This window comes from Anaerococcus hydrogenalis (assembly GCF_002871895.1).
GTDB lineage: Bacteria > Bacillota > Clostridia > Tissierellales > Peptoniphilaceae > Anaerococcus > Anaerococcus hydrogenalis.
Map to the genome: position 1 here is coordinate 115,344 of NZ_PNHP01000001.1, position 57,671 is coordinate 173,014.

Annotated in this window: 51 protein-coding genes (2 of these 51 cut by a window edge); 40 read left to right on the forward strand and 11 right to left on the reverse strand. The window is 28.8% G+C overall.

The window, feature by feature from the left end; translation table 11 throughout:
* A protein-coding gene (gene pdxS / locus CJ192_RS00550; RefSeq protein WP_004817156.1) for a pyridoxal 5'-phosphate synthase lyase subunit PdxS crosses the window boundary here: on the reverse strand, window positions 1-618 show its 5' portion. Its footprint begins 234 nt before the window's first position; the window shows 618 of its 852 coding nt (coding positions 1-618); it begins with the start codon at window positions 616-618; its stop codon lies beyond the left edge, outside the window.
* Between the two features lie 89 nt (window positions 619-707).
* On the opposite strand from pdxS, the gene pdxR reads away from it, so the two are divergent.
* From pdxR to CJ192_RS00570, 4 genes are all read left to right on the forward strand, one after another.
* The gene (pdxR, locus tag CJ192_RS00555) at window positions 708-2,105 is read left to right on the forward strand and encodes a MocR-like pyridoxine biosynthesis transcription factor PdxR (RefSeq protein WP_102197361.1); all 1,398 of its coding nucleotides are present in this window, start codon (window positions 708-710) and stop codon (window positions 2,103-2,105) included.
* A gap of 139 nt (window positions 2,106-2,244) precedes the next feature.
* Window positions 2,245-2,835 (forward strand): TetR/AcrR family transcriptional regulator, encoded by a 591-nt coding sequence (locus tag CJ192_RS00560; protein ID WP_102197362.1) that lies wholly within the window; start codon window positions 2,245-2,247, stop codon window positions 2,833-2,835.
* The gene (locus tag CJ192_RS00565; RefSeq protein WP_102197363.1) at window positions 2,835-4,889 is read left to right on the forward strand and encodes an efflux RND transporter permease subunit; all 2,055 of its coding nucleotides are present in this window, start codon (window positions 2,835-2,837) and stop codon (window positions 4,887-4,889) included. Before CJ192_RS00560 ends, CJ192_RS00565 begins: the two co-directional genes overlap by 1 nt.
* A 9-nt stretch (window positions 4,890-4,898) precedes the next feature.
* Entirely contained in the window at window positions 4,899-7,205 is a 2,307-nt protein-coding gene (locus CJ192_RS00570) for a YhgE/Pip domain-containing protein (protein ID WP_102197364.1), read from the forward strand.
* Between the two features lie 209 nt (window positions 7,206-7,414).
* Here the strand turns inward: CJ192_RS00570 and CJ192_RS00575 are convergent, their stop codons facing one another.
* A complete protein-coding gene (locus CJ192_RS00575; RefSeq protein WP_102197365.1) occupies window positions 7,415-9,337 on the reverse strand; it encodes a BglG family transcription antiterminator in 1,923 nt (640 codons plus the stop codon).
* Window positions 9,338-9,576: 239 nt separating this feature from the next.
* Here CJ192_RS00575 and CJ192_RS00580 point away from each other — a divergent pair, with 239 nt between their 5' ends.
* From CJ192_RS00580 to fsa, 5 genes are all read left to right on the forward strand, one after another.
* Window positions 9,577-10,014, forward strand: coding sequence for a PTS sugar transporter subunit IIA (locus CJ192_RS00580; protein ID WP_102197366.1), 438 nt, complete (start codon window positions 9,577-9,579; stop codon window positions 10,012-10,014).
* 10 nt (window positions 10,015-10,024) lie between these two features.
* Window positions 10,025-10,306, forward strand: coding sequence for a PTS sugar transporter subunit IIB (locus CJ192_RS00585; RefSeq protein ID WP_102197367.1), 282 nt, complete (start codon window positions 10,025-10,027; stop codon window positions 10,304-10,306).
* A 29-nt stretch (window positions 10,307-10,335) separates the two neighbouring features.
* On the forward strand, window positions 10,336-11,697 hold the full coding sequence (locus tag CJ192_RS00590) for a PTS ascorbate transporter subunit IIC (RefSeq protein WP_102197368.1): 1,362 nt from the start codon (window positions 10,336-10,338) through the stop codon (window positions 11,695-11,697).
* Between the two features lie 84 nt (window positions 11,698-11,781).
* Window positions 11,782-13,743, forward strand: coding sequence for a transketolase (gene tkt, locus CJ192_RS00595; RefSeq protein ID WP_102197369.1), 1,962 nt, complete (start codon window positions 11,782-11,784; stop codon window positions 13,741-13,743).
* 207 nt (window positions 13,744-13,950) lie between these two features.
* Window positions 13,951-14,601: a fructose-6-phosphate aldolase gene (gene fsa, locus CJ192_RS00600; protein WP_102197370.1), complete on the forward strand. Its 651-nt coding sequence runs from the start codon at window positions 13,951-13,953 to the stop codon at window positions 14,599-14,601.
* 92 nt (window positions 14,602-14,693) lie between these two features.
* Here fsa and gltA read toward each other — a convergent pair whose 3' ends face one another.
* Both gltA and CJ192_RS00610 read right to left on the reverse strand, forming a co-directional pair.
* Window positions 14,694-16,085, reverse strand: coding sequence for an NADPH-dependent glutamate synthase (gene gltA / locus CJ192_RS00605; protein WP_102197371.1), 1,392 nt, complete (start codon window positions 16,083-16,085; stop codon window positions 14,694-14,696).
* Window positions 16,072-16,914, reverse strand: coding sequence for a sulfide/dihydroorotate dehydrogenase-like FAD/NAD-binding protein (locus CJ192_RS00610; RefSeq protein WP_039914272.1), 843 nt, complete (start codon window positions 16,912-16,914; stop codon window positions 16,072-16,074). The genes gltA and CJ192_RS00610 overlap by 14 nt, the downstream gene beginning before the upstream one ends.
* Window positions 16,915-17,026: 112 nt before the next feature.
* Between CJ192_RS00610 and CJ192_RS00615 the strand changes: the two genes are divergently transcribed.
* The 9 genes from CJ192_RS00615 to mnmA all read left to right on the forward strand — a co-directional run bounded on the left by CJ192_RS00615 (window position 17,027) and on the right by mnmA (window position 24,418).
* Window positions 17,027-18,796, forward strand: a complete 1,770-nt coding sequence (locus CJ192_RS00615) for an ABC transporter ATP-binding protein (RefSeq protein ID WP_102197372.1) — start codon at window positions 17,027-17,029, stop codon at window positions 18,794-18,796.
* Between the two features lie 50 nt (window positions 18,797-18,846).
* On the forward strand, window positions 18,847-19,611 hold the full coding sequence (locus tag CJ192_RS00620; protein ID WP_102197373.1) for a J domain-containing protein: 765 nt from the start codon (window positions 18,847-18,849) through the stop codon (window positions 19,609-19,611).
* Between the two features lie 68 nt (window positions 19,612-19,679).
* Window positions 19,680-20,450, forward strand: a complete 771-nt coding sequence (locus tag CJ192_RS00625; protein WP_004817114.1) for a threonine/serine exporter family protein — start codon at window positions 19,680-19,682, stop codon at window positions 20,448-20,450.
* Between the two features lie 9 nt (window positions 20,451-20,459).
* On the forward strand, window positions 20,460-20,936 hold the full coding sequence (locus tag CJ192_RS00630) for a threonine/serine exporter family protein (protein ID WP_004817061.1): 477 nt from the start codon (window positions 20,460-20,462) through the stop codon (window positions 20,934-20,936).
* Complete coding sequence (gene msrA / locus CJ192_RS00635) at window positions 20,933-21,418, forward strand: peptide-methionine (S)-S-oxide reductase MsrA (RefSeq protein ID WP_004817094.1); 486 nt, start codon at window positions 20,933-20,935, stop codon at window positions 21,416-21,418. Before CJ192_RS00630 ends, msrA begins: the two co-directional genes overlap by 4 nt.
* 117 nt (window positions 21,419-21,535) lie before the next feature.
* A complete protein-coding gene (locus CJ192_RS00640; RefSeq protein WP_102197374.1) occupies window positions 21,536-21,967 on the forward strand; it encodes a hypothetical protein in 432 nt (143 codons plus the stop codon).
* An 8-nt stretch (window positions 21,968-21,975) separates the two neighbouring features.
* Entirely contained in the window at window positions 21,976-22,197 is a 222-nt protein-coding gene (locus CJ192_RS00645; protein ID WP_102197375.1) for a YdbC family protein, read from the forward strand.
* 42 nt (window positions 22,198-22,239) lie between these two features.
* Window positions 22,240-23,319 carry a cysteine desulfurase family protein gene (locus tag CJ192_RS00650; protein ID WP_102197376.1) on the forward strand — a complete coding sequence of 360 codons (1,080 nt, stop codon included), beginning with the start codon at window positions 22,240-22,242 and terminating at the stop codon, window positions 23,317-23,319.
* Window positions 23,309-24,418 (forward strand): tRNA 2-thiouridine(34) synthase MnmA, encoded by a 1,110-nt coding sequence (mnmA, locus tag CJ192_RS00655; protein WP_102197377.1) that lies wholly within the window; start codon window positions 23,309-23,311, stop codon window positions 24,416-24,418. Before CJ192_RS00650 ends, mnmA begins: the two co-directional genes overlap by 11 nt.
* Before the next feature lie 27 nt (window positions 24,419-24,445).
* Here the strand turns inward: mnmA and CJ192_RS00660 are convergent, their stop codons facing one another.
* The 5 genes from CJ192_RS00660 to CJ192_RS00680 are packed head-to-tail and all read right to left on the reverse strand — an operon-like array spanning window position 24,446 to window position 30,920.
* Window positions 24,446-25,888, reverse strand: coding sequence for a sucrose-6-phosphate hydrolase (locus tag CJ192_RS00660; RefSeq protein WP_102197378.1), 1,443 nt, complete (start codon window positions 25,886-25,888; stop codon window positions 24,446-24,448).
* Complete coding sequence (locus CJ192_RS00665) at window positions 25,888-27,297, reverse strand: sucrose-specific PTS transporter subunit IIBC (protein ID WP_102197379.1); 1,410 nt, start codon at window positions 27,295-27,297, stop codon at window positions 25,888-25,890. The genes CJ192_RS00660 and CJ192_RS00665 overlap by 1 nt, the downstream gene beginning before the upstream one ends.
* 8 nt (window positions 27,298-27,305) lie before the next feature.
* The gene (locus tag CJ192_RS00670; RefSeq protein ID WP_102197380.1) at window positions 27,306-28,490 is read right to left on the reverse strand and encodes a GspE/PulE family protein; all 1,185 of its coding nucleotides are present in this window, start codon (window positions 28,488-28,490) and stop codon (window positions 27,306-27,308) included.
* The gene (locus tag CJ192_RS00675) at window positions 28,490-30,019 is read right to left on the reverse strand and encodes a YifB family Mg chelatase-like AAA ATPase (RefSeq protein ID WP_004817154.1); all 1,530 of its coding nucleotides are present in this window, start codon (window positions 30,017-30,019) and stop codon (window positions 28,490-28,492) included. Before CJ192_RS00675 ends, CJ192_RS00670 begins: the two co-directional genes overlap by 1 nt.
* Window position 30,020: 1 nt before the next feature.
* Window positions 30,021-30,920, reverse strand: coding sequence for an RluA family pseudouridine synthase (locus tag CJ192_RS00680; protein WP_102197381.1), 900 nt, complete (start codon window positions 30,918-30,920; stop codon window positions 30,021-30,023).
* A gap of 123 nt (window positions 30,921-31,043) precedes the next feature.
* Between CJ192_RS00680 and CJ192_RS00685 the strand changes: the two genes are divergently transcribed.
* The 14 genes from CJ192_RS00685 to CJ192_RS00750 all read left to right on the forward strand — a co-directional run bounded on the left by CJ192_RS00685 (window position 31,044) and on the right by CJ192_RS00750 (window position 47,299).
* Window positions 31,044-31,748: an undecaprenyl pyrophosphate synthase gene (locus CJ192_RS00685; protein WP_102197382.1), complete on the forward strand. Its 705-nt coding sequence runs from the start codon at window positions 31,044-31,046 to the stop codon at window positions 31,746-31,748.
* Complete coding sequence (locus tag CJ192_RS00690) at window positions 31,735-32,511, forward strand: phosphatidate cytidylyltransferase (RefSeq protein WP_102197383.1); 777 nt, start codon at window positions 31,735-31,737, stop codon at window positions 32,509-32,511. The genes CJ192_RS00685 and CJ192_RS00690 overlap by 14 nt, the downstream gene beginning before the upstream one ends.
* A 9-nt stretch (window positions 32,512-32,520) precedes the next feature.
* Window positions 32,521-33,534, forward strand: a complete 1,014-nt coding sequence (locus CJ192_RS00695; protein ID WP_102197384.1) for a M50 family metallopeptidase — start codon at window positions 32,521-32,523, stop codon at window positions 33,532-33,534.
* Between the two features lie 10 nt (window positions 33,535-33,544).
* Window positions 33,545-34,603, forward strand: a complete 1,059-nt coding sequence (gene ispG / locus CJ192_RS00700) for a flavodoxin-dependent (E)-4-hydroxy-3-methylbut-2-enyl-diphosphate synthase (protein WP_102197385.1) — start codon at window positions 33,545-33,547, stop codon at window positions 34,601-34,603.
* Window positions 34,584-38,768, forward strand: coding sequence for a PolC-type DNA polymerase III (locus CJ192_RS00705; protein WP_102197386.1), 4,185 nt, complete (start codon window positions 34,584-34,586; stop codon window positions 38,766-38,768). Before ispG ends, CJ192_RS00705 begins: the two co-directional genes overlap by 20 nt.
* 213 nt (window positions 38,769-38,981) lie before the next feature.
* Window positions 38,982-39,887 carry a DMT family transporter gene (locus tag CJ192_RS00710; protein ID WP_102197387.1) on the forward strand — a complete coding sequence of 302 codons (906 nt, stop codon included), beginning with the start codon at window positions 38,982-38,984 and terminating at the stop codon, window positions 39,885-39,887.
* 141 nt (window positions 39,888-40,028) lie between these two features.
* Window positions 40,029-40,469 (forward strand): ribosome maturation factor RimP, encoded by a 441-nt coding sequence (locus CJ192_RS00715; RefSeq protein WP_004817439.1) that lies wholly within the window; start codon window positions 40,029-40,031, stop codon window positions 40,467-40,469.
* 8 nt (window positions 40,470-40,477) lie between these two features.
* Window positions 40,478-41,710 (forward strand): transcription termination factor NusA, encoded by a 1,233-nt coding sequence (gene nusA / locus CJ192_RS00720; RefSeq protein WP_102197388.1) that lies wholly within the window; start codon window positions 40,478-40,480, stop codon window positions 41,708-41,710.
* 21 nt (window positions 41,711-41,731) lie between these two features.
* The gene (rnpM, locus tag CJ192_RS00725; protein ID WP_102197389.1) at window positions 41,732-41,989 is read left to right on the forward strand and encodes an RNase P modulator RnpM; all 258 of its coding nucleotides are present in this window, start codon (window positions 41,732-41,734) and stop codon (window positions 41,987-41,989) included.
* Window positions 41,990-42,002: 13 nt separating this feature from the next.
* Complete coding sequence (gene infB / locus CJ192_RS00730; RefSeq protein ID WP_102197390.1) at window positions 42,003-44,144, forward strand: translation initiation factor IF-2; 2,142 nt, start codon at window positions 42,003-42,005, stop codon at window positions 44,142-44,144.
* A gap of 2 nt (window positions 44,145-44,146) precedes the next feature.
* Window positions 44,147-44,530, forward strand: coding sequence for a 30S ribosome-binding factor RbfA (gene rbfA / locus CJ192_RS00735; RefSeq protein WP_004814152.1), 384 nt, complete (start codon window positions 44,147-44,149; stop codon window positions 44,528-44,530).
* Complete coding sequence (locus CJ192_RS00740) at window positions 44,508-45,488, forward strand: DHH family phosphoesterase (protein ID WP_102197391.1); 981 nt, start codon at window positions 44,508-44,510, stop codon at window positions 45,486-45,488. The genes rbfA and CJ192_RS00740 overlap by 23 nt, the downstream gene beginning before the upstream one ends.
* Complete coding sequence (gene truB / locus CJ192_RS00745) at window positions 45,481-46,365, forward strand: tRNA pseudouridine(55) synthase TruB (RefSeq protein WP_102197392.1); 885 nt, start codon at window positions 45,481-45,483, stop codon at window positions 46,363-46,365. The genes CJ192_RS00740 and truB overlap by 8 nt, the downstream gene beginning before the upstream one ends.
* Entirely contained in the window at window positions 46,355-47,299 is a 945-nt protein-coding gene (locus CJ192_RS00750; protein ID WP_102197393.1) for a bifunctional riboflavin kinase/FAD synthetase, read from the forward strand. Before truB ends, CJ192_RS00750 begins: the two co-directional genes overlap by 11 nt.
* Before the next feature lie 70 nt (window positions 47,300-47,369).
* On the opposite strand, the gene CJ192_RS00755 is transcribed toward CJ192_RS00750, so the two are convergent.
* Both CJ192_RS00755 and CJ192_RS00760 read right to left on the reverse strand, forming a co-directional pair.
* Window positions 47,370-48,665 (reverse strand): sensor histidine kinase, encoded by a 1,296-nt coding sequence (locus CJ192_RS00755; protein ID WP_102197394.1) that lies wholly within the window; start codon window positions 48,663-48,665, stop codon window positions 47,370-47,372.
* Between the two features lie 2 nt (window positions 48,666-48,667).
* Complete coding sequence (locus tag CJ192_RS00760) at window positions 48,668-49,363, reverse strand: response regulator transcription factor (RefSeq protein WP_102197395.1); 696 nt, start codon at window positions 49,361-49,363, stop codon at window positions 48,668-48,670.
* Between the two features lie 124 nt (window positions 49,364-49,487).
* On the opposite strand from CJ192_RS00760, the gene CJ192_RS00765 reads away from it, so the two are divergent.
* From CJ192_RS00765 to recA, 8 genes are all read left to right on the forward strand, one after another.
* Window positions 49,488-50,381 carry an ABC transporter ATP-binding protein gene (locus tag CJ192_RS00765; RefSeq protein ID WP_102197396.1) on the forward strand — a complete coding sequence of 298 codons (894 nt, stop codon included), beginning with the start codon at window positions 49,488-49,490 and terminating at the stop codon, window positions 50,379-50,381.
* Window positions 50,382-51,134 carry an ABC-2 transporter permease family protein gene (locus CJ192_RS00770; RefSeq protein WP_102197397.1) on the forward strand — a complete coding sequence of 251 codons (753 nt, stop codon included), beginning with the start codon at window positions 50,382-50,384 and terminating at the stop codon, window positions 51,132-51,134.
* Window positions 51,135-51,142: 8 nt separating this feature from the next.
* The gene (locus tag CJ192_RS00775) at window positions 51,143-51,844 is read left to right on the forward strand and encodes an ABC transporter permease (protein ID WP_102197398.1); all 702 of its coding nucleotides are present in this window, start codon (window positions 51,143-51,145) and stop codon (window positions 51,842-51,844) included.
* A gap of 136 nt (window positions 51,845-51,980) precedes the next feature.
* On the forward strand, window positions 51,981-52,247 hold the full coding sequence (gene rpsO, locus CJ192_RS00780) for a 30S ribosomal protein S15 (protein ID WP_102197399.1): 267 nt from the start codon (window positions 51,981-51,983) through the stop codon (window positions 52,245-52,247).
* Between the two features lie 48 nt (window positions 52,248-52,295).
* Window positions 52,296-54,404, forward strand: coding sequence for a polyribonucleotide nucleotidyltransferase (locus tag CJ192_RS00785; protein WP_102197400.1), 2,109 nt, complete (start codon window positions 52,296-52,298; stop codon window positions 54,402-54,404).
* A gap of 160 nt (window positions 54,405-54,564) precedes the next feature.
* A complete protein-coding gene (locus tag CJ192_RS00790; protein WP_102197401.1) occupies window positions 54,565-56,823 on the forward strand; it encodes a DNA translocase FtsK in 2,259 nt (752 codons plus the stop codon).
* A 1-nt stretch (window position 56,824) separates the two neighbouring features.
* A complete protein-coding gene (gene pgsA / locus CJ192_RS00795) occupies window positions 56,825-57,355 on the forward strand; it encodes a CDP-diacylglycerol--glycerol-3-phosphate 3-phosphatidyltransferase (protein ID WP_004814121.1) in 531 nt (176 codons plus the stop codon).
* A 24-nt stretch (window positions 57,356-57,379) separates the two neighbouring features.
* Window positions 57,380-57,671: the beginning of a recombinase RecA gene (gene recA, locus CJ192_RS00800; RefSeq protein WP_102197402.1), read on the forward strand. 758 nt of this gene lie beyond the right edge of the window; 292 of the gene's 1,050 nt are visible here — the first part of the coding sequence; its start codon is at window positions 57,380-57,382; its stop codon lies off the right edge, out of view.

The window sequence follows — 57,671 nt, forward strand, 5'->3', positions numbered from 1 at the left end:
ACCTGCAGAAAGATTTGCAACAGGAAGTTTTTTATTATCTCTAACATATTTTAAAAGTTCAACATCAACTGCCAAATCTTTTGCATATGAAAAAATTTCATCATCAGTTAAAACAGAAATTCTTTGAATTTCCCTGTTAATTTCTCTCATATGTCTTACAGCTTGAACAACATTTCCAGTTCCTGCTTCACCCTTTGTCCTAATCATAGAAGCACCCTCAGAAATTCTTCTCAAAGCTTCAGAAATATTTCTTGCACCACATACAAATGGAGTTTTAAATTTCTTTTTATCAATATGGTTAAAATCATCAGCAACTGTTAAAACCTCAGATTCGTCAATATAATCAATACCTAAGGATTCAAGAATTTGTGCTTCAACAAAATGACCAATTCTTACCTTTGCCATTACAGGAATTTTAACAGCTTTCATAATTTCTTCAATCATCTTAGGATCGCTCATTCTAGAAACACCACCAGCAGCCCTAATATCTGCAGGAACTCTTTCAAGAGCCATAACTGCACTTGCACCAGCTGCCTCAGCAATTTTAGCTTGCTCAACATTCATTACATCCATGATAACCTTTTTTTCAAATTTTAAATTTATATCTTTATCTGGCATTTTTTACTCCTTAATATTTCTTTTGATTTAATTATATGCTAAACTGTAACTAATAAAAGTAACAAAAAATAAAAAAATGAGGGGTACAGATGTATTTAAATTTGCCAAAAAACAAAAAATTTTTATATGATAAAATTTATGAAATTATAAAAAATAAAATAATAAAGGGTGAAATTATAGAAGAGGAAAAACTTCCATCAATAAGAAACTTATCAAAGGATATAAATGTATCCATTAATACTGTAAAAAAAGTTTACTATAAGCTTGAAGAAGAAGGCTATATTTATGTGAAGGATAAGAGTGGATTTTATTGCAGGAAAATAGATGATTTGATAATTTTAGATAAGAAAAATATAGAAGAAAAAATAGATACCAGTCAAGATATTAAATATGATTTTTCAATAAGCGGGGTAGATTATGAAAATTTCCCCTATAAAATCATGCAAAAATATATGAGAGAATCCATTGATAAAAATGACATAAAAATCTTGGATAAGGGATCTTATAAGGGATACGAACCTTTAAGAAATGCCATAAAAATTTATTTGAAAAATTCAAGAAATATAGAAACAAATTCAAGAAATATAATTATTTCTTCATCAACTGAACACTTATTTTCAATAATAAAAAAACTTTTAACTGATCAAACACTTTTTGCTTTTGAAAATCCTGGTTATGCTTTTGGAAATAAGTTTTATACTTATGATTTAAAAAATCCCATTCCTTTAGAACTTGACCAGGAGGGAGTAAAAATTGATAAGCTTGTTGATTTAAATGCACTTTGTCTTTTTGTAACCCCTTTTTATCAATTTCCGATGGGTACAGTTATGTCGATTCAAAGAAGAATAGAATTATTAAATTGGGCTTCTCTTTCAAAAGATAGATATGTAATTGAAGATGATTACGATAGTGAATTTAAATTTACAGGCTATCCTACAGAAAGTTTAAAGGCTATGGATAAAAATTCTGATGTTATTTATTTCGGAAATTTTTCAAAATTATTAGCTCCTTCACTTAGAATATCTTATATGATTTTACCAGATGATTTGTTAGAAAAATACGAGAGAAATTTTAAGGGCCTATCAAATACAGTATCAACTTTTGTACAAAAAGCCTTGGCGAATTTTATTAAAAGTGGAGAATTTGAAAAACATATAAATAGAATGAAAAATATTTATTTTAAAAAATTTAAATTTATAGTAAGAAAATTAGAAGAGATAGAGGAGATTTCTTTTCCCCAAAAAGTGGATTCTCTAAATTTACTTATAAAAATAGATGAATCTATAGATATAATAAAGTTTAAAAAAATTTTAAATAATAAATCTCTACACTTAATTGATTTAAATAAATTTACTTACAAAAAAAATGGAAAAGAAAATTATTTTATATTGGGATTTGCAAATTTAAGTATTGAAGAAATTGACCAAGGAATAGAAATTATAAAATTTGCCTTAAAAAATTCAAAAAATAATTTTTTAGAGTCTTGATTTTATCTAATTTGTTATACAAATAAAAAAATTAAATATTTTTTTAGAAAAAAAGTTGAACGCCGTTCAGAAAGTTGTATCATAATAAATGTAGCAATAAATGAACGGCGTTCATTTTATTAAAAGGATTAGATAATTTATGAGTGATGTAGAAAATAAAAAAGAAAAAATTATGGAGGCAGCTCTTAAAATTTTTAAAGAAAAGGGAGCTGATAAAACTTCTGTAAGAGATATTATGACAGAAGCAGGTTTTGGTTTAGGTACATTTTATTTGTATTACACAGATAAAAATGATTTGCAGGAAAAAATGGTTTTAAATATTGCAACAGAAATTATTTTAAATGCAGAAAAAATATGTGTACAAACTGATCCCATTGAAAGATATATTTCATTTGTTGATTACATAATTGATTATCTAATAGCCCATCCTTTTGAACTAGATCTTTTAAGTAAAAATATTACTTGGACACTTTATACAAAAATTGAAAATGATTATGGGCTTAGCGAAGCTGATTCGACTTTGAAATTTATTTTAAATAAATACGATAATTTATTTTTAGAAAGTCACACAGAATCTCAAAAACTTTATATACTTTCTCTCACCCTAGAAATCATGATGTCTACTTGTAAGAGTGCTGTATTGGAAGATTCAATTTTATCAATTGATGAAATGAAACCAGTTTTATTTGCTATTATTAGAAAAATTTTTAATAGAACAGGAGATAAGTAATGAAAAGAATAAGCAAGTTTATTTCTCACCATCCCAGACTTGTCTTATTAATAATGACTATATTATTAATACCTTCTTGGTTTGGATATAAGGCTACGGGTGTAAATTATGATATCTTATCATATTTACCAGCTGACTTAGAATCAACCCAGGGACAAGAAATTCTTGATAAAGATTTCAAAAATGCTGCCACGGGCATGCTACTTTTGAAAGGTGATGACCACGATGCTGATAAACTTAAAAATGAAATTTTAAAAGTTGATGGGGTAGAAGATGTTATTTCAAAAACATCAATTCTTGGCGATAGTATTCCAAATGAATTTTTGCCAGATGAAATAAGAGATGTTTTTTATTCTAAAGATTGTACCTTGTTAATGGTAAAATTTGCTGAAAGTTCTTCATCTTTTAGGACTATGAAAGCCATAGAAAATATTAAAAAAATAGAATCAAAAGAGAAATTTTTAAGTGGAATTAGTTCACTTGTAAAAGATACAAAAGATTTAATTGACCAAGAAACGCCAATTTATGTCTTATTGGCAGTTGTTTTAGCCCTTGTTATCTTATCTCTTACAAATGAATCTACTATAATACCATTTTTATTTATTTTAAATATCGGCTATGCAATTTTATATAATTTTGGTACAAATTTATTTTTAGGAGAAATTTCCTATATAACAAAGGCTATTGCAGCTGTTTTGCAATTGGCAGTAACTACAGACTATTCTATATTTTTATACCACAGATATGTAGAAGAGAAGAAAAACAATGAAGATAAAAATAATGCCATGGATATAGCTATACAAAAAACTGTATCCTCAATATTTGCATCATCATTTACAACTTTTGCAGGCTTTATAGTACTAATCCTAATGCGTTTAGGACTTGGAAAAGATATAGGTCTTGTAATGAGTAAGGGTGTTTTGTTGGGGTTAATTTCTACAGTTGTGGTTTTACCACCAATGATTTTAATAGCAGAAAAATTGGTTGCAAGATTTAACCATAAAATATTTTTGCCTTCATTTGATAAAACATCAAATTTTGTATTAAATCATAAAAATGGATTATTTATTGCCTTTTTAATTTTATTTATACCTGCAATTTACGGGGCAAGAAATACAAATCTTTATTACAATCTCGATAGGTCCTTGCCACAAGACTTAGATTCAATAGTTGCCTTAAATAAGATGAAAAAAGATTTTAATATGGCATCAACTCACTTTGTAGTAGTAGATGAAGATTTGAGCAAAAATAATATAAGTTCACTTATAGATGAAATAAAAGAAGTGGATGGAGTAAATAATGTTTTGTCTGCAAACTCAATAACAGGTTTGACCATACCAGATTCAGTTTTACCTGATAAATTAAAAGATAATTTTGCCAAAAACGGCTATCAAATGATTATGATAAATTCAAAATATCAAACAGCATCTGATAAGGTAAATAAACAAGTTGATAAGATAAATAAAATTGTAAAAAAACATGATAAAAATGGATACTTAACTGGGGAAGCAGTTTTGACAAAAGATTTAACTGTTTTATCAGATAGGGATTTTAAAATGGTAAATATAGTTTCAATTATTATAGTTTTTATAATTATTGCTGTAGTATTTAAGTCATTTGCAATTCCAGTAGTTTTAATTTCTGTAATCGAACTTGCTATTCAAATAAATATGGGAATTCCATTTTATCTAGGTCAAACTATTCCATTTGTAACATCAATAATTATAGGAGTAGTACAATTAGGTTCAACAATAGATTATTCAATCCTTATGATGGATAGATTTTTAGTAGAATATAAGGAAAATAAGGATGTGGATAAGGCCTTAAAATTAACTGTAAAGGAAACATCTAAATCAATTGTTACATCTGCCTTATCATTTATGGCAGCAACTGTAGGTGTAGGATTATATTCAAAAATGGAAATAGTTTCAACAATTTGTATGCTATTGGCAAGAGGGGCAATAATAAGTATGCTTTCAATAATATTATTCCTTCCAGCTGTTATAAAAATAGCATTTCCATTTATCAAGAAAACAACAAAGGGATTAAATTAGGAGGAAAAGATGAATAATAAATTAATGAAAGGATTTTCTTTAGTTCTTGCAAGCTCACTTTTAATGACTAATGTGGCTTATGCAAAAGATCTAGATACTAGAAAAAGTGAGACAATATATGTAACAAAAGAAGCTAATAAAATAAAAGATAAGACAGGTTCCATTTGGATAAATTCTGATAGTAACATTAAAATAAAAGATAAAACAAGTTTAAAGGATATTAAAAATTTAAAAACAGATAAAAAAGTAAATTTAGAAAACGGCTATATTAATTGGAATGAAGATAGCAAGGATATTTACTATCAAGGAAAAGCAAAAGAAGATTTGCCAGTTGATATTAGTGTAAAATATTTTTTAGATGGAAAAGAAATGACCTTTGATAAATTAAAGGGTAAGTCTGGCCATTTAAAAATTAAAATTGAAGCTGTTAATAAAACAAAAACAAAGGCAAATATTAATGGGGAAGAAAGAGAAATATATTCACCATACCTTGCCCTTACAGAAATTAATTTTAATTCAGAAAAGGTGAAAAATCTTACAACAGATAGTGGAAAACTTGTAAAAGATGGAAAAAATGAAATTATTGCAACTGTTTTAACACCAGGACTTAGAGAAAATTTTGATGGAATTATTGAAGGGGATAAATTAGATAATTTCAAAGATAAAGTTGAAATGGAGATGGATGTTAAGGATTACGAACCAACAGAAATATATGCGCTTATAAGTAATGAATTCTTCCAAGAAGAAGGAAAACTTGATTCTTTAGACGAATTAAAAAATGGTGTAAATGAATTAGAAGAAAATGCAGCAAAACTAGTTGATGGTTCAAATCAGTTAGATCAAGGAAGTAAGAAATTAAACGATGGAATTGGAAAATTAAATGATGGAGCAGGTAAGCTATCCCAAGGTTCAAGTAAAATTGTTAGCTCCTTTGACCAATTAGCAAATGGATTTTCAACTTTGCCAGGAAAGATACAAACTATCAACTCAGCTGTAAATCAACTAAATAATGGTGGATCAAAATTATACTCAGGAGTAAACCAATATACAGGAGCTGTTGGAGAAATAAATAAAAATATGGCCCTTTTAAACCAAGGAGCAGAAAGTTTAAACAATGGTGCAAGTGAAATTGATTCATCACTTGAAAAATTAAATAAGGGAACAAGCTCATTAAGAAATACTTTAAAGCAAGGTTCAAATAACAATGATTTAAGCGTTCTTACTGATTCAATGGGACAATTATCAAGTGGTCTTGATGAATTATCAAATGGAATTAGCCCACTTGCAGAAAGCATTAATAAAATAAATGGTGGATATATAAAAATTGAAGAATCTTCAAAAACTTTAAGTCAAGGAATAAATAATTTAAATCAAAGTGCTCAAAATCTACCAGGTCTTGATTCTAGTGTCCAAAATATAAATGCACAAGTAGGTGCAATTGACCAAGTTATAGCAAACTTACAAGCAAAAAATGAAGATGGATCTCTTTCATCAGAAATTGAAAATTTAAATGCTATAAAACAAGGACTAAGCATAGAATCTCAATCCTTAAGTGTAAATAGCCAAGCAAATCTTTCTATAAAAGAAGGACTTGGACAACTAGCAGGTGGATCAGAAGAATTAACTTCATCAATTAATAAAGCAAATAGTGGACTAGGACAAGTAAGTTCAAAATTAAATGATTCTAAAGAAAAAGTCCAAACATCATCAGCAAAGCTTTCACAAGCTAGCAAAAAAATCAGTTCTTCTTTATCAAATAGTAATATTAAAAAATTAGAAGAATCAGTAATAATGATAGATGATGCTACTGGTAAAATTAAGGCAGGATCTGAAAAATTAAAAGAAGGCGCCCAAAGAAACCAAGTAGGGGTAAATAAACTTTCTGGTGCAATTAATCAACTAGACTCTAATTCAGGAGAATTACTAAATGGTTCAGCTTCTCTTTCTAGCGGATTAAATCAATTCCAAGAAAGATCCAAATCCCTTTCACAACTTGCAAATATAAATGAAACAGCAATAAATCCAATGGCAAATGGATTAAAACAATTAGATAATGGAATAAACAAATTAAGTAATTCTACAGGCCAATTAAAAAATGGAAGCGATCAATATGTATCATCATTTGAAAAATTCAAAAAAGGTCTAAGTGATTATAAGACAAAGGGAATAGATAAGCTTGCAAATAAATCTGGAGATTTAACTGAGATTAGTGAAATTCTAGATCAAATGTCAAAAATAGCAAAAGAAAACAAAGCAATAACAGGAACAAGCGATGATTTTGAAACATCATCTAGAATAATTGAAAAAATCAAATAAAAAAACAGATAAAAAAATCCGATTTAATAGATTAGAAAAATCTTTAAATCGGATTTTTGGGACTGTAAATAATTTTGTGTATCTACCTTAATCCTGATAATGATATGTACCCTCCTTACTGATTTGTCCAGTAAAGAGGGTACACTTCAAATAAAAAGACAACTTATCACTTAAATAAAGTCATAAGACATCTTTCTATCATATTATAATTATTTATTGATGAAGATTTTTAAAAAATCATTTATATTATCAGTTTGTATTGCCTTTGATATTCTCGTATCATCTATTAAAAAATCACTTAAAGTTCTGTAGAAACTTTCTGCAATATCATTATCTATATTATCATTAAGATTTATTAATATTACTAGTTTGATTGAATTTACATTCCATTGTATGTCATTATTACTTATTAGCACAAAAATAAAATTTTGATCAGAAACTGGTACTAGTGGGTGAGGTATAGCAACCTTATTTTCTAAACTTGTGCAAGCTAGCTTCTCTCTTTCAATTAGTTGTTCATAATATTTATCAGGATTAATATCTTTACTATCGGACAATCTACTAGAAATTAATTTTAATACATCTACATATTTAAGACTTTGGCTATCCGAAATTTTAATATAACAGTTACTATTAAAAAGAGTCCTGATTTTGTTGATTGATTTGTCTCCTTTAAGTAGATTTGATATTTTTTTGATATCCTTTTTATATAAATATGCACTAACTTCTATAATGGGTTTATTTGTTTGTAAATGGTCTAAAGGAATTGTTGTGACTATTAGGTCATAGTTAGATAAATCAATGTTCATAGCCTTTAAATAATCACTAGTATCTAATTTATTAATATATTTAGAAAACTCATGCTTGAATCTATATTTTAAAACTTGAGCTGTAGCCCTCCCACTGGCACAAACTAAAAGTATATTTTTTTTATTTACCTTATCTTTTTTTCTAGCTAGAGAAGCACTGAAGTGCAAAGAAATATATCCTAATTCATCATCATCGATTTCAATGTTATATAGCTCGCTTATAAAATGAGAGCATATTTTTGCGCATTCAAATGCAATATGATCTTTTTTTATGTCATTTAATAGAGGATTTTTTAGTTTTATTCCAAAATTCACTCTTTTAATCATAGGAATTATATGCATAGTAAGAGAAGACGTTAATTCAGAATCGTCTCTTAAATCTATAGAGAATATTGCGTTAATTGTTGATAAAGATTTCTCTATTAGCTCATATACTTTTTCATTAAAATCATTAGATTTATATGTATCGGTTTTACTTATTAGATTATTATAGATATAATCTATCTCATTATTATTAAAATCAATATCTACTAAGACTGATACTTCTTTACATATAGATTCTGCCAGGCTTAAAATATTTTTATATAATGAAGTTTTATTAAGGTAATTATTTTTACTTGAAATAGTGTGTCCATTTTTAATTCTATAAGCTGTAATTATTAGGTAGTTTATAAAATTATTATATTTTATGAAATTTGTATTAAATTCAAATTTTGAAAAATTGTCTAGAACTATTGACTCTATTGAAGAAATAATTTCATTATTAAATTTTGTTATCTTCTTAGTTTTTGCTTCTGAAGTTTCTAAATATTCTTCTATAAAATCTACTATAAAATTTCTTTTGAATTCCTCATTACCAACAATTTTTATACCATAATAAGGTTTGGATATAATTTTAAGCTCATACTCTAGTAGTTGCTCTCTCATTTTCTTAATATCGTTATTTAATAAAGATCTACTTATAAATAATACATCTAGAAATTCCTCAGATTTAATGAAATCATCAGTCATTATTAATCTTAATGCCATGTAGTTGATTCTATATTCTTGACTATTAGGACTATTATCAAGAGCGTATTTAGGCCAATCTTCTTTGATGAACTTTGAAAATATATCATAATCATTAATCACAAATTTATATCCTACTCCTGATTTTGATTCAATATAGGCTCCGTTATTAAATAAAATATTGTTAAGTTCCTTAATATTATCTCTAATGGTTTTAGTACTGCAAGACAGTAAATATGATATTTCTTTAGCAGTGTATGTATCATATTTTTCTGTTAGTATTTCAAAAATTTTTTTTATTCTGTTTTCTCTCATAAATCCACCTTACAAATTCAAAATCGTCTTTTATACAATTATATAATAAAACCTAAAAAAAATGTTTTCATTTAATTTCCACTAGTTTTAAAACTTGTGGAAATTAAATGAAAGGATAAAAATTAAAGTTTATTATATTATAAATATAGATAAATTCTGTTGCTATAAGTGTATAGTATGATTTATAAAAATTTACATAGGAAGGAGGTAGCTCCATAGAGCTAAAATATTACAGTATTATGGAAAATGTTTTTACAAATGAAAATGTTAAAATAAGTGATGATATTCTTAGTTGGAAAGAAGCAATAAATCTATCTGCTAAACCTTTATTGGATCATGATTATATTGGTAAGGATTATCTAGATGCAATCTATCATAATATAGATGAATTTGGACCTTATATAGATTTTGGCTTTGAATTAGCAGTACCACACGCTAGGCCAGAATTTGGTGTAAAGAAAACAGGGGTGTCACTACTTAAGCTAAATAATAGTATAAATTTAATGAATGATTCAAATCATCCGATTAAAATTATTATTACGTTTTGTTCTGTAGATAATACTAGTCACATTGATATTCTAAAAAAGATAAGTGAAATTTTTGGAGATCAAAATAAATTAATTAGGATTAAAAATGCAAATAGTGTAGATGAAATTTTGAATATTATTAATAAATAAGGAGAGTTTTATGAAAATAATGGCGTTATGTGGATCAGGTTTAGGATCAAGTTTTATGGTAGAAATGAATATTAAAGATGCATTTAATGAATTGGGTGTATCAGGAGTCGAAGTAACTCATTCAGATATTTCTAGTGCAAGTAGTAACGATGCGGATTTATTTTTTGTTGCAAGGGATGTTGCAGAGAATATTTCTATAGATGAATCAAAAATTGTAATGCTTAACAGTATAATTGACAAAAATGAATTAATGGAAAAAGTAAAAAAGGTAATTGAAGATTATAATCTATAAATAGATTAATTATAATATGGAGGGTTATTATGAATGGAATAATCAAATTATTAGTGGATATTGCTTCCCAACCGGCTCTATTAGTTGCTTTAATAGCTCTTATAGGACTCGTTATACAAAAGAAGTCAACATCAGATATAATTAAAGGAACCTTAAAAACTTGGATAGGATTTGTAGTATTATCAGCAGGTGCAGATGTAGTTACCGGCTCTTTAGAGCCTTTTGGTAAAATGTTTCAACATGCATTTAATGTTCAAGGTGTAGTTCCAAATAATGAAGCTATTGTTTCAATGGCATTAGTAAAATATGGTACAACAACAGCATTAATAATGTTTTTCGGAATGTTAGTAAATATTTTGATAGCTAGATTTACTAAATTTAAACATATATTTTTAACTGGTCATCACACATTATACATGGCTTGTATGTTAGCAGTTATTTTTGCAGTTGCAGGTTTCAGTGGACTTCAACTTGTTGTTATTGGTTCATTAACACTAGGTGCAATTATGAGTTTATCACCATTTTTCTTACAACGTTACATGAGAGATATGACAGGAGCTAATAACATTGGACTTGGTCACTTTGGTGGTATTGGATACTGGTTATCAGGAAAAATTGGTGAAATTATTGGCAAGAATAGTAAAGAAGTTGTAAGTACTGAAGATACAAACTTTCCAAAAGGTCTTTCTTTCTTAAGAGATTCAACAGTATCAATAGGTCTTACTATGATGGTCATTTACCTAATTGTAGCTTTAGTGGCTGGACCAAATTTTGTAGCAAGTGAGTATCCGGATGGAGGAAATTATATTATATTTTCTTTAATGAAAGGTGCACAATTTGCTGCTGGTGTATATATTATACTTTCAGGTGTTAGACTTATACTAAATGAAATTTTACCTGCTTTCAAGGGTATTTCAGAAAAACTAGTTCCAAATTCTATACCAGCTCTTGACTGTCCAATAGTTTTTACAATGGCCCCAAATGCTGTATTGATAGGATTCTTCTCAAGCTTTATCGGTGGTGTAGTTTCATTAATAATAATGGGATTACTAGGTACTACAATAATTTTACCAGGTGTAGTTCCTCATTTCTTCTGTGGAGCAACAGCAGGTGTATTTGGTAATGCAAAAGGTGGAAGAAAAGGAGCTATCATAGGAGCTTTTATACACGGAATATTCATATCATTCTTACCACTATTCTTAATGCCTGTATTAGGAGATTTAGGATTTGCAAATTCAACATTCTCAGATGCCGACTTTACAATAGTAGGTATATTATTTGGTCTTTTAGGAAGCAATCTTGGTAGAATAGGAGTTGTTGCAGGTTTAATATTAGTTTATGCTGCTATTTTTGGATATAGTTTCGTTAAAAAAGATGAATCAGAGAATTAACAAATTATTATTTAAAAAGTAAGAAAATATAAGTAATTAATAAAAACTTTTAATTAAGTTTTTTGAATTCACAAGGAGAAATAAATGAAATTTGATGAATTGTTTATTAAAACTATTAGAACTTTGTCAGTTGATATGGTTGAAAGAGCAGGAAGCGGTCATTTGGGAATGCCTTTAGGTTCAGCACCTATGGCATATGAATTATTTAAAAATCATATAAAAATTAATCCTGAAGATACAGAATGGTTTGATAGAGATAGATTTATATTTTCATCTGGACATGGAACACCATTATTATACTCCTTATATCATTTATTTGGATATAATATAAAAATAGATGATATTAAAAATTATAGACAATTAGGTTCTATAACACCTGGGCACCCAGAAAGTTATATAACTGATGGAGTAGATGCAACTACAGGACCTCTTGGTCAAGGATTTGCAATGGCAGTAGGTTTCGCTATAGCTGAAATGCATCTAGCTGCTTTATATAATAAAGATGACATAGACATAATAAACCATAAAACATATGTAATATGTGGTGATGGTGATTTAATGGAAGGCGTTGCATTAGAATCAGCTTCAATAGCTGGTAGACTAGGATTAAATAAATTAGTTGTATTATACGATTCAAATGATGTTGTTTTAGATGGTAATGTAATAGATTCAACTAATGATGATATTAAGAAAAAATTCGAATCTATGGGCTGGAATTACTTATTTGTTAAAGATGGTGAAAATATAGAGGAAGTCGGAAAAGCTATTAATGAAGCAGATGCTTCAGAAAAACCAACAATTATAGAAGTGAAAAATATTATTGGTTTTGGGACACTAGATGCAGGAACTAATAATGCTCATTCAGATCCTTTAGGAGAAGAAGGTATTAAATATTTAAGAGAACAAATTAAATGGGAATATTTAGACGAATTTTATGTACCAGATGAAATAAAAGATTTTAGTAAAGAGTACCTAAGTTATTCAAACAAAAAATATGAAGAATGGTTAGAGAAGAAAAAGAAATACTCTGAAAAATATCCTGAGGAATATAAAAGATTATTTGAATATAAAGAACTATTGAACAATTTAGACTTTTCTAAATTCCATAAGTTTGAGAAAGAAGTACCTATAAGAGTAGCTTCTGAAGATGTATTGAACTTTATTTATGATGAAGTTGGAATGCTGATTGGAGGATCAGCTGATTTATCAAAATCAAATAAAACTAAGATCAGATCATGTGGTTATTTTAGCAAAGAAAATCCAAGTAATAGTAATATAGCTTATGGTGTTCGTGAATTTGGTATGGCATGTATAACTAATGGTATTGCGTTACATGGCGGTTTAATTCCATATGCTTCAACATTCCTAGTATTTTCTGAATATATGAAATCTGCTATAAGGCATTCTGCTTTGCAAAAAATAAACCCTATTTACATTTTTACTCATGATTCATTATCAATTGGCCCAGATGGCCCAACTCATCAACCAATTGAACAATTAGCATCATTAAGAGCGATTCCAGATATTGATGTTATAAGACCAGCGGATGCAAATGAAGTTATATACTCATGGAAATACGCGGTAAATAATGATAAACCGACTGTGTTAATAAATGCTAGACAAGAGCTTCCTATTATGTATGATTCATCATATGATAAATTTATTAAAGGTGCTTATGTTGTAAAAGAAAATGAGAATTATGATGCGACAGTTATATCAACTGGTTCTGAAGTATCATTATCATTAGAAGTAGCTAATTCGTTGACAAAAGAAGGAATAAATATAAGAGTTATTAATATGCCTTCTTGGGAAATCTTTGAAAGTCAGGACAAAGAGTATAAATTATCTATAATTGACAATACTAAGCCAGTGTTTTCTGTTGAAGCAGCTTCTGGATTTGGATGGGAAAGATATACAAAAGAAACAGAAAATGTTATTTGTATAAATGAGTTTGGTGAATCTGGAAATGGAGCTAAACTTTACAGTGAAAGAGGATTCAATATAGAGAATATATCCAATAGAATAAAGAATATTCTTAATAAGTAACTATAAATGAATTAGCATAAATTATTAAGGAACTGTTACAGTATTAAATAATTCTTCTGAATCATCAAAAACTATCTCAAGAAAATATTATCTCAATAAGAGTTTAGGCTCAGTTTAATATTTTAAAGAAAAATAAGTGATGATTTAAGAAACATATTATATTGCATAAGTTCCTTTTTAATTTGAATATATAAAAGGAAGGAAGATATGAAGTTTTTTTTAGATACTGCTAATGTAGATGAGATTAAAAGAATCAATGAACTTGGAATATGCGATGGAGTAACAACTAATCCTTCTATTATTAATAAAGAAGGTAGAGATTTCAAAGAGGTGATTTTAGAAATCTGCTCTATTGTGGGTGGACCTGTATCTGCTGAAGTTACAAGTTATGATTATGATAATATGATTAAGGAAGCGAGAGAGCTGTCTACTTGGGCTGATAATGTAATTATAAAAATTCCTATGACTGAAGAAGGAATCAAAGCAGTTAATACATTATCTAATGAAGGAATAAAAACTAATTGCACTTTAATATTTTCAGTAAGTCAAGCTTTGATTGCAGCTAAAGCAGGTGCAACTTATATTTCTCCATTCGTTGGAAGAGTTGATGATATGGGAGAAGATGGAATTGAGCTTATTAAAAACATAAAAAAAGTTCTAGATAATTATGGCTTAAAAAGTAAGATAATAGCAGCTTCAATTAGAACAAATAAGCATCTTGAAGGCTCAGCTTTAGCTGGAGCACATATTGCAACTATACCGGGAAATCTATTTGAAAAAATATGGAAGCATCCTCTTACAGATCAAGGAATAGATAATTTTAAAAGAGACTGGAATAAGTTTGTTGAGAGAAATTAAAGTATTAAAATCGGGTCTGTAAATAATATCTATTTTCTAAAAAATTATAAAAAAAGTATCAACCTAATTTTAGGTTGATACAAAATATTTTCTTATTTAGTCTTATTTTTTATATATTTATCAATATTTTCAGCAGCTTTTTTACCAGCTCCCATAGCAAGAATTACAGTTGCAGCACCACTTACTGCATCTCCACCTGCAAAAACTCCATCCTTACTTGTCATTGTAGAATCATCGATAATAATTCCACCCCAAGATTCAGTATTAATATCGTCATTTGTTTGTTTGATTAATGGATTTGGAGATTGACCAATTGAAACTATTACAGAATCAAAATCAACTTCTTCATATTTTCCAGTAGGAATTGGACGTCTTCTTCCAGATTTATCTTCTTCTCCTAATTCCATCACTTCTAATTTAACTTTTTTAACCCAACCATTTTCTCCTTCAATTTCTACAGGATTATGGAGGTTCATAAAGTTAATTCCTTCTTCTTTGGCGTGGTGACTTTCTTCAGCCCTTGCTGGCATTTCTTCAAAACTTCTTCTGTAAACAACAGTTACATCAGCACCCATTCTTTTAGCAGATCTCGCAGCATCCATTGCCACGTTTCCACCACCAACTACACAAACTTTTTTTCCTATATGAACTGGAGTGTCATATTCTGGGAATTTATAAGCTTTCATTAAGTTCATTCTTGTTAAAAATTCATTTGCTGAATAAACTCCATTTAAATTTTCTCCTTTAATTCCCAAGAATTTTGGAAGACCTGCTCCAGTTGAAACATAAACTGCTTCAAATCCCTCATCAAATAATTCGTTAATTGATTTTGTTCTTCCTATAATTGTATTTCTTTGAAGTTTTACACCAAGACCAATTACATTTTTTAATTCTTTTTGAACCAAAGTTTTTGGAAGCCTAAATTCAGGAATTCCATACATCAAAACTCCACCAGCAGTGTGAAAAGCTTCAAACATAACTACTTGATATCCTAATTTTGCGAGATCAGCTGCGCAAGAAAGTCCAGAAGGACCAGATCCAACAACAGCAACTTTTTTATTTTGTCCTGTAACTTCAACTGGTTTATTATAAGATTTGTTCATGTGATAATCTGCAACAAATCTTTCAAGACGACCTATTCCAACAGGCTCGCCATTTTTTCCTCTTGTACAAACTCCCTCACATTGACTTTCTTGTGGACAAACTCTTCCACAAATTGCAGGAAGATTGTTGGTTGATGAAATAATTTCGTAAGCCTTATCCAAATCTCCTTCAACAACTTGGTGAATAAATTCTGGAATTCTTACAGAAACAGGACATCCTCCCATACAAGGTTTATTTTTACATTGAACACATCTTAGGGCTTCTTCTTGGGCCATTTCTAAATCATAGCCTAAGGCTACTTCTTTAAAATTTTTGTTTCTAACATTTGGATCTTGTTCAGGCATAGCTACCTTTTCTTTACTTAAATTAAATTTTGCCATTTCTTATATCTCCTGTTAGTCTACAAATATGTTCTCTTTCTTCTTGTTGATAATTTCTACCCCTGTTCATAGCCTCATCAAAATCCACTTTAAAAGCATCGAAATCTGGGCCATCAACACAGGCAAATTTCATTTGACCACCTACTGTTACCCTACAACAACCACACATTCCTGTTCCATCAACCATAATTGAGTTTAGAGAAACTATAGTTGGTATGTCATATTCTTTTGTAACAAGGGCAGTATTTTTCATCATAATCATTGGACCAATTGCCAAAACAAGATCATATTTTTTTCCATTTTCAATATTCTCTTTTAAAACTTCAGTAACAAAACCTTGTTTTCCATAAGATCCATCATCTGTTGTAATATATAAATTATCTGAAGAATTTTTTAATTCATCTTCAAGAATTATTATGTCTTTATTTTTAAAGCCCATTATTACATCTGTATGAGCTCCGATTTTATGTAAATATTTTGCTTGAGGATAGGCAATAGCTGTTCCTAGACCTCCTCCAATTACACAAACATTTTTTCCCTTATATTGGTCAAGTTCTGTTGGTTGTCCCAAAGGACCAACAAAATCTAAAAATCCATCTCCTGCTTTTAATTCATTCATCCTAATAGTTGTTCCACCAACTATTTGCACTATGATAGTTACGTTTTCATCATCAGTTTCAGAAATTGTAAAAGGAACTCTTTCACCCTTTTCATCAATTCTTAAAATAATAAATTGACCAGGCTTTGCTCTTTTTGCAATATCTGGAGATTTTACAACAAATTTAATGGTTGAATCATTAAGATTTGTTTTTTCAATTATTCTTGCCATATATCCTCCTATCTATATCTTCATTAATATTTTAACAATTACCAAGAAAAAATCAAGTGACTAAGTTTAAATTAATAGTAAAATACTAGAGTATAAATAAAAAGGAGGAGAAATGGAAAAAAGAACTTATTCTGACAAAGAATTAATCAAAAAATTTATTCCTTATTACAAGGATTACAAAAATATTTTGGCTATAGATTTATTTTCAGCATTTTTAACAACTGTTTGTGAATTGATTTTACCAATTATTCTATCAACGCTTACAGATCATGCATCAAACTCTAGCCTAACTTATTCAATTATTTTAAAGCTAACTTTAATTTATGCTTTAACAAAACTAATTGAGGTTGCAGGAAGATATTTTATGCAATCTTATGGTCATATTATGGGAGCTCATATTGAAAAAGATATGAGACGTGATATTTTCAAACACTTTTTGACAATGTCAACAGCATTTTTCAATGAAACAAAAATTGGCCAACTAATGAGTAGGATGACAACAGATCTTTTTGATATTACAGAATTTTCCCATCATTGTCCGGAAGAATTTTTTATAGGTTTTATAAAACTTACAATTTCTTTTGTAGTTTTGATGACTATAAATGTTCCTTTAACCTTGGTTTTATATATTATTATTCCTGTAATGGTATATGCTGCAAGAGTTAAAAGAAGAGCTTTTTCAAGATCAGTTAAAAGTGAAAAAAGACAAATTGGTGAAATTAATGCAAGCATAGAGGATTCTCTTTTGGGAATTGATGTAGTTAAATCATTTGCCAATGAAGATTTGGAAAAAAGAAAATTTAAAAAGGGTAATGATAAGTTTGTAGATATCAAAAAAGTAAAATATTACAATATGGCATCCTACAATATGATTAACCAATTATTTGCAGGGAGTATGTATGCTATTTTGATAGTTATGGGTGGAAATTTTGTAATAAAAAATATAATGAGCCCAGGAGACCTTGTTGCCTTTGTTTTATATTTAAATACAATTATTGCAACTGTTAATAGGCTTGTAGAATTTACCGACCAATATCAAAAAGGAATTACAGGAATCGAGAGATTTAATGAAGTAATTAATATGAAATCTGATATTTTCGATAAAAATGATGCCAAAGAGCTTACAGATGTTAAGGGAAAAATTTCCTTCGACCATGCTTATTTTAAATATCCTGACCAAGGAGAAGAAGATCCATGGATTTTGGAAGATATTAATTTTGATATAGATATTGGAGAAAATGTAGCCCTTGTTGGTCCATCAGGAGCAGGAAAAACAACTGTTACAAAATTAATTCCTAGATTTTATGAAACAAATAAAGGAAGAATTCTAATTGACGATAAGGACATTAATGATTTAACCCTAAATTCTTTGAGAAATAATATTGGTATTGTCCAACAAGATGTTTATTTGTTTGGTGGAACTATTAGGGAAAATATTTTGTATGGTAAGGAAGATGCCAGCGATGAGGAAATAATAAGAGCAAGTAAGCTTGCAGGTGCCTATGATTTTATTATGGAATTATCAAATGGTTTTGATACCTATATTGGAGAAAGAGGGGTTAAACTTTCTGGAGGCCAAAAACAAAGAATTTCTATAGCAAGGGTATTTTTGAAAAATCCACCAATTTTAATTTTGGATGAGGCAACTTCTTCTTTGGATAATACAAGTGAAGCTATTGTCCAAGATTCTTTAGAAAAATTATCAAAGGGAAGAACAACCTTAACTATTGCTCACAGGCTTTCTACAATTATTAATGCTGATTCAATTATAGTTTTGACAGATGAGGGAATTGTTGAAAGAGGATCTCACAAAGAATTATTAGATAAAAAAGGAATTTATTATAAACTATATAATTCTAATAATGAAGAGCTTTTTGGTTAGTAGACAGACAAAAATAACTTGGGTATAATCATCATAGATTGGAGAAAAAAGTGAAAAAAATATTAGGAAAATTTATCCACGGACTGGCAAGCGTATTAAATTCAATATTTAATTTTTTAATAAATATTTTAAATGCTATTGTTACAGTCTTTGAAGGTTTAAGCCAAGTTATAATGTTAGTTGGATGTTCTTTTATATTTGTATTGCCAATATTTTTTATAGCAATACCGCCAAGAATTTTATCTATATTTTTAATAATTGCTGTAGTTCCATTTTTAGGAAAATCATTTATTTCTTTATTAAGATATGGAAATTACACCTTGATAGAATGGATGTATGATAAGGCAGATACTTTGATATCTGGACAAATGAAAGGCTATGATAACTTATCAGACTATGCAAAAAAATATAGGCTAGACCAAGAAAGAGAAAGAAGAAGACAAGCTGAAGAAGAAAGACAAAGAAGACAAGAGGAAATGAATCAAAGATTTGAAGAATTTTTTCAAGGATTTAATTTTTCAGGATTTGATTTTGACCAAGGAAATTTTAATGGTGGTTATAATACAGGATCATATCAAAATGGTGGTTTTGTAAATGATCTTGGCTTTAAGGAAAAATACCAAAAAGCCTGTGATACTTTGGGAGTTTCTTATACAAGTGACCAATATGAAATAAAACTTGCCTATAGAAAACTTGCTAAAAAATTTCACCCAGATATAAGTACAGATCCAAATGCCACAGAAAAATTTCAAAAAATAAATGATGCTTATGACTTTCTATCTTCTGAAAATATAAATAAATATAAAAATATGTAAATTTTTTCTTAAGGTAACTTTCCTTCAATTTTGGAAAGTTACTTTTGTATTTAAAAAGGAATTTATTGATGAAATACAACGAAGACGATATAAATAAATTATTAGAAATAACATCAAGAGCAGGGGCCATGATGTTAAAAAACGGAGCAGAGATTTATAGGGTTGAAGATACCGTCGAAAGAATCATTAGGTCAATTTATAATGCTAGCGACATAGATGTTTTTGCTACCTTCAATGCTATGATGTATTCTTTTAATGTTGATGGAAAAACCTATGCCAACGTTAAAAGAGTAAAAAATAGGGGAAATAATTTAATAATTGTAGATAGGGTAAATTCTTTTTCAAGAAGATTTTGTAATCACGAATTGACCTTAGATGAGGCTTTGATAGAGCTTGATAATATTAGAAAAACTACAAAAATAGATCCTAAAGTTACAATAATTGGTGCAGTTCTTGCATCAACTGCCTTTCCAATTTTGGTAAATCCCAAAGCACCAATTTTTTTAGATTTACCCATAACCCTTATAGTTTCTTTTTTAACTTTTCTTATATTTAGAAGGGTAGAAGAAAAAATGTTTGGATATTTCATAGAAAATTTTGTAGCTGGAATAATGGTATCATTTTTGACTATAATGATTGGAAAATTTGTTGGTGGTTTTAATATGGCTAATGTAATAATTTCATCAATGATGCCCTATGTACCAGGATTTATTTTGACAAATTCTATAAGAGATTTGATGAGTGGAGATGCAACTAGCGGTCTTGTTGGTCTTACCATGTCTTTATTTATTTCCTTAGCCCTTGCAATTGGCGTTGCTGTACCTATGACTTTTTTATAAGGAGGATATATGCATTTACTATTAGGATTTATATTTTCATATATTTCAGCTCTTGGCTTTGCTATGTTATTTTCTTGTCCAAAAAGTTCTATAAAATTATCATCCCTTGCAGGTGCGATAGGATTTCTTATATATCAAATAGTTGGAGATATAATTGGAGGAGGAGTTTTTTTAAAGGCCTTGGCAGGTGCCTATATAACAGGAATTATGGGAGAAATTTTTGCAAGAAAATGCCACATGCCAGCCATTTTATTTATAGTCCCTGGAATAATAAATCTAGTACCAGGAAAGGGAATATATAATACTTTGTATTATTTTGTAGATGGTAAAAAATCTTTAGCCTTTATAAACTTATTTGACACCTTGGCTGTTGCATCAGCAATTTCCTTTGGAATATTACTAGCATCAGCCCTATCAAAATCATTAAGAAAGTTTAAATTTAGAAAACCAAGTAAAAGATATGATTGGAGAAAAAAGAAAAAATGAAAAAAATATACCTAGCTGGAGGATGTTTTTGGGGAGTAGAAGCATACTTTAAAGATATAGAGGGAGTAGAATCGACCCTTGTAGGATATGCTAATGGAAATACAAAAGATACATCCTATGAAAAGTTATATAAAACAAATCACGCAGAAACTGTAGAGATAAAATATGATGGAAAAGAAGAATCTTTAAAAAGAATTTTAGAATATTTTTATTATATTATTGATCCATTTTCAATAAACAAACAAGGAAATGATATTGGTCTTCAATATAGGAGTGGGATATTTTCAAAAGATGAAAAAGATTTAGAATTTGCTAGAAGATTTTTAGACCAAAAACAAAAAAATGAAGATAGAAAAATACAAATAAGGGTAGAAAAATTAGAAAATTTCGTAAAAGCAGAAGATTACCATCAAGATTATTTAGATAAAAATCCAAATGGCTACTGCCATATAAATTTATTAGATAAACCAAACCTAGCTTAGTCTAGGTTTTTTATTTGGAAAATTTATAATACATAAAAATTGATATTTTAAAACTTTATAATACAATCCTTGTAGAGGAAATTATTCTATGATATTATACTCAAAGGAGAGGATAATATGGGACTTATTGATGAAAAAAATTTAACTAAAAATCAAAAAAAATTGATGGATTTAAAGATTCGTTTGATTAAGGCTGAGTTTGAATTGAATTTTTATTTAACAGGATATGAAAATTTAAGCCAAATTTATAATGATAAAAATAAGCTTAATAGGATTTTTATGGATTCTTATATTTCATTGATGGACCATAATCCTTATGATTTTATAGAAAAAATTGATAGGTTTAGTGATTTGAGCTTATCTTATAAAACCGATGATATTAAAATTAAAAACCTTTTGAAAAGTTTGGATGATATTAAAAATCTTGATGATGAAGAAATTCTAAAACAAAAGGGTAGAATAAAAAGAAGAATTAGAAAAATGGAGTTGGCAGCTAGTGAAATTGAGAATGTTTTGCTAAGCTCTTTGCCAAGAAATTATTATAGTTAGGAGTTTTTATGGCGATTAAATTTGATATAGTAGAAAATTTGGGTGTTCTTTCAACAAATGCCAAGGGATGGACAAAGGAATTAAACCTTGTTTCTTGGAATGAAAGAGATCCAAAATATGACTTGAGAGATTGGAATGAAGATCATACTAGAATGAGTAAAGGAATTACTTTTACTAAGGAAGAAGCAGAAGTTTTAAAAGAAGTTTTAAAAGAAGAATTTGACGACTAAGACCTAAAATTTTAGGTCTTTTATAAATTGTAAGGAAGTTTTATGATATATTTTGATTATGCAGCTACATCCATAAAAAGAAAAGAAATTTTAGAAGATATTTTTAATAATATGGAAAATTTTGATGGAAATCCTGATTCTTTGCACGCCTTGGGAAGGGCTGGAAAAAAAGTTTTGGAAGATTCTAGGGTGGAAATTGCAAAATCTATTAATGCAAATCCAAATAATATAATTTTTACAGCATCTGCAAGTGAGGCTAATAATACAATTTTGTCAAATTTTAAAGATGACCTTGTTATTACTTCAAAAATAGAGCACGATTCTATTTTAAATACTGTAAATAAGGATAAGACAATTTTTCTTAGTGTTGATAAGGATGGATTTTTTTCTCTAGATGAATTGAAAGAAAAACTTACAGATGAGGTAAAATTGGTTTCTTTGATGTTTGTAAATAATGAAATAGGGGCAATTGAACCTGTTTATGAAATTGGTGAATTTTTAAAAGACAAGGATGTATTTTTTCATGTAGATTGCGTTCAAGCTTATTCTCATATTGATATTGATGTAGAAAAACTTCATTGCAATTCACTTTCTCTTTCTGGCCATAAAATTGGTGGGATAAATTCTTTTGGTGTTCTTTATTGCAATAAAAAAATAGAACCATTTATTAAAGGTGGGGAGCAAGAAAAAGATAGGCGAGCTGGAACTTCCTTTACAATGGGGGCCTATTCTATGGCAAAAGCCTTCCCAAAAGCATATAGTGAAAGAGAAAAAATTAAAGAATTAAAATCTTATTTTGTAGAAAAATTAAAAGAATCAAATTTCTTATATGAAATAAATGGAAGCTTGGAAAATTCTACTGATCATATATTAAATTTATATTTTCCAAAGGTAAAAAATGAACTTCTTCTTACATATTTAGATATGAATGGAATTTGCATTTCTGTAGGATCTGCTTGTAGGGCTGGTAGTGTTGAGGCAAGTAATGTTATAAAAAATATGTACGATGAAGATAGGGCAAGACATTCTGTAAGATTTTCTTTTGGTTTTACAAATACAAAAGAAGATATTGACTATACATTTGAAGTTTTGAAAAAATTAAGGGGGATAGATGGAAAATAAAGATAAGAAAGATATAAAAGTTATCGTTGGTGTAAGTGGTGGAGTTGATTCATCTGTTGCCGCCCTTTTATTAAAAGAAGAAGGCTACGATGTTAGTGGAATTTTTATGAAAAATTGGGATGAGGAAGATGAAAATGGAGTTTGTACTGCAGAAGTTGATTATGAAGATGCAGTAAAAGTTTGTAACCAAATAGGAATCCCATATTATTCAATAAATTTTGAAAAAGAATATTATGATAGGGTATTTTCATATTTTCTTGATGAATATAAAAAAGGAAGAACTCCAAATCCTGATATAATGTGCAACAAGGAAATAAAATTTAAGGCTTTTTTGGATTATGCAAAAGATTTGGGCGCAGACTATCTTGCAACAGGTCATTATGCAAGAGTTGATAGGTCAGATGGTGAAACTAAAATGCTTAGAGGCCTTGATTCAAATAAGGACCAAACATATTTTCTTTCCCAATTATCACAAGATCAAATAAAGGATGTTCTATTTCCAGTAGGAAATCTTGATAAAAAAGAAGTAAGAAAAATTGCCAAAGAAAATAATTTGGCAACAGCTGACAAAAAAGATTCAACAGGAATCTGTTTTATTGGAGAAAGAAATTTCAATGAATTTTTGTCCAATTATCTTCCGGCAAAAGAGGGAAATATAGTTGATACTGATGGAAATATCATGGGAAAACACTATGGATTAATGTATCACACAATTGGACAAAGAAGGGGACTTGGCATTGGTGGAGAAGGTGAAGCTTGGTTTGTTTGTGGTAAAGATTTAGAAAAAAACGAACTTATAGTTTGCCAAGGAAAAAATAATGAAAAATTATTTTCAAATAGGCTAATAGGATCAAATTTATCTTCAATTTCAGCTGAGGGACTAAAAAAAGAATTTGATTGTACATGTAAATTTAGGTACAGGCAAAAAGATATAAATTCTCACGTAAAAATTTTAGATGATGGAAAAGTAGAAATCACATATGATAAAACAAAAGCAGTAACCCCAGGCCAAGCTGCAGTATTTTATGACGGGGAAGTCTGCTTAGGATCTTGCATTATAGATGAAGTTTATAATGGAGAAAAAAGATTAAAAGTATAAAAAATCGGAGAGAAATTCTCCGATTTTTTACATATTTAAAGAAAAATTATCTATATAGGATTTTTTTAATGTATAAATTTGTGTATTTTCCTTTGAAAGACCTTTTATGTATAGGTCTTTTTCTTTATTTTTTGGAAAAACTTTTGAAGTGAGGGCATATTCTCCTTGGTTTATAAAAATTTCAATTGTAGACTTGTCTACGTAAATTTTCATAGATTTTAAATCTACATCGGAAATTTTTCTTTCAAAGCCAAAATCTTGAGAAATTTTATTTTCTAATTTTGACCTATCTATTTTAAATTCTTTTTTATTTTTGTCATAAGAAATAATAAATCCACCATTTTTTTCTTGGGAATAGACTTTTATTTGTAAAGAATTTTCTATATTATCAAGAGAAATTTCTAAAGGTTCAATACTTTTTACTATTTTATTAAATTCAATTTTTTCTAACCTTAAATCATCTATATTTTTTACAGGATTTATAAAAAGTTTATTGTATTTTATTTTAAGCTCACGTACTAGAGAAAGATTTCCAGAAAATTCCTTGTCATTTGGATAAATTGTATCAGGAAGCCCAATCCAGCCGATTAAGTAAGATTTTTCCGTATTGCTAAAGCTTTGAGCTGCATAAAAGTCAAACCCCCTATCAAGTTCTATAAATTCACTTTCAGGATAAAATATTTTATTTTCAATATCCAACTTTCCGATTATATATCCGTTTTGGTAAATATTATTGAAAAATTCTCCACATGCTTTCATTCCTTGGGGAGAAAATAATAATACATCTTTTTCGTCAACCTTTAAAATATCTGGACATTCCCACATGTAGGCCTTGTTATCAAAATCCTTAATTTCAAGCTCTCCAAAAAATTCCCAATCTTTATTTATATTCTTTGACCTATAAATTAAAATACATCCACAATCATTTTTATCTCTTGCACCAAGTGTTAAATAATAGAATTCATTTTTCTTAAAAATTCTAGGGTCTCTTTGATCTTCTTTATAATTTTTATTTGGAGAAATTATTACTTTCTCATCAATAATTTTTCCATTCTCGTACTTTCCTAAAACTGTGTTTGGAATCCTATTTTCATTTTCATCTTTTTGATTTCCACTATAAACTATATAAACATCATCATTTTCTACAAAGGCTGACCCAGAATAAGCTCCTCTGTTTTTATAAATTTTATCAGGTTTTAAGAAAAGTCCTATATTTTTAAAGTTAATTAAATCAGGACTTTGAACCTCATACCAATGTTTTAGACCATGGATTCCTTTAAAAGGATACCATTGGTAAAAAATATGAAATTTATTTTCTTTAAAAAAAAGTCCATTTGGATCATTTAAAAGTCCAGTTAAGGGACTAATATGAAAATAGTCCCTGTAAACTGAATCTTTAAGTGAAGAATGAAGATTTTTTAATTCTTTTTCATCATCTTTTTTTATTAATCTTTTTTTATCATCAATCATTACTTATCCTTTAACATTGAATCAGAAAATCCAAACATATAGGTTAAGATAAATGACACAGATCCACCAATTAAAAGCATGATTAAATACATTAAAATATTATCTAAATATAAAAGTGTACCTGGTAAAACAGTAACTGACATTCCTGTACCTGATAATTTAAAAATTGATGCGAAAAATCCACCAGCGGCTCCACCAATCATGGCACAAATAAATGGTTTTACAAATCTTAAATTTACACCAAAGATTGCAGGCTCTGTTATTCCAAGTGTTGCAGAAAAAGCAGATGGAAGGGCAATTTGTTTTAATTTTTTATCTTTTGTTTTAATTCCTACAGCAAGACTTGCTCCAGCTTGGGCAACAGTTGCTGCTGATAAGATTGCATTAAAAGCATTTCTTCCGGTATTTGCTAATAATTGTACTTCCAAGAAATTAAAAATGTGGTGAATTCCTGTAACTACTATTAATTGATGGAAACCTCCAATAATAATTCCAGCAAGGCCAAATGGAAGTCCCAAAACCCATTCAGTTGCGTACAAAACTATATTTTCTAAGGAATGGAAAACTGGTCCAATTCCAAATAGGGATAAAATTGACATAATCATTAAGGTTAAAAATGGTGTAAATAATAAATCCAAAGAATCAGGCATGAAAGATCTGATTTTCTTTTCTAAATTAGCACCAATTAAACCAGAAATAAAGGCTGGTAAAACTGTTCCTTGATATCCAACAACTGGAATAAATCCAAACATAATTATAGGTTTAACATCTCCACTTGCAATTTGGTAAGCATTTGGTAGGGCAGGATTTACAAGCATCAATCCCAAAACAATTCCTAAAACTGGGCTTCCTCCAAAAACTTTAAATGTTGACCAACATACTAAGGCTGGTAAAAATGCAAAAGCAGTATCTGTTAAAATTTGTGTCCATGTCAAAAAGTTTTGACTAATATCTTCTGGACTTAGGCCAAAAAGTCCTAATATTTCTGGTTGAGTAATTAGTCCCCTTAGTCCCATAAATAAACCAGTTGCTACTAAAACTGGAATTATTGGAACAAAAACATCTCCAAATGTCCTAATCGCTCTTTGAAAGGCATTTTTATTTGTATCTTTCTTTTTAAATGAAGTATCTTTATTTTCTTCATTACCAGGTAAAGATTCTGTATTTTTTAAAATTTTATCTGCTTGTTCATAAACCTTATTTACAGTTCCTGTCCCAAAAACCATTTGATATTGACCAGAATTAAAAAATGCTCCCTTCATTCCGTCAATATTTTCTATGGCTTTCTCATCGATTTTGTCCTTATCTTTAACTTCAACCCTAAGTCTTGTCGCACAATGGGCAATTGACTTAATATTATCAGCACCAATTGCATTTATTACTTCTTGGGCTACTTTTTTGTGATCCATATTTCCTCCTAATTAAAATAATAAATTGAATCTAAAACTTCCTCTAAACTTGTGATTCCTTCCAGAACTTTTTTTATCCCATTATAAGTCATAGACCTAAAATTCTTTTTCTTATTTAATAAATCCAAATCATTTTTGCTAAAATTTTTATTTTCGAAAAAAAGCTCCTTATAATCTTGGTCAAAATCTACTATCTCTTCAACCGCCTCCCTTCCTAAATACCCATCGTGACATTTATCACAAGTTGATGGCTCATAAATATAAGTGTCTTCATCTATATCGAAATAATTTTTAATAAAATTATATTCTTTGTTTGAAATTTTTCTTTTTTTCTTGCATGAGCAAAGTTTTCTAACTAGTCTTTGGCTTGCTAGAGTATTTACAGCTTGTCTAATAAGATAATCTTCAACTCCTAAATCACGAAGCCTATTTATTGAGGCAAAACTATTATTGGTATGAAGGGTTGTCAAAACTAAATGACCAGTAATTGAAGCTCTTATAGCCATTTTTGCTGTTTCATTATCTCTAATTTCTCCAAGCATAATAATATCTGGATCTTGCCTTAAAATTGACCTTAGAGCATTTTGAAAACTTAGACCAATTTTTTCATTGACTGTTATTTGATTTATGCCCAAGATATTTATCTCTACAGGATCTTCAATACTAATAATATTACTTTTTTCATCGTTTAATTTATTTAATAAGGAATAAAGGGAAGTAGATTTTCCAGAACCGGTTGGGCCTGAAAAAATTATCATGCCCGATTTATTTTTAATAGCTTTTTGTAAAATCTCCTTTGATCTATCAGAAAAACCCAATAAATTTTGAGACTTTTTAAAATTTTCTATGGAAAGAATTCTTAAAACCAATTTTTCACCAACAACTGTATTTAAAGTTGATATTCTAAAATCTATATGAGGAAATTTTTCTAATTTTAAATATCCATCTTGGGGTCTTCTTTTTTCTGATATATCAAGTTTTGAAGATAATTTTATCCTTGTCAAAAGTTTAATATAAGAAGGATAATCCATCTCGGTGATATTTCTAAGTTTTCCGTCAATTCTAAATCTGATTCTTGAAAAATTTTTATCCATAGGCTCAAGGTGGATGTCACTAGCGTTTAAAGTTAGAGCTTTTGTAACAAGATTATTAATATATAAGTCAATGTTGGAATTTATCAAATTATTATCCATCACACACTCCAATATTTATCATCCAAAGACCTATATCTTATAGCCTCTAATAAATGTTTAGGCTCTATATTTTCACTATTTTCAAGGTCTGCAATTGTTCTACTCATTTTTATAATTTTATTGTAAGATCTTACAGAAAAGTTATATTTATCAAAAGCTTTTTGCCCAAGAGCCTTTACATTTTTATCAAGTTTTATATATTTTTTCATAAGCCTTGTCGATAAGGCTCCATTGGTAGAAATTTCTTCATCTTCATATCTTTTATTTTGAATTTCTCTTGCTCTTTGAACCTCATCTTTCATTTCTTTTGATGATTTTGTTTTTATATTATCATCCAAATCTTTATACTTTACAGGTTTTATTTCTATGTGAATATCAATCCTATCTAAAATTGGAGAAGATAATTTTGATAAATACCTCCTAATTTCATTTTGAGAGCAGGTACATTCCTTCAAAGGATTTCCATAATTTCCACATGGACAAGGATTCATAGCAGCAATTAAAATAAAATCTGCTGGATATTTTATGCTAGCCATTGATCTTGAAATATTTATCTCCTTATTTTCCAAGGGCTCTCTCAAAGCTTCTATGGTTTTTTTGGAAAATTCTGGAAATTCATCTAAAAACAAAACTCCCTTGTGGGCAAGGGTAATCTCTCCTGCCTTTGGAATATTTGCTCCTCCTCCAATCAAAGAAACTTCGCTTGCCGAATGGTGGGGAGACCTGAAAGGTCTATTATTTATTAATTTTCCACTTTCAAGAAGTCCCATTACTGAATAAATTTTTGTAACCTCAACTTTTTCTTCAAAATCCATATCTGGTAAGATTGAAGGCAAATGTTTAGCAGAAAAAGTTTTTCCACTTCCAGGTGGACCAATCATCAATAAGTTATGACCGCCGGCTGCTGCAATTTGTAGGGCTCTTTTTAAGGAATCTTGACCCTTTATGTCAGAAAAATCATAAGGATATGTAATATTTTCGCTTATATTTGATAATTTTATTTTATAGGGAGATTTTTTTGTATTTTCATTAAGAAATGAAACTAATTCTTCCAAATTTATAAATGGAAAAATATTACAATCTTTAATTATTGCACATTCATCCTTATTAGAATCTGAAATTATAAAATTTTTAAAGCCCTTTTCTCTCATAGAAATTACCATGGCGAGGGCACCTTTTACTGGTACAATTCTCCCATCTAGGGATAGTTCTCCTATAAAAATAAAATCATCTTTTGAATTTTCAATCACTCCCATACTTTTTAAAAGAGAAATAGCAATTGGTAAATCAAGCTGGGTTCCTTCTTTTTTTATATCAGCAGGGGATAAATTTATGGTAATTCTTCCTTGGGGAAATTTAAAACCAGAATTAATTAGGGCAACTCTAATCCTGTCTTTGGATTCTTTTATAGCTGAATCGGGAAGGCCAACTATATTAAATGCTGGCATCCCTGATGTTATATCAGATTCAACTTCGATTGCCTTTCCATCAAGGCCCAAAAGAGTGACTGTATTTGTTTTTGAATACATTTTATTCTCCTAATCCTAAAACTTTTTGATATTTTTTAAAATCTTCATGAACATCAGCTTCAAATTCTCTATAAACTCCATCTTTATCGGTAAATCCCAATTTGTGACAATGAAGTAGTTGGTGGTCAAGATTAAATTTATGTTTAACATTTCCATAAACTGGATCTCCGAGAAGGGGATGGTTAATATGGGTCATGTGGACTCTTATTTGGTGAGTTCTTCCTGTAAGAATTTTTATTTTTACAAGGGAATAACCATCATTTTCACTTAAAACTTCATATTTACTTATAGCATCCCTTCCACTATTTCTCACTGCCATTTTTCTTCTGTTATTGGGGTCTCTGTCCATAAAGGTATGAATTTCTCCAGATTTTTTTTTGAAAATTCCATTACAAATTGCTAAATATTCTTTGTCAATTTTTCTTGTTTCAAAAAGATTTTTTAAAAATTTGTAAGATGAATTACTTTTTGCAATTACCATAAGGCCTGTTGTATCCTTATCAAGCCTGTGGACAATGCCTGGTCTGTCATCGCCTCCTATATGGGATAAATTATTGTAGCCAAAATGATATAAAAGTCCATTTACCAAAGTTCCACTTACTATTGATCCTGCAGGATGGACAATTACATTTTCATCCTTATCAATAATTGCATAGTCTTCATTTTCATAAACAATTTTTAAATCCATTTTTTCAGCTTCAATTTTTGCCCTTTCAAATAAGTCATCTGAAATCTCAATATCATCTTCCAAAATTAATTTATAGGAAGGTTTTATTTTTTTATTATTTACTTTTATTTTTTTATCCTTGATAAAATCTTTTATTTTTTCTCTAGGAATTTCTTCAAAAATATCAGATAAATATTTATCAAGTCTTATTTCTTTATTTGCTTTAATATTCATATTTAAATTATAGCATTTGAAAAAGATATATACAAAATGTAAAAATATTTGTAGATAGCTTTTTTATTTCAATATCTTGACTTGTGGTATAATCTTATAGAGATTATTTTAGAAGGAAGGCTTATGAAAGAAAAAGAATTAAACCACCTTGCTATTATTCTTGATGGAAATGGTAGGTGGGCAAAAAATAAAAATATGCCAAGATCTATGGGACACAAGGAAGGTTCTGAAAATGTAGTTGATATTGCCCTTTATGCAAAGGAAAAAGGTATAAAATATTTAACACTTTACGCATTTTCTACAGAAAATTGGAAAAGACCAAAGATTGAAGTCAATTATTTGATGAAATTATTGGCAAAATTTATAAAAGATAAGACAAAATTACTTATGGAAAATGAAGTAAAATTAAATATAATTGGAGATATATCAAAACTTCCAGAAAAAACAATGAGTGCTTGTCTTGATGTTTGTGAACTAACAAAAAACAATGACCAACTTGTTTTGAATATGGCCATAAATTATGGTGGCCGTAGTGAAATTGTTAAAGCTTTTAAGGATATGGCAAAAGATGGTATAGATTTTGAAAAAATTGACGAAGATGATATTTCAAACTATCTTTATACAAAAAATATGCCAGATCCAGATCTTTTAATTAGAACAGGAGGAGATCTTAGAATTTCTAATTTTTTGATTTATCAAATGGCTTATACAGAATATTATTTTACTGATGTTTTATGGCCTGATTTTTCCAAAAAAGATTTGGATAAGGCTGTTGACTCTTTTTATGGAAGAGATAGAAGGTATGGTGGATTAAATGAACCTAGCTAAAAGATTATTTGGTGGAAGTCTTATTTTAATTGTCCTAATCTTAATTACTTATTTTGGAAGACCTACATTTGCTATTGGTTTTACAATCTTTTCAAGTATTGCTTGTATTGAGCTAATTAGGGCCTTAAGAAATATTTCCTACAATGTTCCAAAAAGATTTGCCCTTGTTGTAAATGCCTTTTTGATGTTTAATGCATATTTTGGTGAGGATAAAATATTTATTATTGGAATTGTTACTATATTAATTTCAATTTTTGTATTTATGATCTTTAATAAGAAATTTCAAATGCAAGACTTTTTTGCCTTGTTATTTGTCATAACTTATATTTCAATTTTTATGTCAAATGCTGTAATGATTGTTGATAAGAGATATTTATACATGCTTTATATTATAGCATGGGGATCAGATACTTTTGCCTATCTTACAGGAGTTAGCATTGGAAAACACAAGATAAAATCTTTAGAAGAAATTTCTCCTAATAAAACCATAGAAGGATTTGTTGGGGGAGTTTGTGGTGCAGTTTTATTGAATTTGATTTATGTAAACTTTTCAGGTCTTGATAAAAATATTATTATTGTAATAATTTTCACTGTAATTTCTGCTATTTTATCAGAAACTGGAGATTTGGTTGCATCATTTATAAAAAGAAAATGCGGTATTAAAGACTATGGGGACTTAATTCCTGGACACGGAGGAATTTTGGATAGGTTTGATTCAATATTATTTATTAGTCCTTGTATGTTTTTATTTACAATTATATAAAGGAGAAAGATGAAGTCAGTTATTATATCTATAATAATGTTCTTATTTTTGATTTTAATTCATGAATTTGGACATTTTATTGTTGCAAAAAAAAGTGGAATAAAGGTAAATGAATTTGCCATAGGTATGGGTCCTAAAATTTTTTCAAAACAAAAGGGTGAAACCTTGTACTCTATAAACTTATTTCCTATTGGTGGATATTGTGCTATGGAAGGCGAAGATGATGAAAGTGATGATGAAAGATCATTTGACAAGGCACCTGCCTACAAAAGATTTTTAACAATTCTTGCAGGACCTTTGACAAATTTGATTTTTGCAGGGCTTTTATTTGCTTTGGTAGCATTTAATACAGGAAAACCATCAAAGATAGTTGGAGAATTTACTGAAAATTCACCAATTAAAAGTCAAGGATTTAAGGTTAATGATGAAATTTTAAAAATTAATAATAAAGAGATAAAAGAATTTTCAGATATTTCAAAAAGTTTGGAAGATTTTTATAAAAATCACAATAAAAACGATGAAATTTCCCTTACGGTTAAAAGAAATAATAAGGAAGTTGAAAAAAATGTGAGGGTAAAATTTGAAGGAAAAAGGCCTATACTTGGTTTTATTCCAAAAAATCAAAAGGTAGGATTTTTTGAAGCAATTGTGATTGGAATTAAACAAGTAGGCTCTATGATTTCTATGATGGTCCTTGTTTTAAAAAGTTTATTTACAGGCCAGTTAGGTTTTTCAGCCCTTTCAGGTCCTGTTGGTGTTGTAAAAGAAATGGGAAGGCAAGCAAATCTTGGAATTATGAACCTGATTTTCTTTTTGGGCTATATTAGTGTAAATTTAGGATTTTTCAACCTACTTCCAATACCTGCCCTTGATGGTTCAAAGATTTTCACATCATTATTTGAAATGATTACAAAAAAAAGAGTGAACAAAAAAATTGAAGAGAAATTTACAATTGGAGGATTTATTATCTTATTGGGATTAATCCTTTTAGTTACAATTAAAGATTTAATTAATTTATTTTAAGGAGTAAAAATTGAAAAAAACTAGAAAAGTATATGTAGGAGATGTAGCCATAGGAGGAGGATCTCCTATTTCTATCCAATCAATGACAACAAAAGAAACAAAAAATATTAAAGAAGTTGTAAAACAAATTAACGATTTTGAAAAGGCAGGCTGTGATATTTCAAGATCTGCCATAAATTCTCTTGAAGATGCAAGGGCAATTTCTGAAATCAAAAAAAGAACAAATCTTCCTTTTGTAGCAGACATACAATTTGATTATAAGCTTGCCATATCTGCCGTTGAAAATGGCTGTGATTGTCTAAGAATAAATCCAGGAAATATTGGTGGGGCTGATAAGGTTAAGATTTTAGTTGAAAAATGTAAGGAGAAAAATATTCCTATAAGAATTGGAGTAAACTCAGGATCTGTTCATAAGGATATGATTGAAAAATATCATGGAGTAAATGTAGATAGCCTAGTTTATTCTGCCCTTGAAGAAGTAAAAGTTTTAGAAGATTTGGACTTTCACGACATTGTTATTTCAATTAAATCATCAGATGTTAATACTATGATTGATGTAAATAGAAAAATTTCATCTCTTTGCGATTATCCACTTCATTTGGGAGTTACAGAAGCAGGACCTCTTTATCAAGCCTTGGTAAAATCATCAATAGGAATGGGATCACTTTTAAAAGATGGAATTGGTGATACAATAAGGGTTTCAATAACTGGAGATCCTCTTCAAGAAGTAAAAGCTGGAAAAACTATTTTAAAATCTTTGGGACTTAGACGTGATGGAATTGATTTGGTTTCATGCCCAACTTGCTCAAGAACAAGCGTAAATTTAGATGAAATTGTAAATGAGGCAAGTGATAGGCTTGATAAGTTAAATTTAAATTTAAAAGTTGCCATAATGGGATGCCCTGTTAATGGACCAGGTGAAGCAAAAGAAGCAGATTATGGAATTGCTTGTGCCAAAGGGTACGGATTTTTATTTAAAAAAGGCATTACTATAAAAAAAGTAAAACAAGAAGAAATAGTAGACAGTCTAATTGAAGAAATTTTGAAAGATGAGAAAAATGAAAATTAGTCTAAAATCACTCATAGATACAGACAAAGATTACTATATAAAAAATGCTATATATTCAAAAAAATTAAATAAATTAAAATTAATAATTGTAGGAAAAAAAGAAAAAGAAATTGAAGAAAAATTAGAAAAATTTTTTTCCTATGTAAATTTAGCTTTAAAATACGAAGATATAATAAAAAAAGAAGAAAAAGTAAATCCAATTGAAGAATTTTATGAAAATCAACCTCTTCCAGATTTTTATGAAACAGGATATGAAGACCAAGTAGAAGAAATTGTAGATGAAAAAAAAGATAAAGCTAAAGAAGATAAAGAAAACAAAGATATTTTTGATCTGCCAAATATTGAAAATAAAAAAGAAGAGAATACAAAAGATGACAAGCCATCAAGTCTTAGAGATTTAAAAAAACTAGAGCTTGAAAATATGATTCAAAATGCTAGAAATAACAAAAAAGAATCAGATAAAAAAGAGAAAAATCCCTCAGAAATTTTAAAATATGGAAGAAATATAAAGGCTGATGAATTTAAAATTGAAGAAATTTATGATAAAAAGGGAATGAATTTATCACTAAAGGGTGAAATTTTTGGAATAGATATTTTTGAATCAAAAAGAGGAAATTTTATCTATTCTTTTGACCTTGAAGATGAAACGGATGCCATAGCTTGTAAGATGTTTGTTCAACCAAGAAATAAGGAAAAACTTGATAAGTTAAAAGAAAATATGGTTGTAAAAGTTCAAGGTGTTTTAAATTATGATGGTTACTCTCACGAAGATGTATTTACAGTAAATTCTATGGAAGAATGTGAGAAAAAAGAGAGACTTGACACATATCCTAAAAAAAGGGTTGAACTTGAAATTCATACAAAAATGACCAACCTTGATGGCTTTGTTGATATGGATGAGCTTGCTAAAAGATTGAAAACTTGGGGTCATACAGCTTGTGGAATTACAGATACAGAAACTCTTCAAGCCCTTCCGGATATGTATGATAAACTTGGAAAAAATGACATAAAAATGCTAGCAGGGGCAGAGCTCTTGTTAGTTGATAAAAATTTAAGAATTTTAACCAATAATTACAATAAAAAAATAAATGACATAAGTGATTTAAAAGATCAAAGATTTATTGTCTTCGATTTGGAAACAACAGGTCTTTATAAATATTCTGATAAAATAACAGAAATTGGTGCTGTTAAGGTTGAAAATGGGGAAATTACAGAAGTTTTTAATGAGCTTGTAAATCCTGAAAAAATGATTCCTGAAAAAGTTGTTGAACTTACTGGAATTACAAATGAAATGGTTATGGATAAGCCAAAAATTGATGAGATTTTGCCAAAATTTTTGGAATTTTCAAAAGATGCTTATTTTGTAGGACAAAATACAGACTTTGATATTGGTTTTATAAAAGAAGCTTGTGACAATTTATCCTACCAATTTGAACCTGTTTATTTGGATACCTTGCCAATGGCAAGGGCAGTTTTTCCATCTATGGGAAGATTTTCTTTAGATAAACTTGCAAAAAAATTAGCAGTTGGACCATTTAACCACCACAGGGCGAGCGATGATGCTATGACTACTGCAAAAGTCTTTATAAAATTATTTGAAAAAATTAAGGATAAAAATAAGGATTTAAGTCTTTCTAAAATTAATTCTATAAAGACAAAATGGCCTATTTCCCGTCACGAAAATTTCTCATCAATAATTTTTGCTAAAAATTATCAGGGCCTTAAAAATCTGTATAAAATAATTTCAGATTCTAGGATGAAATATTTTAATTTGGAAGCAAAAACACCTTTTGATTTGGTAAGTGAAAATAAAGAGGGCCTTATAATTGGGTCTGGGGGCAAAGATGGGCTCTTATTTAAGGCCATAAGAGATGACTACTCCGAAGAAAAAATAGATGAAATCTGTGAATTTTTTGATTTTTTCCAAATAGAGGCACTGGGTGTATTTGCAGATGATTTAGAAAATGGGTCTATAAGAAATAAAGAGCAAATTATTGAAATAAATAAAAAAATCATTGAGCTTGGAAAAAAACATAATAAATTGGTTGTGGCAACAGGTTCTGTAAGATATATGGAAAAGAAAGATTATGTTCTTAGAAATATTCTTCACAAGGGACAATTTTTCCATTACAGGGAAAATAATCCTCTTTATTATTTAAAAACAACTAATGAGATGCTTGATGAATTTTATTATCTAGACGATCAAACAAAAATGGAAGTTGTAATTGATAATACCATAAAAATTTCTGATCAAATTAAAAGTATTATGCCAATTCCTCATGAGACTTTTCCACCAAAAATTGAAGGATCTGATAAGAGATTAAAAGATACAACTTATGAAAAGGCAATATCAATTTATGGAGATCCTCTTCCTCAGCTTGTAAAAACCAGACTTGATAAGGAACTTGATTCTATAATTTCAAATGGTTACGCTGTCTTATATATAATTGCAAAAGAGCTTGTAGAAAAATCAAATAGGGATGGATACTTGGTTGGATCAAGAGGTTCTGTTGGTTCATCTTTTGCAGCAACCATGGCAAATATTACAGAAGTAAATCCGCTAGCCCCTCATTATATTTGTCCTAATTGTAAACATTCAGAATTTATAACTGATGGATCTATTGGAGCTGGAATAGATTTGCCAGATAAAACTTGTCCAAAATGTGGGACAGAGATGAATAAGGACGGTCATGATATTCCATTTGAAGTTTTCTTGGGTTTTGAAGGAGATAAGGAACCTGATATAGATTTAAATTTTGCAGGTGAATACCAACCAACAATTCACAAATATACTGAAGAATTATTTGGTGAAGGAAAAGTTTTTAGGGCAGGAACTATTGGAACTATAAAAGACAATACTGCTTTTGGTTATATTAAAAAATATATGGAAGATAATGAGCTCACATTAAGTAATGCACAAATTCGAAAATATCAAAGGGGACTTTTTGATGTAAAAAGGACAACTGGCCAACACCCAGGTGGACTAATGATAGTTCCAAATGATAAGGAAATTTATGATTTTTCCCCTGTTCAATATCCAGCAGATGATGGAAAAGATGATATAAAAACAACACACTTTACCTACAATATGATGCACGGAGTAATTTTAAAACTGGATTTATTGGGCCATGATGTACCTACAATTATTAGAAGTCTTCAAGATTTAACAAATACAGATCCTTTGAAACTTCAAATGGATGATGAAAATGTAATGAATATTTTCTCTTCAACCAAACCCCTAAATATAAAATATGATTTTTCAAATAATGAAATAGGAACTTTGGGAATTCCTGAATTTGGTACATCTTTTGTAAGGGGAATGTTAAAGGATACTTTTCCAACTAAATTTTCAGAAATGACAAGAATTTCTGGACTTTCACATGGTACTGACGTGTGGTTAAATAATGCCCAAGACTTGGTAAAGTCAAAGACAGCAGGTTTTGACCAAATAATTTCAACCCGTGATGATATTATGAATTCACTAATTAATCTTGGACTTGATAAGAAAAAATCTTTCCAAATAATGGAAAAAGTTAGGAAGGGAAAAGAACTTTCTGAAGAAACTTTAAACTATATGAGAGAAAATAAGGTTCCAGATTGGTATATCGATTCATGTCTTAAAATAAAATATCTTTTCCCAAAAGCCCATGCCGTTGCTTATTGTTTGATGAGCTATAGGATTGCCTACTACAAGGTTTATTATCCAAAAGCATTTTATGCAACATATTTTTCAACAAAACTAAATGATTTTCAATATTCAGTTATTGTAAAAGGATTAAAATCAATCCAATATGCTTTAAATGAAATTAATCAATTGGAAAAACCAACTCAAAGGGAAAAAAACCTTAGGTCCTTGTTGGAAGTTGCTGAAGAGATGGCTGCAAGAGATATTAAAATAAAAAAAGCAGACTTATATAAGTCAGAGGCTGTTAAATTTATTTTGGATGAAGACGGGGAAATTTTACCACCCCTTTCTGCAGTTGATGATGTGTCAGAAGCTATGGCAAAAGATGTGGTAGAAGAAAGGGAAAAAGCAAAATTTATTTCTATTGAAGATTTGAAAAAAAGAACTTCATTAAATAAAAATGCCCTAAATTCTTTGAAGAATTTAGATATAATAAATAATTTGCAAGAAGAAAATCAAATGTCTTTGTTTGATTTGTAAATTAAAACTCTAATAGGGATTAAATCTTTATTAGAGTTTTTTTATTTTACTTTTTGAGAAAATAAAAAATGCATATATATAACAAATAAAAGCAATTAATTATCAAAGTCAAGCGATTTTGTTAGAATTTTTATTATTTTTATTAAAATAATATTACAAATGTTTAAATTTTTGATATAATAAAGCAAAGATTTTATAAATGTAGGAGTAAATATGAAAAACAAACATAGAGGAGAATTGCTTTTATTTTTAACTTCCTTTATTTGGGGCTTTGCTTTTATTGCACAAAAATTAGGAAGTGATTACATACCACCCTTTACCTTTAATTTTTTAAGAAACCTAGTTGCAGGTATTTTTTTATTTTTTTATTTAATTTTTAGAAGAAAGAAAAGTAATAAAAAAATGGATGCCTACACAAAAACAGAAACTATTAGGGGAGCTATAGCTACAGGTATAGTAATGGCAATTGCTGTAAGTTTTCAACAAATTGGGGTCTATTATACAACAAGTGGTAAGGCAGGATTTATAACCTCCCTTTATGTTGTTATAGTTCCAATTTTTGCAATTTTTATGGGGAAAAAAGTCTCAAAAAAAACTGGAATTTCTATAATATTAGCTCTTATAGGACTTTATTTACTTACAGTTAAGGTTGAAGATGGATTTTCTGTAAATAAGGGAGATATTTTAATTTTTGTAGGGTCTTTATTTTTTGCCTTCCATATCTTATTTATAGATTATTACTCACCAAAGTCTGACAGTGTAAAAATGTCCATGTTGCAATTTTTTATAGCAAGCTTTATATCCTTTTGTTTAATGATTTTATTTGAAAAGCCAGATATAAATTTGATTTTAAAGGGAATCCTTGCAATCTTATATTTGGGAATTTTTTCTTCGGGACTTGGTTATACTTTACAAATTATTGCTCAAAAAGATACAGATCCTACAATTTCAAGTTTAATCTTGTCACTTGAGGCAGTTTTCGCTGCATTTTTTGGATTTTTATTTTTAAAGGAAGTTCCGGTTGGTAGGGAAATTTTTGGTGCAATTCTTATGTTTATGGCAATAATTTTATCTCAAATTCCTGATTCTTTAATTAAAAAAATATTAAAAATAAAGTAAAAAAAGTTTGGGATAGTTTTAAAAATATCCCAAACTTTTTTTATATGACCTATAAAAATTGAAACTTGATCATTAAAGAGTATAATTATTTTAGGCAAAGAGTGGACAAATCCACTCTTTTAATATGTAAAGGGGAAGGTTATGGATTTAATTAGTAAATTAAAAGAAAATTTAGAAAGTGATATTAACAATCTTGGATATGAGCTTGTTGATATTGAATTTGTTACTGAAGGCAAGAATAAAATATTGAGATTTTTTATCTACAAAGATGGGGGAATCACAATTGATGATTGCGAAAAAACATCTAACTTATTAAGCGAAAGATTAGATGAAATTGATCTTATAAAATCCTTCTATTATTTAGAAGTATCTTCTCCTGATCTTTCAAGACCACTTAAAACTGATAGAGATTTAGAAAGAAACAAAGATGAGCTTTTAGAAGTAAAGCTTAAAAATGGTGAGAAGTTTTTAGCAAATATTGAGGAAATAAAAGAAGATTCCTTAGTATTTAAGTGTGAAGACGGACAAAAAGAAGTAGACAAAAATGAAATTAAGACTATTAAAATTGAGATAGTCTTCTAGGGGGAAAGATGAATAAAGAATTTATAATTGCCTTAGAGGAACTTGAAAAAAGTAAAAATGTCGATAAGAAAATAATTCTTGAGGCATTGGAAAAAGCCTTGGTAAAATCTTATCAAAAAAACTATGAAAACAATGAAAATGTCGATGTAAATATCGATGAAGAAACAGGAGAAATCGAAGTATATTCTCTTAAAAATGTAGTAGATGAGGTTAATGATCCAATAGCTGAAATTTCTAAGACAAAGGCTAGAGAAATTGATTCAAAACTTGATTTGGGAGATATTTGTAGGGTGAAAATTGCCCCTAAGAATTTTGGTAGAGTTGCAGCTCAAACTGCAAGAAATATTGTCCTACAAAAAATTAGAGATGCCCAAAGAGATTCAGTTTATTCTGAATATTTGGACAGGGCAAATGAGATTATTACAGGTGTTGTACAAAGAGAAGATAAGTATAATGTATATATAAATCTTGATAAAATTGAAGGAATAATTCCTTTAAAAGAACAAGTTGAAAATGAAAAATATATACCAAACCAAAGAATAAAAGTATTAATTAAAGATGTAAAAAATACAACAAAGGAACCACAAATTATCTTATCAAGAAAAGATAAGGATTTAGTTGTAAGATTGTTTGAACTTGAAGTTCCAGAAATAACTAATGGAATTATAGAAATTTATGGAATTGATAGGGAAGCAGGTTCTAGGACAAAAATAGCTGTATTTTCAAATGATCCAGAAATAGATTCTATTGGAGCATGCATTGGTTTTAAGGGAAGTCGTGTAAATTCAATTGTAGAAGAATTACAAGGCGAAAAAATTGATATAATCAATTATGATAAAGATATAAAAACTTTTATAAAAAATTCCCTATCACCTGCAGAAATCAATGAAGTTTATATCAATGATATGAAAAAACAATCATTGGTTGTTGTAAGAGAAGATCAACTTTCACTAGCAATTGGTAAGGAAGGACAAAATGCAAGACTTGCAGCAAGACTTACAGGCTGGAAAATTGATATAAAAAGTCAAGAAGAATTTGATAAATTAGACCAAGAAGAAATTGATGAAATACTTGGCCTTAATGAAGAAGAAGACGAAATAATAGAAAATATAGATGGTGAAATAGAAAATAGCTTAGACCAAGTTGAAGATGAAACTGATTTTATAGAAGATGATATAGAAAATCTATCAGAAGATCTTGACCAAATTATTAAAGAAGATATTGAAAAAAGTGAAGAATAACTTATTAATAATGGTGAAAAAATGAAACAAAGAAAAGTACCACAAAGAAAATGTATAGTATGTGGAGAAAACAAAGATAAAAATGATTTAATTAGGATAGTTAAGAACAAAGAAGAAGGAATTATCCTAGATCCTACTGGCAAAAAAAATGGTAGGGGAGCTTATATATGCAAAGATGAAAAATGCATAAATGAAGCAAAGAAGAAAAGAAAATTAGAAAAAGTTTTTAAAACTGAAATTAGTGATGATCTTTATGAGGAGATAATTGCTATGAAATAAAAGAGGTGATTAGATGGCTAACAAATTAAGAATATATGAATTAGCAAAAAACTACAACAAAACAACTAAGGAAATGCTCAAACTACTAAAAGAAGAGTTTGGACTTGAAATAAAATCACACATGTCTGTACTTGGTGGAGATGATTTAGCTATAGTAGAAGAATACTTTAGTGATAATAAAAATGAAGATAAAAATAAAAATCAAATAAAAGAGAAAAAGGACGATAAAAAAATAGAAAATAAAGATAAAAAAGAAGAAAAAATTTCAGAAAATAAATCTTCAAAAAATAAAAAAAATAAGAAGTCATCAAACAAAAAAGATAAGAAAAAAAATAAAAAACAAAATAAAAGATCAAAAAAATCAACAAAAAGAGACATAAAAGCTGATAATAATGATGATGGAAATATCTACATTCCAGAATCAATTTCAGTAAAATCTTTTGCAGAAAAAATTGATGAAAATGCCAACCAAGTAATAATGAAGTTAATGGGACTTGGAGTAATGGCAGGTCTTAATGATCAAATAGATTTTAAACAAGCAGAACTTGTGGCTCTTGAATTTAATAAAGAAATTTCAAAAGAAGTTAAACTAGATGAAGTTGAAATCCAAGAAAAAGATCTAGATTATGAAGATGATGAAAAAGATTTACAATCTCGTCCACCAGTTGTTTCTGTAATGGGTCACGTTGACCATGGTAAAACCTCAATTCTTGATGCTATTAGAAATACACAATTTGCATCTGGAGAAGCTGGAGGAATTACTCAACATATTGGTGCTTCAACTGTAGATGTAAATGATAAAGAAATTGTATTTTTGGATACACCAGGCCACGAAGCCTTCACTCAAATGAGAATGAGAGGGGCTCAATCAACAGATATAGCAATCTTGGTAGTAGCAGGTGATGATGGTGTAATGCCACAAACAATTGAGGCTATTAACCACGCAAAAGCAGCAGGTATTCCAATAATTGTAGCTATAAATAAAATGGATAAGGAAGAAAGTGATCCAAATAGAGTAAAACAAGAATTAACAGAATATGGTTTAGTTTCTGAAGACTGGGGTGGAGATACTATTATGGTAGAAGTATCTGCAAGAACTGGTGATGGAATTAAAGAATTATTGGAGATGGTTTTACTTGTTGCTGAAATGAGAGAATTAAAAGCTAATCCAAATAGAGATGCTGTAGGAATTATTATTGAAGCTCAACTTGATAAGGCAAGAGGTGCTGTTGCAACTGTTCTTGTTCAAAAAGGAACCCTTCATGATAAAGATTATGTAGTGACAGGATCATCATCAGGAAGAATAAGGGCAATGTTTAATTCAAAAGGGCAAGCAATTTCTGAAGCTGGTCCATCAACACCCGTACAAATTTTAGGTCTAAGCGATGTTGCAGAAGCTGGAGATAAAATTTTTGCTGTTGAAGATGAAAAAATAGCAAGAGCCTATGCTGATCGTGCAAAAGAGCAAAAAAGAGAAGAAAGACTAATTCAAAAATCTAACACCAACCTAGAAGATATGTACGAAGGCATTGAAGAAGGTGAATTAAAAGAATTAAATATTATAGTAAAAACTGATGTAAAAGGAACTGTAGATGCAGTTGCAAGCTCATTTTCAAAATTATCAAATGAAGAAGTTTTTGTAAATGTAATTGCAGGAGCTGTAGGTGGAATTTCTGAATCAGATGTTCTACTAGCTCAAGCATCAAATGCTATAATAATTGGATTTAATGTTCGTCCAACTCAAGGTGCCCTACAAATGGCAGAAGAAAATAATATAGAAATTAGAACATACTCAATAATATATGAAGCAATTGAAGATGTAGAAAAAGCACTAAAGGGAATGCTTGATCCAGAATTCGAAGAAAAAATTCTAGGACGTGCAAAGGTTCAAGAAACTTTCAAAATTCCAAGTGCCGGAACAATTGCAGGTGTTCTTGTAACAAACGGATCAATACCAAGAAGTGCAAAAATAAGATTGTTAAGAGATAATGTTGTAATCTTTGATGGAGAAATTGAATCAATGAAAAGATTTAAAGATGATGCCAAAGTATTAAATAATGGATACGAAGGTGGAATTGGTCTTGAAAAATTCAATGACATCAAAGAAGGCGACGAGCTTGAAGCATATGAAATGGTAGAAAAAGAAAGAGTTTAATTATGGATAAGAGAAGAACCTTAAAAATATCTTCACAAATGCAAAAAGAATTATCAAAAATTTTGGCAGAAGATATCAATGATCCAAGATTATCTGATAATGTTATAGTTTCTATAACAGATGTTGAAGTAACAAATGATTTGTCCTATGCTGATATTTTTGTATCAGTTTTGGGCGATGATAGTAAAAAAGAATCTGTAATAGAAGCACTTGAACAAGCAAAAGGCTACATGAAAAAATTAATTGGCGAGAGAATGAGATTAAGGTCTATGCCAGAATTTAGGTTTAAGTATGATAATTCTATCGAACATGGCGTATATATGGATAAGCTTATAGCTGAAACCATAAAAAAGGATGAAAAAAATGCCAAAAATCGAGAAGATTAGTCAAAAAGATTTAGAAAAATTTAAAAATTTTATAGACCAAGCCCAATCAATTGCAATTTCAGCCCATATAAATCCAGATGGAGATGCTCTTGGCTCCTCTCTTTCTCTAAGAAAATCTTTAGAACTTTACGGCAAAAAAGCTGAAGTAATTAAAATAAGTGAGGTAGATGATTATTTAAAATTTCTACCTCAACTTAAAAATTATAAAGAGCCTAGTCAAGAGGAATATGATTTATTTATAATTGTAGATTGTTCAGAATTTGATAGGATTGATAAGGCAATTGAAATTTGCAAAAATTCTAAAAAAGTTTTAGTGATTGATCATCATGAAGGTGGATCAATTAAAACAGATTTAAATATAATTCACTCAGATTCACCTGCAAGTTGTGAGCTTGTTTATGAAATTATAAATAGGTTAAATCTTCCAATAGATGAGGAAATTGCAACTTTATTGTATGTAGGCTTAGTTACAGATACAGGAAGGTTTTTATATTCAAATATAAGTGAACTAACTTTTTATACAGCAGCAGATCTTTATAAAAAAGGTGCAAATTTTGAAATGATTTATAAAAATCTCTATCAAAATAAGGAAATTTCAAAATTACAATTTGAAAATTATATTCTAAACAAGGTGGAATTTAATAAACCTTATGCCCTTGTTGGGGTTAGCCAAAAAATGTGCCAAGATTATAATATGCAAATGGGTGATAGCGAATCTGTTGTAAATATGCTTAGGGATTTGAAAGGAATTGAAGTAGCCTGTCTTGTAAAAGAATATGGAGAAAATGAATTTAAAATTTCTCTAAGAAGCAAGGACTATCTTGATGTATCTGAGATTGCAAGAAATAATGGGGGTGGTGGCCATATAAGGGCTGCTGGTTTTACCCTTAATGAAAAAACAATGGATAGGGCAATTTGTAAAATGAAAGATATTTTAAAAGAGGCATTAAATGACTAGTGGAATATTATTAATTGATAAGAATACCGGAGCATCATCCGGAAAAATTGTATATCAAGCAAGAAAGAAACTAGGCATAAAAAAAATAGGCCATGCAGGAACTCTTGATCCTCTTGCAACTGGCCTTTTGCCACTTTTAATCAACAAAGCTACAAGAGTTTCAGACTTTTTAATGGATGAGGTTAAAATTTATGAAACTCTTGCATTTTTTGGTCAAAAAACAGATAGCCAGGATATAACGGGAGAAATTTTAGAAAAATCATCGAAAACTTTTGAATTTGATGATTTAAAAAAAGCGATTGATGAAAATTTTGTTGGAGAAATTCTTCAAACACCACCCATGTATTCAGCCCTAAAACACAAGGGTAAAAAACTATATGAGCTTGCAAGAGAAGGAAAGTCAATTGAAAGAAAAAAAAGAAAAATAAAAATTTATGATTTTGAAATTCTAGACTTCAATTTTCCTTATGCAAGACTTAGGATAAGATGCTCAAAGGGAACTTATATAAGAACTCTTGTAAATGATTTGGGTGAAATTTTACAAACTTTTGCTACAGTCAAGGAGCTTAGAAGGATAAAAGTTGGAGATTTTGATGTAGAAGATGCCATTAAAATGGAAGATTTTGAAAAAATGCAAGCTGATCAAATTATAAAAAATTTAATTCCAATTGATAAGGCTCTTTGTCAGTACGAAAAAATAGTTTTGGATAAATCTTATTATAAACAAGCTACAAATGGGATGACCATGAAAGTAGATTATGGGAAAAATGTTGATAATTATTTAAGAGTATATGTTGGTGATTTATTTATAGGTCTTGGAGAGTATAAGAATGAAAACAAGACTTTGAAGATAAAGAAGGTGTTTTATGAAAGATAATATAAAAATTTTTGATTTAGATTTTAATGAATTTGACCTTTCTCCAAAGGCTGTAAGCCTTGGAAATTTTGATGGAGTCCATAGGGGCCACCAAAAACTTATGAAAGAAAATATAGAAATTTCAAAAGAAAAAAATTTAACACCTTCAGTATTATTATTTAAAGAAAACACTAAAAATATCCTAAATGGAGAAAAAGAATACCTAACAAGCCTTGAAGATAAGATAGAAATTTTAAAAAATATAGGTATAGAATGTTTTTGCCTTTTAGAATTTTCTGATGAGTTTAAAAACTTGTCTCCTTATGAATTTATTGAAGAAATTTTATATAAGAAATTAAATACCAAATATGTCATTGTTGGTGATAATTATAGGTTTGGGAAAATGGCAAAAGGAGATATAAAAACTCTAAAAAAATATGAAGAAGATTTTGCCTACAAAACAAAAGTTGTAGATTTTGAATTGGATGATGGAAAAATTATTAATTCAACCGATATAAGACAGATGGTAAGAGATGGGGAAATTGAAAAAGCAAACAAGGACTTGGGTCACCCTTTTAAAATGCAAGGAAAAGTTATAAAAGGAGCCCAAAGAGGAAGACTTTTAAATTTTCCAACAGCAAACCTTAAGCCATCTTTTAAATATACTACGGCAAAATCTGGGGTTTATTTTACCAAGGTAAATATTGATAGGGATTTTTATTATGCCCTAACAGATATTGGAACAAATCCAACTTTTGAAAATAAAGAAGTAAAAATTGAAACCTATATTATGGATTTTTCAAAAAATATTTACGGTAAAAATATAAGTATAGAGTTTTTAGAATATTTAAGATCTGATTATAAATTTAATTCAGCTGATGAGTTAATAGAGCAAATGGAAAAAGACAAAGAAACTGGCAGAAAGTTAATGGAAAAATATAATAATAAAGCTTAGCTAGAAAGTTAAAAATACCAGACCTAGATTTAATGCTAGATCTGGTATTTTTTAGTGTTTTAAATTATATTTAATCCTGATAAGCAAAAATAAAGCTTATTTCAAGGCCTGGGTTTTTATTTTTTATAATAAATTTTCCCTCATGTAATTGTGCAATTTGTTTGGATATAAGTATACCTAAACCGTGCCTTCTTATATTGGTCAAATCTTCCTTATAAATTTTTTCTATAATATCTTCATCTAATCCATTTCCTTCATCTAATATAGTAATATTTATCATTTGATTAGAATCGGAAATAATAAGCATGATTTTTCCATTAGTATAGGTAAGAGAATTTTTTAAAATATTTTCTAGCATTCTATAAAATAAAATAGGGTCCATTTTGATTTTTATATCTTGGTTTTTCATCCTGTTATCAAAAATAATTTCTTTTTTTGGATTTTCATTTAATTTATCTACAATAAGTTTTCTAATTATTTTTATAGGGCTTTCCTTAGAAAAATTTTCTCTATCTATGTTAGAAAGTGACAAGGTGAGATTTAAACCCTCTAAAATATTTGAAATTTTTAAAACTTGGTCTTGTATATTTTTTAAGTCAATATTTTCCCTATTATCCTTGCTTATTTCCCAAGAAATTTTTGCTAGGGGAGTTCTTACGTCATGGCTTAAGCCTCTAATCCATTTTTCTTGAGAATTTTTTAAATTATTATACTTTTCATTGGCCCTATTAATAGAAATAGCCAAGTCTTTTAATTCTCCATATTCATCTAAGCCTTCATAGTCATTCTCGTATAGGCTGTCAATCGCTTTTTGAAATGGTAGGATATTTTTAAAAATATTTTTAATATCAATCCTATAAAATATATAAACAAATACGAAAAATAAAAGTACAAATAAGGCAAATAGTTGTAAATTAAAAATGAAATTTTTGTAATTGTAATAATTGAAAGGAAACTTATCCAAAGAATCTTTAGGATAGGCAAATAAAATCAACCCATCTCCTGCTATGTAGGTAAAAACAGGATAATCTGCCAAATAAAACCTAGTAAATTTTGCCACATCCGTAATATTAAACTTATTCTTAACTTCTTTTGGTTTATTAAAACTTTCTATAATTTTTCCATCCTTATCAAGCCTTATAGACCAAATGTTTTTTTCTTCTAAATATTTTTTATTTTTATCATTTAGATAAGTTTTTCCTTTATTTGCTTTTACATAAGAATAAAGGTCATTAGGATTTTCATACTTATTATTTAGCCTGTAGTTTAAATAAAGAAAGGTCATAAATAAAAAAATAAGAAAAAACATCAAAAATAAGATCCTAAAAACTATTTTTTTAAACCTTTTTAAAATATAATTAAACATTTCTACCCCTTATCAACTAGCTTATAACCAAGTCCCTTTATAGTTATGAGAATTTTTGGATCTCTTGGATTATCCTCAAGCTTTTCACGAAGTCTATATATGTGGGTTATCAGGGTATTTTCATAACCGTAAGAATTTTCCCAAATATGTTCTAAAATCCTATCAATTGAAACAATCATATTTATATTTTCACATAAGTAAGAAAGAATTTTAAATTGGGTGGCAGTTAGAGAAATTTCTTTTCCGTTTTTTATAAGAATTCCCTTATCTTTATCAAAAATAACTCCTCCCAAATTTATCTTTTGATTACCCTTAATTTTTTTACTTCTTCTTAAAACAGCATCTATCCTCCATAAAAGCTCATCAGGGAAAAAAGGTTTGACAAGATAGTCATCGGCCTTGTTTTTAAAACCTTCCTTCCTATCATCTATTCCATCAAGGGCAGATAAGATTATAACAGGAATATCAGAACTTTTTCTAAGCTCTTTTAATAAATCGAAACCACTCCCATCAGCAAGCATTAAGTCTAAAACAAGTAAATCAATTTTTAAATTTTCTAATTTAAACCTGGACTCCTTTAAATTTTTTGCAGTATAAACTTTTTTAAAACCCTTATTTTTTAAAAAATCATATAAATTTTCTAGTAAAATTTTTTCATCATCAACTATCAAAATATTAAAATCTCTTTTATTATCCATTTTAAACTCCTAACAAGCTAATTATACAACAGATATTTAATAAATTTATCATTGTGATGTAAAAGTGAGCTTGTTTAAAGTTTATTTTTATCTTTTTCTGTTAGTTTATATTTAGGAGGAAATTATGGAAAAAATATTGGAAATAAAAAACTTAAAAAAATCTTACAACAATAAAAGGGTCTTGGATATAGATTGTTTAGAAATTAAAGAAAAATCAATCTATGGTTTAATAGGAAAAAACGGTGCAGGTAAGTCGACCCTAATGAAAATTGTACTAGGTCTTGTAAAAAAAGATGAAGGTATGGTCAAAGTTTTTAACCAAGAAGTAAATGGAAAAAATCAAAAAAAATTAAATAAAAATTTGGGTGCCCTAATTGAAAATCCTTCTTTTTATGATCATTTAACAGGATATGAAAACCTAGAAATAATATCAAGCCTAAAGGGGGTAGATAAAAAAGAAATCTCAAAAACTTTAGACCTTGTAGGACTTAAAAATGTAGAGAAAAAGAAAGCTAGAGAATATTCTTTGGGCATGAAGCAAAGACTAGGAATTGCCATTGCCCTGATAGGAAGTCCTAAACTTTTGATTTTAGATGAGCCGATAAATGGTCTAGACCCTCAAGGGATAGAAGAGATGAGAAATTTATTTAAAAATATTGTAAAAAATACTTCTACAAGTATTTTAATCTCTTCACATATCCTAGATGAAATCGAAAAAATTTCAACTCACATAGGAATACTTAAAGAAGGAAAATTGACCTACAATGGAAGTTTAGAAGAATATAGAAGGCTTCATCCTCCATTTATATCAATGATTACATCCGATAACAAAAAAGCCTTGGAATTAATAGACCTTAACGAAGATAATCTAAAGGGAAAAAAGATTATTTTAGGAAAAAAATCAAACCAAGAAATCGGTGAAATTGTAAACTTTTTACATGGTAAGGTAGATATTTATAGGATAGAGGAAGAAAAAGAAAGTCTAGAAAAACTATTTATAGAAGAAAGTAGGTCCTAAATGAGAAATTTAGAAAGAAAAAAATTCAAAAAACTTGGAATAAACTTTTTGATAGTAATGGTATTTATTGGACAAATATTTATTGTGGCAGGTCTTAGCCATTCTAATACTTTCTTAAAGGCCGAATATCCCCTATTTTACATTCTTGACACATACTTATTTATATCTTTACTAATAAATCCTATATTAATTTCATCACTTGTAAAAAAAGTAATTGAAATTGAAGAAAAAAATAAGATGTGGCAGTTGCAAATAAGCCTTGGTGAAAATGTAAATTCTATTTTATTAGAAAAATTTAAAAACTTATCTTTAAAATTATTTTTATTACAAATAATTGAAGCTTTCATTTTTATTAAACTAGGAATTTCTTCAGATAAATTTATTATGAATAATGATGTGATTTTGAGATTTGTACTTGTAAATTTATCTTCTTTTATAATAAATTTATTCTTCTTAGGATTTTTTATGATAATAGAAATGAAAACAAAAAAGGTCTACACCCTATCCTTTATTTCATTAGTAGGAGGTCTTACTGGTGTAATAACAATGCTTACATCTGAAGTTTTATCTTTTATAAATCCTTTTGCTTGGATGGCAAGTCTTTTGAATATTTCCTATGTAAAAGAAGGAGATAAATTTGTTCAAGTATTAAATCCAATAAATTTTTATACCCTAATTATAGCTCTTGTATTTTTAATACTAAGCCTTATCTATCTAAAAACAATGAAATCTTACAACTTATACAAAGACTAGGAGGAAAAATGTTAAAATTAGAATTAAAAAAAATAAAATTTATAAATATTTTCATGGTAAGCCTAATCATCCCCTTACTTGCCAATATTTTTGGATTAATAAATTATATGGGAAATAGGGGGACTTTAAGCCATCAGTGGCAAAGTTTGTGGACCCAAGTAAGTTTATTTTACTTTTCATTTTTTTATATACCTTTAATAGCAATAATAATAGCAAGTCTATGGTCAACAGAACATAAGGCTGGACTTAAATTTATAAGATTAAGCCCAAAGAAAAATATGTCCTTTGTAATAGGAAAATTGATATTAGCCTTTATAATAATAAGTCTTTGTCAATTATATTTTTTAGCTCTTTTTTATCTTGGTGGAAAATTTATAGGAAATTTTTCTTCTATAAATTTTGACATATATTTTTACTATATAAGTCTTAGCATATTTTTGGCACTGCCAATAATTGCCATTTTTGGAGCTATTGCTATAAGAGTTAAATCTTTTGGAATAACAGTTTTTCTATCAAGTATTTTTACTATTGTAGGATTTATAACAGCATTTAAATCTTTAAAAATAATAGGACTTAGCTTTCTAGCAATTGAATCTAATAACTTCAGATTAATAAGTATAGATGATTTTCTTATACTAGCTTTTTTTGCAATAGGAGAATTAATATTATTTTTATATTTTTCTAATAAATTTTTAAAGTACGAAAATTAATTCTAGATAAAATTTAAATATTATTTTTCTTTGCAAATATAAAGATATTTGGTATAATATCAAAGATACCTTAACTATGAACTAAGCTTCCTCAGACTATTTCATGGTTATGGCGAATAAATTTTAGGAGGATTTTATGTTAAATAAAGATCAAAAAACACAAATTATTAAAGAATTTCAAAAAGACGAAAAAGACACAGGTTCACCAGAAGTTCAAATAGCTATTCTTACTCAAAGAATCAAAGAACTTACAGAACACTTAAAAGTTAACAAAAAAGACCACTCTTCAAGAAGAGGACTTTTCAAAATGATTAGACGTAGAAAAGGTCTTTTAAATTATTTAATGGATAATGATATTGAAAGATATCGTGAAATCATTGAAAAACTTGGTTTAAGAAAATAGTTAAATATGACGGGAATTATCCCGTCTTTTTTGTAGTTAGGAGAAAAAATGGAAAAAACTTATGAATATAAGTCACAAAATGGCTCTGATCTTTCTATAACAATTGGAAAGGTTGCTGAGCAAACTAATGGAGAATGTCTCATTAGAAGTGGAGATACAATTTTATTAGTTACAGCTGTAGCAAGTGATAAGCCAAGAGAGGGAATAGATTTTTTCCCACTTATTTGTGACTACCAAGAAAAACTTTATGCAGTTGGAAAAATCCCTGGTGGATTTATTAAAAGAGAAGGAAAGGCATCTGATAAGGCTATTTTGATTTCACGTCAAATGGATAGACCTTTAAGACCACTTTTCCCAGAAAATTTTTACAATGATGTTCAAGTAATTGCTACACCATTTTCAGTAGATGAAGATAATGAACCAGATTGCATGACAACAATTGGAGCTTCAATTGCCCTTGGAATTTCTGATATTCCTTTTTATGGACCAGTTGCAGCAGTTTCTGTTGGATATGTTGATGGAAAATTTATTGTAAATCCAAATAAGGAACAAAGAGAAAAAACTTCTTTAAATTTAACGGTTGCAGGAACAGCTGATGCAATCAACATGGTTGAAGCTGGTGCAAATGAATTATCAGAAGATGAAATGCTTGAGGCTATGATGGTAGCCCACGCAGAAATTAAAGAAATTTGCTCTTTTATCCAAACAATTATCGATGATATTGGAAAAGAAAAAATGGAAGTAGCAGAAGAAGTTGAAACTGAACTTCAAAGAAAAATAAAAGATAAATACACAGAAGATATTAAAAATTCTATTAGAACAACAGATAAGGTTCAAAGAGAAGATGATATCAATGCAATTGAAGAAAAATGTAGGGAAGACTTCTTAGAAGAATTTCCAGAAAGTGAAGATGAAATTCACAAAACTGTAGATTCTATTATGAAAAAAGAAGTTAGAAGAATGATTTCTATTGATAAAATTAGACCTGATGGACGTAAAATGACAGAAATTCGTCCTTTATCTGCAGAAGCTGGACTTTTACCAAGAGCTCACGGGTCAGGATTATTCCAAAGAGGACAAACTCAAGTTTTATCAGTTCTAACTTTAGGTTCACCTGGAGAAGAGCAAGTAATTGATTCAATGAATAGGGAAGAAATTACAAAAAGATATATTCACCAATATAACTTCCCACCATTTTGCGTTGGAGATATTAGACCTTTAAGAGGACCTGGAAGACGTGAAGTAGGACATGGACACTTGGCAGAGAGAGCTTTGATTCCAGTTTTGCCTGATACAAAAGATTTTCCTTACACAATTAGAGTTGTAAGTGAAGTTTTATCATCAAACGGATCATCTTCACAAGCATCAATTTGTGGATCAACCTTATCATTGATGGATGCTGGTGTTCCAATTAAAAAACCTGTTGCAGGAATTGCTATGGGATTAATAAAAGAAGAAGATTCAATTTCAATTCTTACAGATATTCAAGGACTAGAAGATCACCTTGGAGATATGGACTTTAAAGTTGCAGGAACAAAAGATGGTATAACAGCCCTACAAATGGATATGAAAATTTCTGGAATTAATAAAGAAGTCTTACAAGAAGCCTTAGCAGATGCCCATGAAGCTAGACTTAAAATTCTTGATGTAATAACATCAGCAATTGATAAACCAAGAGAAGATTTATCAAAATATGCTCCAAGAATTTTTTCCATAGACGTAGATCCAGAAAAAGTTAGGGATGTAATTGGTGCTGGTGGAAAAACAATTAATAAAATAATTGATGAAACTGGTGTAAAAATTGAAACAGAAGATGATGGACATATAACTGTTGCAAGCAATGATGGAGATAGTGGGAAAAAAGCTATCCAAATGATTAAATCAATTGTAACAGATCCAAAAGCTGGAGATATTTACGAAGGTGAAGTAAAAAGAATAATGAACTTTGGTGCCTTCGTAGAAATTGCTATTGGAAAAGAAGGACTTTTACACATATCACAAATTGATACAAAAAGAACAGAAAAAGTTGAAGATGTATTAAAAATTGGAGATAAGGTAAGGGTAAAGGTAACAGAAATTGATAGGCAAGGAAGAATTAATCTTTCAAGAAAAGCCCTATTAATAGAAGAAGAGAAAAAACAATCTAAAGAAGACTAATTTTTAGATTATATAAACTAACTACAAAAAAGGTATAAGGTGAATTTTTAAATTTACCTTATACCAAAAATGAAATTTTGTAGAAGTTAAAAAGAAGGCTGCCAAATTATAGGCAGTTTATTTATTTTCCTTCTTGTTATATAATTTATATGAGGTGAATATGGCAAATACAAATAATAACAGGAAAAGAAAAAAATCAAAGTATGCAAAAAAATCTCCAAATCCTAAATTCAACAAGAAATCATTTTCTATTTTTTGTATGTTTATATCCTTGTTAGGATTTATTTTTTTAATCCTACCAAATACTGGAAGTCTTGGAGATTTTATTACATATACAAATTTCAAAATTTTTGGATTTATGTCCTATTTTGTTTTTGCTTTTATTTTTACAAGCTTTCTATTTGCCTTTAGGGATAAGTTTAAAGAAAATCTTAGGGTATTTAATATAATTTTTATCCTAATCATTCTTACAATGGCAATACTTTCTCTAAAATATCTAGGCAAAAATTTAAATGTTTCTATAAAAAATACCCAGACTTCACTTAAAAAATCAGGTGGATTTGTAGGTACTTATATTGGATTTTACTTGGAATCTTTTATAGGAAGTGCTGGAATAATTATTTTTTATATACTTATGTGGATAGCCTTAGTAAAAAATATGCTAGGCTTATCCTATAAGGATTTTTTGTCAAAAATAAAGGAAAAATCTCAAATTATTGGAAATATTCTTTGGAAATCATATATGAAAATTTCCAATAAAATTAAAACTTATTTTAAAGAAAAAAAACTTAAAAAAATAAAAAGTAAAAAAGAAAGTAGAAAAAAATCAAATCCAAAAGTTGAAAATCTAAATTCTACAAAAAAAATAGTAGAAAAAGAAGATGTTGAAGAAGATATAAATGATGATTTTGACCAAAGATTTGAAAGAGCTAAGATAAATTCTTATAAGTCAAAACAAGTTGACCTATCAGATTTTGACCAAACTTTTAAAGAAGAATACACCCTAAATTATAAGTTTCCCAAACTTGACCTTTTGGATGATAGGGACCATGAAGGTGAGGTTGATCAAGTTGATATTAAAGATAAGGCAAAAAGAATTGAAGAGTGTCTTGATTCTTTTGGAATAAAATCAAAGGTTGTTCAAATTAATATTGGGCCTACTGTAACTTGTTTTGAGCTAAAACCTCAAAGAGGAGTCAAGGTTTCAAAAATTTTAAATTTATCTGATGACTTATCTCTTGCTCTAGCAACAAGCGATATTAGAATAGAAGCTCCAATTCCTGGAAAAAGTCATGTAGGAATAGAAGTTCCAAACTCAGTAAAAGAAGTTGTTGGCTTAAAGGAAATGATAGCAAGCGAAGAATTTATAAAAAATAATAAAGAATTACCCTTTGTTTTGGGTAAATCTATATCGGGATCACCAAAAGTTTCTGCAATAGAAAAGATGCCCCACCTTCTTGTATCGGGAGCTACAGGATCTGGAAAAAGTGTTTGTATAAATACAATTATTATGTCAATTTTATATAAACATTCTCCGGACGAGGTGAAATTACTTTTAATAGATCCTAAAATTGTAGAACTTTCAATTTATAATGGAATTCCACATTTGATTATGCCAGTAATAACAGATCCTAAAAAAGCCTCATCATCATTGTTTTGGGCTATTAGGGAAATGGAAAGACGTTACAAATTATTTGAAGAAAATCATGTAAGGGATATTTCATCCTACAGAGATCTAACAGAAATTGATGAAAAAATAGAGAAATTACCTTATGTGGTCATAATAATTGACGAGCTTTCTGATTTGATGATGACAGCTGCAGGAGAAGTTGAAGATTATATTACAAGACTTGCCCAAAAATCAAGAGCCTGTGGAATACATTTAATTATAGCAACCCAAAGGCCAACAGTTGATGTAATAACTGGTACAATAAAAGCAAATATTCCATCAAGAATTGCCTTTGCAGTAACAAGTCAAATTGATTCAAGAACAATTCTTGATATGAGCGGGGCAGAGACCCTTTTAGGAAAAGGAGATATGTTATTTTCTCCGTCAGATGCAATGAAGCCTATGCGTATCCAAGGAGCTTTTGTATCAGATTCTGAAGTTTTGAGAGTTGTAAATTATATAAAACAAACTCGAGAAGAAGAATATGACAAAGAGGCTATGGAAACTGTGGAAGAAAAAACTAAAGTAGTTGAAAATGATGATGAAGATGAACTAATAAACGAGGCTATAGAAATTATTATTAATGAAAACACTGCTTCAGTTTCACTTTTGCAAAGAAAATTAAAGGTTGGTTATGCTAGGGCTGGAAGAATTATTGATCAGCTAGAAGCCCGTGGAGTTGTTGGTGGATATGAAGGAAGTAAGCCTAGAAAAGTTTTGGTAGATCATAGCTATTTAGAAGGAGAGTAAAATGAATATAGCAAACAAAGTTACAACAGTAAGAATGATTTTGGTACCAGTTTTTGTGGTATTATATTTAATTTTTGGTAGAATGTATAATGTTGCTGCTATCTTATATGCAGTTGCTTCTTTAACAGATGCCCTTGACGGTCACCTTGCAAGAAGTAGAAATTTGGTTACAACTTTTGGAAAATTTATGGATCCTTTGGTAGATAAGATTTTGACCATGGCAGGATTTGTGCTTTTAACTTCCACAAATATAATTCCAAGTTGGGCTGTAATTTTGATAATTGCAAGAGAATTAATTATTACAGGTCTTAGAACTCTTGCAGCAAGCAATAACATTACAATCGCAGCAAGCAAGGGCGGAAAAGCAAAAACAATGAGCCAATGTGTATCAACAGTTTTGTTACTTGTAAATAATCCTAGCCTAAATACAATAGGACTTGTATTATTTTATGTAGCAGTGATTTTGACAGTATTTTCAGGAATTGATTATTTGGTTAAAAATAAAAAAGTATTAAATTTAGATGATATATAGATTTTAAATAAGAAAGGAAAAGATATGGCAGGCGAAAAAGATAAAGAAAAAGAAAAGGCCCTAAGTCAAGCTTTCAAAAATATTGAAAAAAAATATGGTAAGGGTGCCATAATGAAAATGGGCGAGGCTCCAAAAGTAGATGTTACAGTAATTCCTACAGGAGCTATTAATCTTGATATGGCACTTGGAGTTGGTGGACTTCCAAGAGGAAGAGTTATAGAAATATTTGGACCAGAATCATCAGGTAAAACAACCCTTACTCTTCACTGTATAGCTGAAGATCAAAAATTAGGAAATACTTGTGCCTTTATAGATG

Bases quoted from the DNA above. Each gene is read 5' to 3' on its own strand.
- pdxR (WP_102197361.1), top strand. From the start codon at position 708: ATGTATTTAAATTTGCCAAAAAACAAAAAATTTTTATATGATAAAATT.
- CJ192_RS00560 (WP_102197362.1), top strand. From the start codon at position 2,245: ATGAGTGATGTAGAAAATAAAAAAGAAAAAATTATGGAGGCAGCTCTT.
- CJ192_RS00565 (WP_102197363.1), top strand. From the start codon at position 2,835: ATGAAAAGAATAAGCAAGTTTATTTCTCACCATCCCAGACTTGTCTTA.
- CJ192_RS00570 (WP_102197364.1), top strand. From the start codon at position 4,899: ATGAATAATAAATTAATGAAAGGATTTTCTTTAGTTCTTGCAAGCTCA.
- CJ192_RS00575 (WP_102197365.1), bottom strand. From the start codon at position 9,337: ATGAGAGAAAACAGAATAAAAAAAATTTTTGAAATACTAACAGAAAAA.
- CJ192_RS00580 (WP_102197366.1), top strand. From the start codon at position 9,577: ATGGAAAATGTTTTTACAAATGAAAATGTTAAAATAAGTGATGATATT.
- CJ192_RS00585 (WP_102197367.1), top strand. From the start codon at position 10,025: ATGAAAATAATGGCGTTATGTGGATCAGGTTTAGGATCAAGTTTTATG.
- CJ192_RS00590 (WP_102197368.1), top strand. From the start codon at position 10,336: ATGAATGGAATAATCAAATTATTAGTGGATATTGCTTCCCAACCGGCT.
- tkt (WP_102197369.1), top strand. From the start codon at position 11,782: ATGAAATTTGATGAATTGTTTATTAAAACTATTAGAACTTTGTCAGTT.
- fsa (WP_102197370.1), top strand. From the start codon at position 13,951: ATGAAGTTTTTTTTAGATACTGCTAATGTAGATGAGATTAAAAGAATC.
- gltA (WP_102197371.1), bottom strand. From the start codon at position 16,085: ATGGCAAAATTTAATTTAAGTAAAGAAAAGGTAGCTATGCCTGAACAA.
- CJ192_RS00610 (WP_039914272.1), bottom strand. From the start codon at position 16,914: ATGGCAAGAATAATTGAAAAAACAAATCTTAATGATTCAACCATTAAA.
- CJ192_RS00615 (WP_102197372.1), top strand. From the start codon at position 17,027: ATGGAAAAAAGAACTTATTCTGACAAAGAATTAATCAAAAAATTTATT.
- CJ192_RS00625 (WP_004817114.1), top strand. From the start codon at position 19,680: ATGAAATACAACGAAGACGATATAAATAAATTATTAGAAATAACATCA.
- CJ192_RS00630 (WP_004817061.1), top strand. From the start codon at position 20,460: ATGCATTTACTATTAGGATTTATATTTTCATATATTTCAGCTCTTGGC.
- msrA (WP_004817094.1), top strand. From the start codon at position 20,933: ATGAAAAAAATATACCTAGCTGGAGGATGTTTTTGGGGAGTAGAAGCA.
- CJ192_RS00640 (WP_102197374.1), top strand. From the start codon at position 21,536: ATGGGACTTATTGATGAAAAAAATTTAACTAAAAATCAAAAAAAATTG.
- CJ192_RS00645 (WP_102197375.1), top strand. From the start codon at position 21,976: ATGGCGATTAAATTTGATATAGTAGAAAATTTGGGTGTTCTTTCAACA.
- CJ192_RS00650 (WP_102197376.1), top strand. From the start codon at position 22,240: ATGATATATTTTGATTATGCAGCTACATCCATAAAAAGAAAAGAAATT.
- mnmA (WP_102197377.1), top strand. From the start codon at position 23,309: ATGGAAAATAAAGATAAGAAAGATATAAAAGTTATCGTTGGTGTAAGT.
- CJ192_RS00660 (WP_102197378.1), bottom strand. From the start codon at position 25,888: ATGATTGATGATAAAAAAAGATTAATAAAAAAAGATGATGAAAAAGAA.
- CJ192_RS00665 (WP_102197379.1), bottom strand. From the start codon at position 27,297: ATGGATCACAAAAAAGTAGCCCAAGAAGTAATAAATGCAATTGGTGCT.
- CJ192_RS00670 (WP_102197380.1), bottom strand. From the start codon at position 28,490: ATGGATAATAATTTGATAAATTCCAACATTGACTTATATATTAATAAT.
- CJ192_RS00675 (WP_004817154.1), bottom strand. From the start codon at position 30,019: ATGTATTCAAAAACAAATACAGTCACTCTTTTGGGCCTTGATGGAAAG.
- CJ192_RS00680 (WP_102197381.1), bottom strand. From the start codon at position 30,920: ATGAATATTAAAGCAAATAAAGAAATAAGACTTGATAAATATTTATCT.
- CJ192_RS00685 (WP_102197382.1), top strand. From the start codon at position 31,044: ATGAAAGAAAAAGAATTAAACCACCTTGCTATTATTCTTGATGGAAAT.
- CJ192_RS00690 (WP_102197383.1), top strand. From the start codon at position 31,735: ATGAACCTAGCTAAAAGATTATTTGGTGGAAGTCTTATTTTAATTGTC.
- CJ192_RS00695 (WP_102197384.1), top strand. From the start codon at position 32,521: ATGAAGTCAGTTATTATATCTATAATAATGTTCTTATTTTTGATTTTA.
- CJ192_RS00705 (WP_102197386.1), top strand. From the start codon at position 34,584: ATGAGAAAAATGAAAATTAGTCTAAAATCACTCATAGATACAGACAAA.
- CJ192_RS00710 (WP_102197387.1), top strand. From the start codon at position 38,982: ATGAAAAACAAACATAGAGGAGAATTGCTTTTATTTTTAACTTCCTTT.
- CJ192_RS00715 (WP_004817439.1), top strand. From the start codon at position 40,029: ATGGATTTAATTAGTAAATTAAAAGAAAATTTAGAAAGTGATATTAAC.
- nusA (WP_102197388.1), top strand. From the start codon at position 40,478: ATGAATAAAGAATTTATAATTGCCTTAGAGGAACTTGAAAAAAGTAAA.
- rnpM (WP_102197389.1), top strand. From the start codon at position 41,732: ATGAAACAAAGAAAAGTACCACAAAGAAAATGTATAGTATGTGGAGAA.
- infB (WP_102197390.1), top strand. From the start codon at position 42,003: ATGGCTAACAAATTAAGAATATATGAATTAGCAAAAAACTACAACAAA.
- rbfA (WP_004814152.1), top strand. From the start codon at position 44,147: ATGGATAAGAGAAGAACCTTAAAAATATCTTCACAAATGCAAAAAGAA.
- CJ192_RS00740 (WP_102197391.1), top strand. From the start codon at position 44,508: ATGCCAAAAATCGAGAAGATTAGTCAAAAAGATTTAGAAAAATTTAAA.
- truB (WP_102197392.1), top strand. From the start codon at position 45,481: ATGACTAGTGGAATATTATTAATTGATAAGAATACCGGAGCATCATCC.
- CJ192_RS00750 (WP_102197393.1), top strand. From the start codon at position 46,355: ATGAAAGATAATATAAAAATTTTTGATTTAGATTTTAATGAATTTGAC.
- CJ192_RS00755 (WP_102197394.1), bottom strand. From the start codon at position 48,665: ATGTTTAATTATATTTTAAAAAGGTTTAAAAAAATAGTTTTTAGGATC.
- CJ192_RS00760 (WP_102197395.1), bottom strand. From the start codon at position 49,363: ATGGATAATAAAAGAGATTTTAATATTTTGATAGTTGATGATGAAAAA.
- CJ192_RS00765 (WP_102197396.1), top strand. From the start codon at position 49,488: ATGGAAAAAATATTGGAAATAAAAAACTTAAAAAAATCTTACAACAAT.
- CJ192_RS00770 (WP_102197397.1), top strand. From the start codon at position 50,382: ATGAGAAATTTAGAAAGAAAAAAATTCAAAAAACTTGGAATAAACTTT.
- CJ192_RS00775 (WP_102197398.1), top strand. From the start codon at position 51,143: ATGTTAAAATTAGAATTAAAAAAAATAAAATTTATAAATATTTTCATG.
- rpsO (WP_102197399.1), top strand. From the start codon at position 51,981: ATGTTAAATAAAGATCAAAAAACACAAATTATTAAAGAATTTCAAAAA.
- CJ192_RS00785 (WP_102197400.1), top strand. From the start codon at position 52,296: ATGGAAAAAACTTATGAATATAAGTCACAAAATGGCTCTGATCTTTCT.
- CJ192_RS00790 (WP_102197401.1), top strand. From the start codon at position 54,565: ATGGCAAATACAAATAATAACAGGAAAAGAAAAAAATCAAAGTATGCA.
- pgsA (WP_004814121.1), top strand. From the start codon at position 56,825: ATGAATATAGCAAACAAAGTTACAACAGTAAGAATGATTTTGGTACCA.